Genomic DNA, 56353 nt, shown 5'->3' on the forward strand with positions numbered 1-56353 from the left:
GGATCACCCTTGCACAAGGCAGTAATTGTGGGGTGGCAACGAATGGAATTGTTGCCACTGGTTTACGTCGAGGCCGTCGTGCGTTGAACCGAGAATTGGTCACTTTCAGCGCCGGCTATCTCTCTGATGCCGGAGGGTATGGTCGGATTGTGAACCAGGATCTGATCATTCGCCGCTACCTACCCTCGGATGAGGATGTGGTCGTCGACCTGTGGTCGCGCGCTGCCCGTGAAGCCCATCCATTCCTTGCAGGCGAGGGGACCGGTGAGCGGGAGCAGAAGATGCGAGAGGTCTATCTGATTCAGGCCGACAATTGGGTGGCTGAGCATAACTCCGAAGTTGTTGGCCTGTTGGGAATGATCGGCTCCGAGATCGGGGGGCTATTCGTCGCGCCGGCGTCGCAAGGGTTGGGTGTCGGTCGGGCGTTGGTCGAACACGCCACAACCATGCACGGCGAGGTGACACTCGAGGTTTACACACTCAACGATCGCGCACGCAGGTTCTATGCGCTGATGGAGTTCGAAGAAGAGGGGCGTCGACTCGACGTCGAGACAAACCATGAATTGATCACCCTGCGTCGTACGGCGCGAGACTCCTCCGTCACTCGGCCATGAGGGATACGGATGAGCCCAGAACGGGCCTGACATTGTGCACAGATCTGACGGCTACCGATTGGCTGGTCGATCAGGATTTGCCTTGGTATCAGTTGGCTGGGCGCGGCCCGATCGGATTTCCGAAGTATGCGCGCCTGCGGTTCATCCCAGATCCGAGCTTTCCCGGTCAGAAATCCAATGATGTCGATTTCGATCAAACCGGGCCGGAAGAGAAAGTGCTGATCGGCTTCGCCCTGGATGTGTTGTCCACTTACACAACCACACCCGACGAGTGCTATTTCTGCATGTGGACCGGGTGGGGGTCGGCAGTCGGTGATGACGTTCCGCGGTTCGAGATCCCCAATCGTGACTACTGGCTCTTCCGTGGAACGCTTGCCGACTACGCCGATTGGAGCGTGGAGAACTCAGCTCGTTGGCCGTGGGGTTCTTCCCCTGATCCGGCCTTCATCTGGCCGGCGGATCATGCATGGTGCATAACCAATGATGTCGACCCACATTTCGCGATCATCGCCGCCCCTGAGGAAGCGATCATTCGAATTGTGGCCGATTCGCGGATCGATGCCGTCCTCGACGACCCGGATATCGTTCCGCCGTATTGGCACTGACGACCGATCACGGCCAAGTCTCGAGTTCGACTACCAGCGTGTTCCAGCGGACGCCGAAATTTGTGGGGACCTGACCCGTCTCGCAGTACACCGTCGGCCCGTCGAAGACGACGTTGAAGAGACCGGAATGAATTGTCGTCAAGAGTGTTTCGTGTCGCACGAGGTGGCCGGGCCGCGCTTTCACCCGTACGCGCCCGGTGGGCTGAGTGCGGTATTGCGTCCAGAGGTAGCGATCCCACACCAGGCAACCTCTCAACCGCACCTCGCCGACGCTTCCGACATCGTCGCCGATCAGTGTCGTAAATCCGTGTCCGAGATGGGCTATGTGCTCAGTGCGGCCGTCGATTGTCACGGTCGCGATGCGTGCATCGATTTCGCAGCACACCTCGGCAGGAAGGTCCAACATTTCGGGACTGGCCCAGTAGGTCGTCGGTTCGCAAGTATCGCCAGGCATGGGGGTGTCGCGCCACGGTTCGAGATCCTCGAGCATCCAGAGTTGCGCCACCGTTCGAGTATCCCAACGCGTCTACGCTTGGGCTTGCTGGTCTGCCTGCAGGTGCTTGACCGGGCATCCCGTGGGGAAGGTGCCGAGGTCTTCGACCTTGTAACCGTTCGGGTAGCTGCGGATGTTGGGTAGCTCGCGGGCGAATTTCCGCTTCGTACGCACCGGGAAGAAGCGCAGCAGACGCGCACGGACCTTCAGCGCACCGCGCGAGACGACGCGCATCGCGGTGCTCGGGTGCTTGTAGTGGAAGGCGTCGAGTAGGTGATCGTCCATGAGGGCGAAGGCGAATCCCTTGACCAGAGCCTTCGGCGCCAGGTTGTTGGGCGGGAAGGTGCACATCAGGTCGAGGGTGGAATCGGCGACCGCCCGAGCGCCGGGGTCGAATGAAAAGTGTTCGCGCTCATAGTCGTCGAGAAGTCTGACGAACCCCTCGTAGGTGTCAGGAGTGTCCTTGATGTTCATGTACCGACCCAGGTGGCGGTAATAATTCGTCGACCCGACGATCTCGTTGTCGGTCATCTTCCGCCAGCCGTACTCGTCGAGCCATCTGACCGGCGTGACGACAAAGGTGGCCAGAACGTAGAGCATGTCGTCGTTGGAGATGTCGTAAGAACCGTGCATCTGATTCATTCGACGGACGCTCTTGCGGCCTTCGGTGCTGCTGAGGCCGTGCTCGAGGATGGCGTCGAGGATCAGGCTGGTGTCGTCGTAGCGCTTTTGAACCTTGTCGGTGAACTCGCCCGTCGAGAAGAGGAGCTTGCCGATCGAGGGAACCGCGTACGTGCGAAAGAGGGCGAAGCTGAGCGCCTGATTGATGTCCCAGGGAAACTCTTGCGCCGCGAGAATGCGCGACATCTCTTCGTAATCGGTTTCGGGATCGAGTCGATCCGTGCGACTGCGGAGGTCGTAGCGCTTCATCTGAACACTCCCTGGGACTGGTCTGCGCGCTGCAGAGGTAGGTGTGAGCTGCACCACCGACTGTAGTTCTGACAACACGCGTTGTCTAGGGGTGTGAATAGTCGACTTTCCATCGTTTCGGGCGTTGTACCAGGGGTATCCGGAGAGTGTTGTCGACCCGAGGAGCAGCTATGAGCGTCACACGCACGGCCGGGGTTTTTGCGGCCATCGGATTACCGATTGCCGCGAGCGTCATGTTCGCCGGAGTCGCCTCGGCTGATCCGCCCCACCCTTTCGGCGGCGCAGCCGTCACCATCGGGTGCCCGAATCAGGGGTCACTGGCCTCCTTGACCGGGCTCACCGGCCAGTCCGGACCAGAGTCCAATCCGCCCATCGCCAAGGGTGATATTCGCTTCGATTCGTTCCCGGCAGCCGCGCCCATTCCGGCGGCGGGTCAGGTGACCGTTGCGTGGGTCAACACCGACACGGGTAAGTCCGGAATCGTCGACCTGGTAGGGGCGTACCCGTATCTCTCTGCGACGGTGAATACCGGCGTCGGCAATGTCGTTGCGACGGCGTTCGGTTCGATCAATTGGGGCAGTAGTCCCATCTGCCAGTCGAATCCGACGATCGGCAGGTTCATAGCCTGATCTTCGGCCCCTGATCGTCACGGCCTGAACGGGCACAGGGTTGGCGGTATCGCGTGATTATCTGTCATCTCGGAGATACCGCCGTGTCCGTCCCATCCCATATTCTGAAACGTGTTAGTTGAAAGCATATTTCAGGGATGGAAAAGGTGGCGACGTGAACGGGTCGAGCGCGCGTCAGTTGATGAGCCAGATGCTCGTCGAGAAACGAAACAGTCTTGCGCCCGAAATGGTCGGCATGCGCTGCGAGGGTGCTCGCCGCATGCACGGCCTCAGTCGGCGTGATGTCGCGCAGATAGCCGACATCAGTTTCAATCACTATCAGCGGCTGGAACAGGGTACGTCCGTTGGTGTTTCGGCTCCGGTCATCGTACGTATCTGCGACGCCTTGTTGATGGAAGACGACGAGAAGGCGCGCATGCTGGCGTTGCACCAGGCATGGGCGCGCCCTCGTCGACCGCTGGCTGGATCCCGAGTTGCCGGACCTCAGGCCGCCGGTGAAATCTCCGGTAGGCAGCGGGCCAGTTCGGCCGGCGTGTAGAAGAAACTCCCGGCGCTCACCGGAGCGCACGGGGCAGCAAATGCTGTCTCGCGCTCGTTGTAGAGCATTCGGACCAGCCGATCACCGTCCGGTCCGGCGTAGACGTCCCACTGCACGTTGGCGGCCATCGGGCTGACATTCGCTCCGCGCCAGGGGTTGTTCGCATAGGTGTAGAGATCACCCTCGGCCTGCGAGACGGTGCTCCCCGGCAGTTTCAGGAGCGCAGCGAAGGGGATGATCGTTTCTGCGTGTGCAAACCGGAAGTCCGCTCCCGGTACGGCGGCGTCGCCGGTGTGTTCCTGCAAGCCGCGCAGGAACTCGTCGCGCAGGACGGTTGCCATCCGGTAGGTGACGTCTTCACCGGTGAAGCCAGGGCCCTTGGCGTAGAAGTCCTCGGCGTCGTTCGTGTACGCGAGCCACTGAGCGTCGTCGGAGTCGATGAACCGCTCGAAATTCCACTTGCCTTCTTCGGCCATGCCCGGAGTGATGATGTACGTGTTGTACAGCATGTACGCGGCGTCGACCTCGTTGTCGATCGTGCTGGAACCCTTGCCACGGTCGACGAGTGAGAACTCGCCCGCACTCAGCCGGTTCACGAAGTCCTCCGAGTAGAGCCTGAGCATCATGTGCCGCGAGACCTCGCGGGTGCGGGGAAGATCGGCGATCTGGTCGTCGACGGCTTTCAGTCGAGGATCCGACTCTTCGTAGTCCTTGTAGTCGGCGTTTTCATCCGAGTCGTGGAAGTAGAGAAGGTCGGCATCCGTGGTCACCGGCGCAACGTCACCGGCGACGGCCGGAAACGCACCGGTCAGGCCCTGAGCGAAGTTCTCGGCGCTGTCCACGGCACGGTCGACGCCCGACGAAGTCAAAGTGATGGTGCCCTGTTGCGCTGCGATGGCGTCGAACAATTGAGGGAGGCGCTCGGTGACGCGCGCTCCGAGCTGCCGATGTTCGGTGACCCCGAGTCCGCTGAGGTTGCCGTACCCCAGCTTCTTGTTGGCGTCCATGAGATCACGAAGCGCCGGGCCGAATTCCTTGCCGACGGGTGTCAATGCGTTCTCGGCTTCGGCGATTTCCCACAGCTGCAGGCTCAGGTCGTCGTACTTCAGGCTCGACAGTGCTCTGGAACCATGGCGCGCAACACTTTCCGTGTACACCGGGATGTATCCGGTCGGCGGCGCCTGATAGTCGGCGATGCGCTGGCCGGGAGTGTAGGGCGTCTTGGAGGTGAAACCGCCGTTGCTGACGGTCGGTGTCTCTGTCGAACCGGAACTCGAACCGGCGTCGAGCGAACCGAACGGTGACGCCGTGGCGATGGACTGGACGCTGCTGGTGACAAGCACGAGTCCGACAGCGCCGGCAGCGGCCAGCACGCCGAAGCGTGAGCTTCGCATGGTGAGTTGATCCTCTCCGTCGGTGCCGGGGTGACACGACGGAAGGAAAGTTAGAACAGCTAAGCGTCCGAATTGCACCTATTTGCCCATGTGCAGATGGACGCGGGGTTACAAGTTTCGGATCCGCCGAGCTCAGGAGGGTTTGGCGGCAATCCCGATCGACACGGAGAGCGACAACGCGATGAGGGTCATGGCCAGCCACTGGTAGCTCTTGGGCGTGGGCTGCTTCTTACGTCCGAACTTGCTCACTGATGTCTCCCGTTTGTCCGTGGGTACTCAGCACATATTACTGTTCCATTACCCCGATGGCGCGGTCGACGGGAAAAAGTGTGCGATCAGACAGGATCGGTCAAGTTGCAACAGTGACGCTACGGAGGAGCAGTGCGGTTGCGGCAACGATGATCACGTATGTCGTGACCCGATTCGAGGTGAGCAGAGAGATTCTGCGGGCGACCAATGTCCCGAGGGCGTGACCGCACAGCAACAGTGGGGACAGTGCGAGGGCTGTCAGCAGTTCGGCGCGAGTGATGCCCACCTGAAACTGCAATGCAGCCAGTGTGGCCGCGGCCATGAGGAGAAAGATCGTCGAGAGCGTCGACCGTAGTTCGGCAGCGTTCGGCGTCCGATATGTCAGTGAAAGTGGCGGGCCGGGCATGGCAGCCAGTGCGCCCATGAAGCCTGCCGCGATGCCGGCGCCGGCGAGTGCATGGCTGGTGCCGCCGAAGGACTTGCCCGTGAGGAGGGCTGCTCCCGCGGCCAATGCGACGACGGCAACCAACACGTGCACGACGGTTACCTCGACGCGGCCGAGGAACCACAGACCCGCAGCAATTCCGGGAATCATTGTGGCACTGGCGATCAGTACCGCTTTCAGGTCGCAGTGCCGGCGTTCCCGGATTGCGACCAAGCCCATGATGGGTAGCGTGAGAAGTAGAAGTGGTGCCGGAACCAGCTGTGGCGCAATCAGAATCAGGGCAGGGCCGGCGACCAGACCGAAGCCCGATCCCGTTGCCGACTGAATTGCAGACGAGCCGACGAGTACGCAGGCGACCAGGATAAGAATCACATTCCCATTCTCTGGGCAGTCTGGCACTGCCGGAAGATCCAGATCGTGCAAGCATTGAGGGGGCCAGTACCAGGAGGAACCGCAGTTGAGATCACACGAGAATTTGGATGATTTTCTAGCGGGCCGGTCGGCGTATCTCGATGCAGACACCACGATGCCGATGTACCGCCGCGTGCGCGCGATGATCGAAGATCTCCTTGCCCGAGGAGTATTCGACGGCGGACGGCCTATGCCGTCGACGCGGTACCTCTCCCAGGAACTCGGGGTCTCACGTAACACCGTTGCTGCCGCATACGACGAGTTGATTGCGCTCGGTGTGATCGAGAGCAGGCCTCGCAGTGGGCTTTACGCGGCAACGCCGCTGACACGCGCCGCGGCCGAGTCCGTCTCGTCGGCCGAACCCGTCGATTGGTCCACGTTGCTCCGACCCCGTGAGAGCGTCGAATTCACTCGTACTCTCGGGCATCCCGACGCTTTCGACTACCCGTACCCGTTCATCAGCTCCCAGCCCGAATTGCGTTCCTTCCCCGTGCGCGGTTGGTTGCGCGCCGCGAGTGAGGCAATGACCGGGCCGCATCTGCGATACAGCGTCCGTGACGCCGTCGATCAAGATGATCCGTTGCTCGTCGAGGCGCTCCGCAAGGAGATCCTGCCGTCGCGAGGAATCGAAGCGAGTTCCGACGAGATTTTGGTGACCAGCGGCACCCAGCAAGGGCTTTCGCTGATCGCCGATGTTCTGCTCGGGTCGGGCAAGATAATGGGTTTTGAGAACCCCGGATACCTCGATGCGATGCACATCTTCAAGCGCTCCGGTGTGGAATTGTCCCCGGTCCCGGTGGACGGTAGGGGGGCGGTGTTCGATCGATCGACGGTGTTCGATGCCATGTACCTCACACCGAGCCACCACCACCCCACCAACGTCACGCTGAGTCTGCCGCGCCGGAAGCTACTTCTCGAATTGCTCGAAGAGAGAAACGGTTTCGTGATCGAGGACGACTACGACAGTGAATTCCGCTTTCGCGGTCGGCCGACCCCCTCGCTGAAATCGATCGGAGACAACCGTCGAGTCATCTACCTCGGATCCTTCTCGAAATTTCTCTCGGCGGGTCTTCGGATCGGTTACATCGTCGCCGATGCTCCAGTCATTGCCGCACTTCGGGCCGAGCGTCATCATCGAACCAAACACCTGCCCGGTCACATCCAGCGCTCGCTCGCGCTTTTCATCACCTCGGGGGACTACCACAAGGTTCTGCGCTCGCACCGTCGTCGACTCAAGCAGAATTGGGAGATCATCACCGAGTCGATCAACACGTACATGCCACGTGTGGAAGCATCATCGTTTCCTCCGGGCGGTGTCAGTGTCTGGTACACCGGCCCGGAGGATCTCGACGCTGCAGAGTTGACCGAAAGGGCAGCGAAGCAGGGGATTCTTGTTGCTGACGGATCGCGATACTTCTTTCCCGGCACCGGCTCGCACAATTGCTTGCGGCTGGGCTTCGGTTCGATAGCCCAGCAGTCGATCGAGCCCGGCATCGCCCTGCTCGGGGGTATTGCTCATCGAATGCTCGACGAGACTCGCCGAATCAGTGGGTGAGGCCCCTGGCTCGGTGTGCTCTGGCAACCCGGCCGACCGCGAGAGCCATCGCGGCGCGTCTGAGTGTGGATCCGGTAGTCGCAGCCTGATCGAGTACCGACGACCACGCTGCGGTCATTCGATCATCCAGTCCACGCTCGACGTCGGAGAGCGTCCACCAGTAACCTTGTTGTGCCTGAACCCATTCGAAATACGAGACCACAACTCCTCCGGCATTTGCGAGGATATCCGGCACCACAAGCACTCCGGATCGTTCGAGGATCCTGTCCGCCTCGGCCGTGGTCGGTCCGTTTGCGCCCTCCACGATGATGCGAGCACACACCCGAGATGCATTGTCGGCATTGACAACGCCCTCGACTGCCGCCGGCACCAACAGGTCGACATCCAGTTCGAGTACCGCCGCCGGATCAATCGGGAGTCCTCCACCGAACGCCGCAACTGTGCCACGTTCTTCGGAATGTGCCCGCAGACGCGACAAGTCGAGACCGTCGGCGTTGTGCACTGCGCCGAATCTGTCACTGACGGAGATGATTCGAACCCCCGCCTCGGCAAGGTAGTCTGCGGCATCCGCGCCGACTTTGCCGTATCCCTGAACGACTGCCGTCGCCGAGGACGGTGCAATGCCTTCTTTCGCCAAAGCCAACAGCGAGATGTGAGCGACGCCGCGAGAAGTGGACGTCCGTCGGCCGAGCGAGCCGCCGAGATCAAGGGGCTTGCCTGTCACAACGCCCGGGACACCACGACCCCGAGTTGCGGAATATGCGTCCATCATCCAGGCCATGGTCTGCTCGTCGGTGCCGACGTCCGGAGCGGGAATATCGTTGTCCGGCCCTATGACGGGTGAGATTCCCTGGGTGTACGTCCGGGTGAGACGTTCGAGTTCGGCGGGGGACAGTGTCCGGGGATCGACGTCGACTCCGCCTTTCGCCCCGCCGTAGGGGATGTCGAGAAGCGCACACTTCCATGTCATCCACATCGCCAGAGCACGGACTTCGTCCAGATTTACCTCGGAGCTGTATCGGATCCCACCCTTGGCCGGCCCGCGGGCGATGCTGTGCTGCACCCGGTATCCGGTGAAGACCTCCACGTCGCCGTTGTCGCGGACAAGAGGAACGCTGACGGTCGTTTCACGCCTGGCAGCGCCGAGGATGCGGTGCAAACCTTCGGGGTAGCCCAGGACTGCCACTGCCTCCGCGAGTTGAACACGCGCGTCGTCGAGCGCATTCGCCTGAACTGTCGGCACTGTCACCGGGGGCCGTCGTAGTAGGAATCGGCTACGTCCAGCGCAGTGTCGAGCATGGCAAGCGCAGCGTCGACTTGTGCGGGGGTCACGGTGCACGGCGGGACCACGTGGATGCGGTGGTAGTTGTTGAAGACCAGCAGCCCCGCCTCCCGCGCCGCTGTCATGGTCCGACCGATCGCAGCGTTGGTGCCGCCGTACGGGGACAGTGGTTCGCGTGTCTCACGGTTCGTGACGAGATCGAGTGCCCAGAAGACTCCGAGACCTCGGACGTCTCCGACGCTCGGGTGTTTGTCAGTGAGAGCAGCGAGCCCCGGACCGAGTGACGTGCGGCCGATGAACTCGGCATTCTCGACTATGCGTTCCTCGTGCATCGTCGTGATGGTGGCCACGGCGGCGGCGCAGGCGAGCGGGTGGCCGGAGTACGTCATGCCGCCGGGGTACGGACGCTCGGCAAACGAGTTGTAGATCTTCTCACCGACGATGACTCCACCGAGGGGCACGTAGCCGGAGTTCACTCCCTTGGCGAAGGTGATGAGATCGGGGACGACATCGTAGTGGTCGATTGCCAGCCAGGCTCCCGTGCGACCGAAGCCGGACATGACTTCGTCACAAATCATGACGATGCCGTATCGGTCGCAGATGTCCCGGACACCCTTCAGGTATCCGGGCGGTGGCGGCATGATGCCGGACGTGCCGGGAACCGATTCGACGATGATTGCTGCAAACGCTGACGGACCTTCGAATCGGATCAGAGTTTCGAGGTGCTCCAGTGCGCGCTCGGACTCCTGTTGCTCCGTCTCGGAACGAAACTCGGACCGATAGAGAAACGGTCCGTGAAAGTGGACAGCTCCTGAGTTGCCGTAGTCGTTCGGCCAGCGACGGTGATCGCCGGAGAGATTGATAGTCTCCGCCGTCGCACCGTGGTAGGAGCGGTACGCCGAGAGAATCTTGTATCGACCGGTGTGGAGGCGCGCCATGCGGATTGCGTGCTCGTTGGAATCCGCACCGCCACTGGTGAAGAAGACTCGATCCATCCCCTCGGGGGAGATCTCGGCGATCAGTCGCGCCGCTTCGGACCGAGCCTCGTTCGCGTGAGCAGGTGCGATGGTGCACAATTTCGCTGCCTGTTCCTGGACGGCGGCGACAACCTTCGGGTGCTGATGTCCTACGTTGGTGTAGACGAGTTGCGAGGAGAAGTCGAGATATTCCTTGCCTTCGCCATCCCAGAGGTAGCAACCTTCACTACGTTCGACAACCATGGGTTGCAACGACTTCTGAGCCGACCACGAGTGGAAGACATGCGCTCGATCCAGTTCGTAGGTCCGTTGTGACGTGCTGAGTGCGGGAGCTGCCATGGCAGAAACCTCCTGATCGAGGGTTGAACTTCTTCAGTCCACTCAATGATGGAGAACAGTGGTGGCCCGTCGCCAGATCCAGATCGGACGCGATCTGGAGGGGCCAGTTACACAGAGGAACCATCGCGTTAACACGAGTCGAGTACGTTACGACTGGCCCGAGAAAATGACCCTGCAGGTGGCACTGGAGCAGGTGCCAGATTATGAGCAGACTGGTGAGCAGTTCATTCGATGCCGATGGGAATCTCCCAGGGCATGAACAACATTCACCAGCAGGATTCTGCAGCATCATTCTCGAAGGAGTTCCCCACTATGTCCGTCATGAAGACTCCAGTAGCTGTGGTCACCGGGGCCAGCAGTGGCATCGGCGCGGCGACGGTTCGGCACCTCGTCAAGGAGGGATTCGATGTGGTGATGGGTGCGCGCAGGATGGATCGGCTAGAGGAGTTGGCGGCCGAAACGGGCGCTCGCGCTCTACCTCTCGACGTGACCGACGTCGCCTCGGTTGATGCTTTCTGCAACCTGATCGAGCGCTGTGACGTGTTGGTCAACAATGCCGGTGGCGCGCTCGGCGCAGACAGTATCGCCGATACCGACGAGGCGGACTGGACCGCGATGTTCGATGTGAATGTCCTGGGTGTCCTGCGCGTCACGCAACGGTTGCTGCCACGGTTACGTGAGAGCGGGAACGCCACCGTCGTGAGTATCGGATCGATCGCCGGCCGCGAGCCGTATCTGGGAGGGGGAGGGTACAACGCTGCGAAACATGCTGTGACAGCACTCACTCGGGTGTTGCGACTCGAACTTCTCGGAGAGCCGATCCGTGTCTGTCAGATCGATCCGGGCATGGTGGAGACGGAGTTCAGCATGGTGCGCTTCGGCGGTGACAAGGAGCGTGCCGCCGCCGTGTACGCCGGCGCCGATCCACTGACCGCCGACGATATCGCGGATTGCGTTGCTTGGGTCGTCACTCGCCCGAGTCGGGTCAACGTCGACTCGATGCTTGTACTGGCCCGCGATCAGACCTCGGCTCAGCGAGTACACAGGAGGACCGCATGACCACCACCAGTTCCCCGCCGACCGCGGTGGCGCCGTCGTTGGAGACCGGGAGGCCTGATCGAACACCCCTGCGCAGAAAAAGACACCTGTCGTCGAAGCGATTGCGGTCCATCGGCGTTCGTGTAGTTGCGTTGCTCGTCTTTCTGGTTCTGTGGTGGGGAATCACTGCTGCCGGTGTGATCGACGAATTGTTCCTCCCGTCACCGAAGTCGGTATGGGACGCGTTCGTCAGAGCCAACACGTGGCACCAGATTGCGCCCGGTGTGGATCGTGAAGTCCTCGGTGAGCAGAACTACTTCCTGTGGGAGCATCTGATCGCGAGCGGCCAACGGATCGCTGCCGGAGTCGGTGCGGCCGTGATTGTCGGCCCCCTCATCGGTTTCGCCATGGGGATGTCTGCGCCGATACGCACCTTCGTCGAGCCGTACTTGAACTTTCTTCGTGCATTGCCCCCACTCGGCTACATCGGATTGCTCATCGTTTGGTTCGGTATCGGTGACACTTCGAAGATCTGGCTCCTGTTCCTGGCTGCATTCCCTCCGATAGCCATCGCCACGTTGAACGGAGTCACCTCGGTCAAGGTCGACCAGATCAATGCGGCAAAAGCATTGGGTGCAAGCCGAACCCAGGTTCTGACCAACGTGGTCTTTCCATCGACGCTGCCGGAAGTGATCAACGGCATCCGTATTGCAGTCGGATTCGCGTGGACCACTGTGGTGGCAGCCGAACTCAACAACGGTATTCCGGGCATCGGCGGACTGGCCTATCTGGCCGGAACTCAGCTCGATACGCCGTTGACCATCGCCTGCATCATCGTCATCGGTTGTGCTGCGCTCGTTCTCGACTCTGTGATCAAAGCGATCGGAACAGTCGTGGCGCCATGGAAAGGTAAGGCATGAAAATCAATTCGAGAAAGCTTGTCATCGCCGTCATCGCGTCCGGAACTCTGGGCATGAGCCTGACTGCGTGCGTGGAGACGGGGCGCGGTGAGATGAGTCGATCGACGGGTGCCACGACCAGTTGCCCCGTGACAGTGAACGAGTCGATCACGACTACCGCGCGGATCGGCTACCAGGACATCCCGAACGGCGATCTGATCGTCAAGGATCAAGGTTTGCTGGAAGCCTGCATGCCCAATGCCGATATCACTTGGAGCAAGTTCAGTTCGGGGCAAGACGTCGTCCAAGCCTTCGGTTCTGGCAGCCTCGATCTCGGAACACTCGGTTCGAGTCCCGCTACCATGGCCTTGTCGTCGCCGCTGAACATTCCGATGCAAGTGATATGGATTCAGGATGTGATCGGGAAAGCGGAGTCTCTGGTGGTCAGGGATCCGTCGATCACCACGCTGGAAGGGTTGCGCGGCAAAAAGATCGCAACACCTTTCGGCAGCACCTCTCATTACAGTCTGCTGGCCGCGCTCGGCGCCGCGAACATGTCGGCTGACGTCACTTTGATGAGCCTGAAGCCGGATGCGATGCTCGGCGCTTGGCAGGGCGGCCAGATCGATGCGGCGTGGGTCTGGGACCCGACATTGTCGAAGTTGACAATAGACGGTCGCGTCATCCTGAGTAGTGGGGATGTGGCGAAACAGGGCGCACCCACCTTCGATCTTTCGGGAGCCACAACGGCTTTCACTACATCGAACCCCGAGTTCATGGAGATGTGGACGAAGTTGCAGGACTTTGCGGTCGGACGGATCAACGCCGATCCCACCGCAGCAGCCGTCTCGATGTCTGCACAGCTCGGCATCGCACCGGACGTGATCATTCCTCAGCTCGTGGGGTACACATATCTTTCGGCTGCAGAGCAGGCCGGCCCGGACTATCTCGGTGGGGCTTTTGCGCAGAGTTTGGCAGGAACAGCGGAGTTCCTTCTACAGCAGGGCAATATCGATGCGGTCAGCACGCCCGGCAAGTATGCAGACGGAATCTTCAACGATGCGGTCGCGAAGGTGGGACAGTCATGACAACGGAAGGTACGGACCTCAGTACTCGAGTAGTTCTCACAGAGGTGCGCAAGGAATACGTCACCTCCGACGAAACGGTCGTCGCCCTCTCGTCGACGAGTTTGACCTTCGAGCCCGAGGAATTCGTATGTGTCGTAGGTCCTTCCGGTTGCGGTAAGACTACGCTGCTCCAGATGCTGGCTGGGTTCCAGACGCCCACCGAGGGAACCATCATGGTGGGAAACACCCACATCAAAGGCCCGGACCCGGACCGTGGTGTGGTGTTTCAGCATTCGAATCTGTATCCATGGTTGTCGGTGCGGGGAAACGTCGAGTTCGGGCTCAAGATGAGGGGTGTTCCGCGCCGCGAACGCGCTGATGAAGCCGAACGTATGTTGGAGCTCGTCGGCCTGGAGCAGTACGGAAACCGAAAGCCGTACCAGCTGTCGGGTGGTCAGCAGCAGCGATGCCAGATTGCGCGCGTCCTGATCACCGACCCACGAATCATTCTGATGGACGAGCCTTTCGGCGCTCTCGACGCTATGACACGCGAGAGGCTGCAACTGGAACTGCTCGAGTTGTGGCGTGAGCGTCGCAAGACGGTCTTCTTTGTCACGCACAGTGTCGAGGAGGCGATTTTCCTCGGCACGCGGGTCATCGTGATGGGAGCGCGCCCTGGACGGGTGATCTACGACCGCAAGGTGTGGTTCAAGAAAGGCAGCCCTCGGTCGACCGACACCGAAATCCGCTCGACGCCGGAATTCGTCGCCATGCGAGACGAAGTAGCGGCCAAGATCTACGAAGCACAGGGATTGATCGGCGCCACGGTTGCGCTCCACTGAACGTGAGGATTTTGTAAATGAAAGATGTTCGGAAGAAACGATTTACCCGTACCGCCGGCTGCATCGTCGCCTTGGGTGCGATGGTCTCCATGGTGGCGTGCTCCAACGCGAACGCCGAGGGGTCTCTCTCGTTCGGAGAAGAGCCGCCTGCACCGCTGTCGCCGGGAACATTGGTCACGTCGCACGACTTGACGGAATCGGCCGCATTGCCAAGCGCAGCAAAGAACCAGCGCGTCACTTATATATCCCAAAGTGCCTCCGGCGAAGCCATTCTGGTATCGGGAGTGGTCGCCATCCCCAAGACGCCGGCTCCGGTTGGAGGCTGGCCGGTCGTCAGTTGGGCGCATGGAACCACCGGCGTAGCCGATGCGTGCGCACCTTCCGCTGATACGCCGAACGGACCGGTCCACGACTACCTCTCGGTGGTCGATCAGACCCTTGACCGGTGGGTCGAAAACGGTTACGTCGTGGTGCAGACGGACTACGAGGGCCTGGGCACACCCGGCGGTCATCCGTACATGAACGGAACCAGTGAAGCCAATGCCGTAACCGACATCGTTCGCGCTGCGCGTCAGATCGACGAGCACGTCGGCAAGGACTGGTTTGCCATGGGCCACAGCCAAGGCGGGCAAGCTGTGGTCTTCACCTCGGCTATCGGCAAGGACCGAGCACCTGAGCTGAACTTGAAGGGTGCGGTGTCGATCGCTCCAGGGAACGGAACCGCGCAGATTCCGGAACTGGTCGCGTCCGGTAATCAATCTATGGCAGGTGGAGTGCCATTCGTTCCGATCATTCTTCTCGGAGTCCAGGCAGTCGATCCGTCGGTCGTCCCCGAGCAACTTCTCTCGGATCAAGCGCAACCGCTGCTCGAGGCAGCGCGGACTGGTTGCCTGGCGGCGGTGAGAGCAGTGCCGCCGGTTCCCGTCGACCAGATCTTTCGTGAGGGCGCAGACCTGACAGCTCTAACGGCGAGCTTGAACGAACAGGAATTGACGACTGTTGCGCCAAAGGTGCCGACGCTGTTCGCGCAGGGGACGGCTGACGTTCTGGTGTCGGTGGCCAGTACCACCGGCGCGGTAGAGGATTTCTGCGCCAAAGGGTCGGCTGTCGAATTCAAGACCTATGAGGGCGCCGACCACCGTGGCGCAATCGCGGCTTCCTACGAAGACGCGAAGGACTTCACGAGCAGGATCCTCGCGGGTGGTCGCGTGACGCCAGGTACTTGCTGAACGACATGTCGGAGGGCGGGCGAGCCTGGAGGCCCGCCCGCCTTCGTCGTCAAGAGGTCGTGCGCAGCTCCCGTCGCAAGATCTTGCCCGTGACGGTCTTGGGCAGTTCCTCCACCAGCACCACGGAGCGTGGGTACTTGTACGCCGCCATCCGCTGCTTGCAGTGATCGATCAAGTCTTCCGGCGTCACCGAGGCCCCCGCGACGAGGCTGACAAACGCCTTCACCGTCTCACCGCGGTATTCGTCGGCGATCCCGACGACTGCCGCCTCACGGACTGCGGGGTGCTCGGCAAGAACGTCCTCGACCTCGCGTGGCCACACCTTGTAGCCGGACGCAATGATCATGTCCTTCTTACGGTCGACGACGTAGAACCAGCCGGCTTCGTCCATGAAACCGACGTCGCCGGTGTGGAACCACCCGTCGCGAATGGCCGACGCACTCTCCTCCGGCTTGTTCCAGTAGCCGCGCACCACCTGTGGACCACGGACGACCAATTCGCCGATCTCTCCGATCGGCAGGACCGCACCGCCCTCGTCTTCGATGCGGACCACGGTGTTGGGTACTGGAACGCCGACGGACAGTGCCCCGGACGTGGGGTCGACGGGCGTATCCGCCCCGACGGGAACGGCGTGAGTGGGCGACGTGGTCTCGGTCAGCCCGTAGATGTTGTGCAGCGCAGCACCGGTCATGGCGCGGACTGCCTCGGCGGCTGTCGGCGAGATGGGTGCGCCGCCGGAATACAGCAACCGCATGGAGGTGAAGTCTTCGGGCGCGCAACCCGGAGTGTTGAGCAGTGCGGTGAACGCAGTGATGGCGCCGACTGTGAATGTCGGGCGGTGCTCACGAATCGCGTCGAGCATCACCTCGGGCTGGAAGCGATAGGCCAGCACCAGCGGCATTCTCGCCAAGACGGACACCGCGATGTGACCGATCAACCCCGTGATGTGGAAGAGCGGTGCGACGCCGAGAACCGTGTCTTTCGGGGTGAGCCCCAGCCAGTCACGGTAGACCTGGGCGTTGAAGGTCATGTTCGCGTGAGAGGTCATCGCTCCCTTCGGCGGACCTGTGGTTCCCGACGTATAGGTCAGTACCGCAATGTCTTCCGGTGCAGCGTCGGTAGTGATCGGATCACCGAGACGATGCTGGTCGATCAGCGTCGCGAGATCGTCGGTACCGAGATCCTTCTTCACGATTCCGTCGAAAACCCGTGGATCGTTGCGGCTTTGGTACTCGAGTTCCGAGGTGGTGATGACTCGCCTGACCGGCGAGTCGGAGACGACGTTGCGGCCGACGGACTCGTAGAGCCCCTCGAGAGCGATCAGAACCGCTGCTCCGGAATCTTCGAGTTGGTATCCCAGTTCTCGTTCACGGCTCATGGGATTGATCGAGACTGCGACGCCGCCGGCTTTCCAGATTCCGGCGAGGGCGAGCACGAATTGCGGAACGTTCTGCAGGAAGAGTGCGACACGGTCTCCCTTCGTCAGACCACCTGCTCGTAGTGCGCGGGCCAGGGCGTCACTCTGCTGATCCAGTTCAGCGAAACTGAGTTGACCGTCGAAGTACTTCACAGCCGTGGCGTCCGGATCAGAGCGGACCGCCGCCGCCAACATTTCGAGCATTGTGGGCTGTTCGACGTCGATGTCGGGGGGAACGTCGTTGCGGTACAACGCCAACCAAGGGCGATCCTCGTATGTCATTTGATGGCAACCGGATTCACGGGAGAGCCGCTGGCCTTGGCAACCTTGAGCGGTGCGGCGACGTACAAGAACGTGTACTGGCCGTCGGACGCACAGTCCGCGGCCAGTTTCTCCAGATCGCAGATCTCGGTGAACACCACACCGAGATTGCGCATCAATGCGTTGTGGAGAACCAGTGCCACACCGTTTTCGGGGTCGGTGGTGACCTCGTTGGCAATGGTGTCGGTGACGAGGTTCGGAATCTCCATGTCCTGGAACCACTGGACGAGTTCGGGGCTGTAGATCAAGCCGGGCTCGCAGAAGCCCTCGTAGAAGGCCTCGCCCTGGTCGAAGAACAGCTTGAGGAAGTTGGTACGGATGACGAGAATGTCACGCTTCTCGATGGTGACGCCCTGCGCCTCGGCACAGGCCAAAAGATCTTGGTGCGTGAAGGTTTCGGCCTTGTCGAGGTTCTCCTTGCCGCGGAACTTCGCCATGTCGAGAAGTACTGCGCGTCCGACGACGCCGCGGTCGGCAATCGGTTCGACGCTGGCCTTCTCCAGGCCGCCGACAGTGGTATCAGCCGAGTATCCGTTCCACAGGGCGCCGTCGTACCAGACGTGGCCGAGTGCGTCGTACTGCGTCGAGCCCTGCAGGAACGCGTCGATCTTGTCGTCCGCGTAATGCAGGCCGCCGGGGAAGTTGGGGGCGTCGTCGCCGTCCCAGCTGCTCTCGTCGAAGATCTGTGTGCGCTCGGCGGGGCTCCGGCCCGGCCAGACCGGATCACCCTTGGGATCGCCGATAAGACGTTGGAGTGTGAACACGGAACCCTGCTTGATGGTTCCGACGCCACGAAGCACCTGTCCGGCGTCGAGGTAGTTCAGTGAACCGACCTCGTCGGACTCTCCCCACTTGCCCCAGTTGCTGGGTGCGTCGCGCAGGAGTTCTCCAAGATATGGCGCCTCGGTCATGGTGATTCGATCCTCTCGCTACCGACACCGAACGATCGCTCGGGCGGACCTGGGTCTTTGTGATCCACATCATGTTCAGGCCGATAACTAGTAGTCAACAGGTTCATAGATTTCCGTGGTCATCGCATTGTTGGAAATCCTATGTTCGGCAATACTGAACACTGTGACCGAATTTGAGAATGCTGTCCTGATCGGGGCGTCGATCCGGCAAGCGCGGCGTCACAGCGGGCTCTCGCTGCGTGAATTGGCCAGGCGTCTCGATGTCAGCCCGGCCACCCTCAGCGCTGTCGAGACCGGAAAGACCAGAGTCAGCGTCGACCGGTTGGCGGCAATCGGCGGGATTCTCGGAGTGCGTTTCGACGCTCTGCTCCCGGCTGCGATAGTGCGTCCGCCGGAACAGCCGCGGTGGGGAGGCGACGACGCCGACCCGGACGCACATTTTCGCCCGAACGAGTGGCGAAGGTTCGGTCCGAGTTCGTTCGATCCGGTGTTGGCGGCCGCGCTCGCGGAGATGGTGAAGACCGGATATCACGGCGCTGCGATGCGTGAGATCGCCAAACGTGCGCAGATGAGTGTTCCGGGTCTGTATCACCACTATTCCAGCAAGCAACAGATGTTGGCCGAAATTCTCGACCTCACCATGGCTGAACTGAACACGAGATCGTTGGCGGCTATCGAAGAGGGCGAAAGTCCCGACGAAAGATTGGCTTTCCTTGTCGAATGTGTGACCTTGTTCCATATCTATCGGCGTGATCAAGGATTTCTCGGCGCCAGTGAAATGCGCAGTCTCACAGCCGAAAACAGGTTGCGCATCACGGAATCACGCAACTACCAGCAATGGTTGATGACGAAGCAAGTGGACGACGGAATCGCCGCGGGGGTGTTCGAGACGGATCGGCCGCGACAGGCCGCGCGTGCGATTGTCGTGATGTGTGTCTCTGTCGCGCAATGGTATCGGCCGAGTGGGCCGCAAACGCCCGAGGAAATTGCACGTGACTACGTGCGTTTTGCGCTCGATCTGGTGCGCCTTCAGCGACCGTGACGGACGTCATCCGGTTCGGGTGATGCGCCTGCGGGCAAACGGGTCCATGCTTGGAAGGTATCCGTACCGCGACTCGAGTAAGGAACGAAACCCAATGTCTTCCAATCTGTCTCACAAGGCCTACATGATCGGTGCCGGCATCGGAAACCTCTCGGCTGCCGTCTATCTGATTCGAGACGGTGAGTGGAACGGTGAGGACATCACCATCATGGGCCTGGACATGCACGGAGCGAACGACGGCGAATCCGCTGCTACGTTTCAGCACCAGTACGGCCATCGCGAACTCGGTAACGACGCGGGTTTCATCAACCGCGGCGGCCGCATGCTCAACGAGGAAACCTACGAGAACCTCTGGGACGTATTGAGTGCGGTTCCGTCGCTGGACAACCCGGGAAAGTCGGTGACGGATGACATTCTCGACTTCGACCACGCGCACCCCACGCATGACGTCGCACGGTTGATCGACCGAGACGGTATTCGCAACAAGGGCGAGAACGATTACAAGCACATGCAATTCGACAACAAGGACCGGTACTTGTTGACGAAGCTGATGACGATGCCGGAGTCGGACGAGGCAAAACTCGACGACATCAGCATCGAGCAGTGGTTCGAGGACACTCCGCACTTCTTCACCACCAACTTCTGGTACATGTGGGAGACCACTTTCGCTTTCAAGCGGGTGAGTTCGGCGATGGAGCTTCGCCGGTACATGAACCGAATGATTCTCGAGTTCAGCCGCATTCAGACGCTTGCGGGTGTCACCAGGTCCCCGTACAACCAGTACGAGAGCATCATCTTGCCGATGCGGACCTTCCTCGAAGGTAAGGGCGTGAAGTTCGTCAACGAACTGAAGATCACGGAGTTCGTGTTCAAGGACACCCCGCTTCGAGACGAGATCATCGTGACGGGACTCGATTACGAGAACGTCCGCACCGGCGAGAAGGGCCGAATCGACGTGGCGGAAGGCGATTTCGTCTTCGACACCAACGGCAGCATCACCGACAGTTCGTCGATCGGCGATCTCGACACCCCGATCGTCGAAGACATGAGATACGCACCGAGTGCGCTGCTGTGGAAGCAGGCCACCGAGCATTTCTACGATCTCGGGAATCCCGACAAGTTCTTCGGGGACCGGGCGCAGAGTGAGTGGACCAGCTTCACCGTCACCACTTCGTCACACGAGCTCATCAACGAGATTTCCCGAATCACCAAGCAGCTCCCCGGAAATGCACTCAACACGTTCGTGGACTCGAACGTGCTTCTGTCGATCGTGGTTCACCATCAGCCGCACTACCACGCGCAGAAGGAGAACGAAGGAGTCTTCTGGGGTTACTGTCTGTTCCCGCGCAAGGACGGCGACTACGTGAAGAAGCCGTTCATCGAGATGACCGGGCGCGAAATGCTGGAAGAGACTCTCGGGCATCTCGAGGCGCTCGACGAGAGCGGTGCGCTCGCCGCGCGCCGACAAGAGATCACCGGCAGCGTCGTGAATTCGATTCCCAGCCACATGCCTTACGCCAGTGCGCTGTTCAATCGGCGAGCCGTTGGCGACCGGCCGTTGGTGGTGCCGAAGCACTCCAAGAACCTGGCGTTCATCAGTCAGTTCGCGGAGTTGCCGTTCGACATGGTGTTCACCGAGCAGTACTCGGTGCGCTGTGCTCAGGTGGCCGTCTACAAGTTCCTGGGGATTCCGGAAGACAAGCTCACCAAGATGCATCACTACGAGAAGGATCCGAAGGTCCTCGCCAAGGCCGCAGTGACGATGTTCCGCTGAGGGGTGCTCAGCGACCGTGCCGCTTCTCGTAGTCCTCGCGAGTGCGATCGGCACGGCGCTGGGCCTTCTCGTCGAGCAATTCGGGATCGAGTCCGTGGCTCAGCAGGCGGTGACGGCGGTAGATGGTCCCGAGTGCCACGACGAAGTACGCGAGCGGGATGAGCAGCAAAGCCATCATGGCCAAGGGAATCCAGATCGGTCCCGGAATCAACAGGAACAGCAGAAGAATCAGCGTCGCCGGCACGGTGAAACGAATGATGTAGCGAGCCTGCGCACCCGGTCCGACCAGATCGTTCCGCACCCAGTCCTGGTACCGGTCGGGGAGCGTCTTCCCCAGGAGGTATCCGCAGTACTGGGGAAAGTTCGGGCGAGTCTGTTCGGCCATGGCCTCCAGGATAGTGCCTGGTACTGCCGCTTACGCCGGTGCCTTGAACGTGCGTCGGTAGGCGCTCGGTGAAACGCCGAGCGCTTCGTTCATGTGTTGACGCATCGATGTCGCAGTCCCGAAGCCGGTTCGAGCTGCAATTGCATCGATCGACAGATCGGATTCCTCCAGCAATTCACGTGCCCGATCGACGCGTCTGCTGGTCAGCCAGCGGTTCGGTGTGGTTCCGACTTCGTCGCGGAATCGACGGCTGAAGGTGCGGACGCTCATGTTGGCACGCGTCGCCAGGTCTGCCAGCGTGATCGGATCGCCGAGATGTTCGAGGGCCCAGTGCCGAGCGTCGGCAGTCGATTCCGAAGGCTTGTCAGCCAGTGGGCGGCGGATGTACTGCGCTTGACCACCGTCGCGCCACGGCGGTACGACGCAACGCCTCGCGACGGTGTTCGCCACTTCCATGCCGTGGTCGCGTCTGACGATGTGCAGACAGAGATCGACGCCTGACGCCACGCCGGCCGAGGTCAGGATGTGGCCTTCGTCGACGAACAGCACGTCGGGATCCACGTTCACCTTGGGATAGACACGCTGGAAATGGTCGGTGTTGCGCCAATGCGTCGTAGCGCGGAGTCCGTCGAGCAAACCGGCCGCGGCGAGGATGTACGAACCGGTGCAGATCGAGACCAGCCGGGTCCCCTGGCGGATGCGTTCGAATGCTGCGGCCAATTCGGGGGAGAGATACCCCTCGTCGAAGGCCGGGCCCAATTCGTACGACGCGGGGATGACGACGGTGTCGGCGGTGGCGAGCAACTCGCTCCCATGGGGGACCGAGATGCTGAAGTCAGCGTCGGTCCGCACGGGATTGCCGTCGATTGTGCACGTCAGGATCTCGTACAGCGGCCGATCCTCGACGTCGAGGGCACGCCCGAAGATGCGCGCGGGGATCCCGAGTTCGAAGGGAATGACTCCGTTCAGAGCCAGTACGACGACGCGATGCGGACCAGACATGGCTCGATTCTTTCATATATTGGCAATCCGGCCACTGTTCTCGATCGAATCCGAACTGCAGAATTCTCTCTGTGACTTCTGAGACCGCTCTCCCGGAATCGGGCCCGCAGCAGGCGAGCCCCCCGCGCTTTCACCGCGCGTGGTCCGTCGCGATCGTGGCATTCCTGGCATTGGTCGGTGCGGCGAGCTTCCGCGCTGCCCCATCGGTGCTGATCGATCCGCTGCACGAGGATTTCGGTTGGTCCCGCGCCAGCATCTCGGCCGCCGTCTCGGTCAACCTGATCCTGTACGGGCTGACCTCGCCGTTCGCCGCTGCCCTGATGGAAAGGTTCGGTATCCGGGCGGTCGTCACTTCGGCGTTGGCGCTCATCTCGCTCGGCAGTGGTCTCACGATCTTCATGACCTCGAGTTGGCAGCTCATTCTGTTGTGGGGTGTCTTCGTCGGCCTCGGCACCGGTTCGATGGCGCTGGCGTTTGTCGCCACCGTCGTCGATCGCTGGTTCGTCGAGAAGCGTGGTCTCGTGACTGGCATCCTGACGGCCGGTGGTGCTGCCGGTCAGCTGGTGTTCCTGCCCGTCCTGGCGAAGCTCGCGGAAACGTACGACTGGAAGAGCGTCGCCTTCACAGTTTCGTTTGCCGCGCTGGCCGTCGTGCCGTTCGTCCTGCTGTTCCTGCGCAACTATCCGTCAGACGTGGGAACGACGCCGTACGGCGCGCCCGCCGATTACGCCCCACCCGCCAAGCCTGTCTACCAGCGCGGCGGCGCCGGAGGCCGGGCGATCTCGGTGCTGGTGATGGCGTCGAAGACCAAGGTGTTCTGGCTTCTCGCCGGTACCTTCGCGATCTGCGGCGCGAGCACCAACGGACTGATCGGAACGCACTTCGTCCCGGCGTCGCACGATCACGGAATGCCGATCACGATGGCCGCGTCCCTGTTGGCGTTGATCGGAATCCTCGACATGGTCGGCACCATTGCTTCGGGTTGGTTCACCGACCGGATGGACTCGCGAAAACTTCTCGGCATCTACTACCTCTTCCGCGGAATCTCGCTGCTCTTCCTGCCGCTGCTGCTCGCCAACACCGTGAATCCGCCGATGATCGCGTTTGTCATCTTCTACGGGCTCGATTGGGTGGCGACGGTTCCGCCGACGGTCGCGCTGTGCCGTCAGCACTTCGGCGCCGACGCTCCCATCGTGTTCGGTTGGGTGCTGGCATCTCATCAGATCGGTGCGGGTCTGGTGGCCTTTTTGGCCGGCCTCGTTCGTGATCAGATCGGCTCGTACGACGCTGCCTTCTTGGTGGCCGGCGCGCTCTGCGCGATCGCTGCAGTCATGTCGTTGTTGATCGCAAAACGTCCGAAAGAGGCAGTATTGGTTGACTCTGTCTGATTCGGCACTGTGATCGGTACCACCGACGGGGTAAGTTGTGTGTAACTCCAAGAACTACTCACCAGTAGGGGTACTGAAATGCCTGCTCCGTCCGCTGCGACCTTCTCGCGGCTCGCCGATCTGATCGCCATCGACAATGTTGCCGATCGCCCGACGAAGTCCATCACCGAGGTGTTCACCGGCAAGGAGCTGGCGACCATCCCCGTTGGCACCGCCGACGACGCACTTGCGGCCATCGCCCGTGCCCGCGTCGCCCAGAAGGAATGGGCCAAGCGCTCCGTCCTCGACCGCGCCGCCGTCTTCCACCGCTACCGCGACCTCATCCTCGAGAACCGCGACGCACTCATGGACATGGCTCAGGCCGAGACCGGAAAGTCGCGTACCGCAGCTCAGGAAGAAGTCCTCGACATCTCGATGACGTCGCGTCACTACGCACGTGTGGCGCCGAAGCTGCTGCGCCCGCGTCGCGTCTCCGGCATGCTTCCGGGTCTGACGAAGACCGTCGTCCGCTACCAGCCCAAGGGTGTCGTTGGCGTCATCTCGCCGTGGAACTACCCGATGACGCTGGCCGTGTCCGACGCCATCGCCGCGCTGCTCGCGGGCAACGCCGTTGTCCTCAAGCCGGACAGCCAGACGCCGTACTGCGCGCTCGCCTGCGTCGAACTGCTCTACAAGGCGGGGCTGCCCCGCGACCTCTTCGCCGTGGTTCCCGGACCGGGCTCCGTCGTGGGCACCGCGTTGGTCGAGAACACCGACTACCTCATGTTCACCGGTTCCACCGCGACCGGTCAGCTCCTCGCCGAGCAGGCCGGCCGTCGACTGATCGGCTTCTCCGCCGAACTCGGTGGCAAGAACCCGATGATCGTCGCGGCCGGCGCAGACCTGCGCGAGGTCACCGACGCCGCCGTGCGTGCGTGCTTCTCCAACTCCGGTCAGCTGTGCATCTCCATCGAGCGCATCTACGTCGAAGAGTCCATCGCACCCGAGTTCATCCGTATGTTCGGTGACCGCGTCAAGAAGATGAACCTCGCCGCTGGTTACGAATTCGGAATCGAGATGGGCAGCCTCGTCTCCGAGGCCCAGGTCAAGGCAATCTCCGCGCATGTCGACGACGCAGTGGTCAAGGGCGCCACCGTCATTGCCGGCGGCAAGGCCCGCCCGGACATCGGACCGCTGTTCTACGAGCCCACGCTGCTCACCGGGGTTCCCGAAGACGCCGAGTGCTACCGCGACGAGACCTTCGGGCCGCTCGTCTCGATCTACCCCGTCAAGGACGTCGAAGAGGCCATCGCTGCGGCCAACGACACCGAGTACGGCCTCAACGCCAGTGTGTGGGCGGGAAGCAAGGCTGCCGGCGAAGCCATCGCAGCGCGCATCCACGCCGGCACCGTCAACGTCGACGAGGGTTACGCACCCACCTGGGGCAGCACCGCAGCACCGATGGGCGGCATGGGTGTCTCGGGCGTCGGTCGTCGTCACGGGGCCGAGGGGCTGATCAAGTACACCGAGCCGCAGACCGTTGCCACCACCCGCGTCATGAATCTCGGTGGACCGCGCGGACTTCCGGCCAAGGTGTGGGCAAAGCTCATGCCTCACGCCATCAAGATCATGTCCTGGGTTCCGGGCCGGTAACGGGTGGAAACCGCCAGCGCGTACATCGAGGCAACTCCCGTATCGGTGTGGAAGGTTGTCAGCGACATCGAAGGTATGGGTCGCTTCAGCCCTGAAAACACCGGCGGAACATGGACTTCCGGAACCCCGGGCACCGTGGGTGCAAAGTTCAAGGGCACCAACAAGCACGGCCTGATTCGGTGGAGCACGCACTGCACGGTGGTCGACGTGGTCGACTGCCGGAAGTTCTCCTTCGAATCGGACGAGCCGAAGGCTCGGTGGACGTACGTGCTCGAGCCTTCGGGAACGGGCACTGTGCTTACCGAGACTCGTGAGATCTATGCGAAGCCTGCGCTTTACGTCCGCATGATGTCGGGTAGCGGCCTGCTCGGTCGGGGTCGAGATCAGCTGATGCAGACCGGAATGGAAACCACTCTGGCGCGCATCAAGGCGTTTCTGGAGAGCTAGAAACATATACAAGTGGGGCTGCACTCGATTCGAGTGCAGCCCCACTTGTGTTGCTGCGGATCAGTTTGCAGTGGTGACAAGCGCGGCGTCGACGAGCGCGGTGTAGACACGCTCCGGCTCTTCGGCGATGCGATTGAGTACGTACAGCCACCACTGTGTTCCGAAGATGACGTATTCGCGTGTGGTGAAGCCCGCGGCTCGGAGTGCGTCCAGTTGCTCGGTACCGAGACCGAGCAGCATCTCGAACTCGACGTGCTCGCCTCTGAGCTTCGAATCATGCTCGGCACGTAATGCTTCGAGGATGTCGCGGTCATGCGTCGCGATGGAAACCTGGTGACCCGATTCGACGATTCGGGCAGCGTAGTCGAGATACGCGCTGCGCAGTTCGGCACTACCGCGCGGGTAGGCGACGGATTCGGCTTCGAGGAAGGCGCCCTTCACGAGACGGATGCGGCCGGGTCGGTCCAGCAGAGCGGCGAGATCCTTTGCGGTCCGGTGCAGTCGGGCCTGAACAGTGATCCCCACGTGAGTGAAGCGCTCGGCCAGCCGCGCGTGCATGTCGAGGACCAGGTCGGTGCGATCGGACGCTTCGGCGGAGATGATCAGCTCGGCACCTGCGCGTTCCGTGGCCTCGGCCAGGCGCACGACATTGCGAAAGCACTGCTCCGGATCGATTACCAAGCCGATGTGCGAGAGGTCGAACGACACGGTGCTCTCGACACCCGACGTGCCGATTCGTTCCGCGAGTTCCACGAAAACATCGGTTTCGGCGTTCGCGAGCTCGGGATCCCGGACGCTTTCCCCGGTGTATTCGATGCTCGCCTTGTGTCCTCGCGCGAAGATCGAGGGGAGGCGGTCGAAAGCGTCGTCGATGGTTTCGCCGCCGATGTAGCGAGCGGCAACTTTCCGTGCGAGTGCTGCAGTCGCAGCGTCCGCCATGGTGCGTTCTTTCAGGGATTCGTCGAGTGCGAGGCGGCGTAGGACGTCTGCGGCCTGGGCTTGTAGATCCGTGTTCACGGCTTCAGCGTATCCGGACGAGGGTGCGGGAATTATTCTCCGGACCCTTGCGTTCGATCTATTGTCGATATATCGTCGATACGTCAAAGAAACACAGACAGTCCAGGAGGACAACATGTACGCCCCACACAACAACCCAGAAATGCAAGAACGTCGCGAGCATGGCCGCCGAGGCCCGCATCGTGGACACGGTTTCCGTCGAGGATTCGATGGAGAGCGCCCCGAGGGTCGCTTCGAAGACCGAGCAGAAGGACGCCCTGAAGGCCGACGCGGTCGCGAAGGTCAGCGCGGATTTGGTCGACCCGACCAGCGCGGACACGGTCGTCCCGACCAGCGTGGACACGGCCGCCCTCACTTCGGTGAAGCCGGCGCAGCGCTCCGTCCCGCGATGGGTCTACTCCGAGGTGCCGCTGTCGCGGTAGCCGCAGGTGGGACCGCTGAGCAGGTCGCCAAGGCAGAGGCAATTCTTGCCGAGGCACGCCGTGCACTGTTCGAGATGCTGGCGGAAAAGCCGGCTGACGTGCAGCAGGCTCACGCAGAATCTACCGACACACTGCCGGCAGAGTGATCACGGCGCTCAGGCGCCGACGGTGACTTCCTCGCTGTTCATGCCGGAAACGTGGCCGTCGGCGCCCTCTCGCCAGTACCCGACAACATTGTGCTTGTCGCGAGCAATTCCTCGAACTTCCCTCAGATGCTTACGAATACGACGGCTGGTTGCGCTTTCGCACGCCACCCACGCGTAGACGTCGGCCGATTCGGATTCGGGAAACTCGACCCTCTCCACAGCCTCGAACAGCGCGCTCGGCGCCTTTCCGAGACCACTCCCCACGAGCCACGTGTACGTGACGTCGCCGCGAGTGACAAATTCCTGTCGATCCTCTTCGGTTTCGACCTCGATGATCGCCTGTGCGACATCGCCCTCTCGAAGTTCTTCGACAATCCTGCCCAGTCCGGGGAGACCCGTGGCGTCTGCGACCAGCAGCTGCCAGCGAGGACCCGCCGGTGCTTGGTAGTGGGACCGCGAACTGTCCGACCAGAAGACGCCTAGTAGGTGACCTGGTTCGGCCCGCAGGGCCCAATCCGCTGCAATACCGCCAGGGTGCACGACGAAGTCGATGTCCAGACGTCGACCGCCGTCGTGCACCTTGCGCACGGTGTAGTGCCGCCACGGTGGCTCGGTTCCGAGATCGGCCTTGCCGTAGTCGGGATTGTTGAAGTAGTCGTAATCTGCTTCTGTTTCACCGGGTTTCGGGAACGCGATATCGATGCGCTCGTCGCCTTGTCCGCCGGTCGGCCAGTGCCAGTCACCTTCTGCCTCGATGCTGATTCGCCGCATGTGCGGGGTCAGGGACGTGACGGTGACAACGCGGGCGGGTTCGCAGAAAGACATCCCTCGACCCTATTGGTCCTGCGTGTCGAAGTGGAGACAGATGCTGTCGCAAGACGGACATCGAAAGCAGCTGAAAACGCCAGCGTATGCCCCGAGGCATGGTTCTTCCCCGGTGCATACGCTGGCATTTTCAGTTATGCCCGTTCAGGCGGCTGTCGGTGGGCTGTTTCCGCCGATCGGCTGCTGATACGGATCGATCGACATCGGCGGATAGAACACCGTCTTCCGATCGGGGCCGATCTCGACACGCCACTCGGTGTGGTGCAGTGTCCGGTGGTGATGACCGCACAACAGAATCAGATTGTCGAGATCCGTTGGGCCACCATCGTTCCAGTGAACAATATGATGAGCATCGCACCACCCCGACGGAGTCCCGCACCCTGGGAACGCGCACCCACCATCCCGAACTGCCAACGCCCGCCGCTGCGGCACCGTCGCCGTTCTCGCTTCCTTACCGCACTCGAGCGGAACACCATTCTCATCCAACAAAATCCGCGTGACCGTGCAGTCGCACGCCAGCATCCGCGCAGTATCGATACTGATCGGGCCCACCCAATCCGTCCACGCGAACCCCAGTTCCTCAGTGGACGGCAGGAGGTCTTTCAACGCTTGCAGGTCCGTCATGTCTTTTGCGGACGCGGTGACCGTGATGTGTGGTTTCACGCCGCCTTCGATCGGGCCCAACCCCGCTCGCTCGTACCGGCGTAGTAGTTCGCAAAACCCGTCCGCCCGCCGTAATGCCGGCGTGCGGGTGTCCTTGACGCCGTCCTTCTCCGGTGTCGGCGCCGACAGCCTCGACAACAAGGTGATCAGACGGGCCCCGTTCACAGCATCTAAATCGCCCTTCACAGTCACTCTGCCGTACAAGCCTTTCGAGGCGTAGAACTCGTTACGTTCGGAATCTTCCCCGACCGGGACGCCGTCCTCACGCTTGCCGTACTGCTTCTCGATCCGCCGAATCGCTGCCCGCACTGCATCACAATCGGCAATGTTCTTCGACGCCAACCCGAGCAGAATTCCGCGAGCCTTGTCCACATCTGCCAGGGTCATGTTCTTGGGCGGATGCTGACAAAACGACGCCACCTGACGGGCTTTCAACGCATCAACATCACCGCGGTGAAACGCATCCGCCACAACAGGTTCGAGCATCAACAACCGCGCCAACCCGACCAGCAGACTGCACTCACCGATCTCCAAATTCGTCGAACCATGCAACCACTGCGCGATCGCCCGAAAACCCTTCCCCCCGAGAACCTCACGGGAAAACATTTCCACGATCAACAACACCATCCGCGACTGCAACTCGTGCCGGGCGCGCACCAGATCGAGAACCTCACTCTTGAGGTCCTCACCATCCAGCTGCCACGCTTCCCGACTGTCCATGAAGCAATCATATTCGAACAGAGTTTCGAATACAAGAGAATTGCAAGCGAAAATTACTGCTGTCCAGCTACTTTCGACAATTCGGACAAACGTCAGATCGAACCCAGCTCCCGCGCACGAGCTACCGCCGACGTCCGCGACTTCACGCCCAACTTGCCGAAGATGTGGACCAGATGCGATTTGACCGTGGTCTCGCTCAGGAAAAGTTCTTTACCGATCTCTCGGTTGGATCGACCCGCCGCCACCAACTTCAGCACTTCGATTTCCCTTGGACTAAGGCTGGTTTCGGGTTTGCGTACCCGAGTCATGAGCTTCGACGCGATGGCAGGGGAGAGAACGCTGTCCCCGCTCGCAGCGGCGCGGACGGCCGACAGCAACTCGACCGGGGGTGTGTCCTTGAGCAGATAGCCGCTGGCTCCGGCTTCGACGGCGCTCAAGATATCCGCGTCCGTGTCGTAGTTGGTCACAACGAGTACGTGCGGCGGATTCGGCAGCGCGCATACCGCGCGGGTGGCGTCGACCCCCGTCTTGCCTGGCCCGAACCGCAGGTCCATGAGCACGAGGTCGACCGGCGTGGTGGCGCAGAAGGCTATGGCTTCCTCGGCGGTCCCTGCTTCGCCGACCACCTCGATGTCGGATTCGCTTTCGAGCAGCGCTCGCAGCCCGGCGCGCACGATCGCGTGATCGTCGGCGAGCAGCAGGCGGATCACTGTTCACCGACATCGAGGGGAAACGTCACCGCGACGGCCGTGTGTCCCGGCTCCGACTCGATTGAGAACGTTCCGCCCTGCAGTTCGACGCGTCGTCGAATTGCATTGAGGCCAAAAGATTCCGCCGGTCCACGTTCGAGAACTGCCACGTCGAAGCCGCGGCCGTTGTCGACCACGTCGAGGCTGACGGTGTTGTCGGAATACGTCAGTGTCACAGCCATTCTGGTTGCATCCGCGTGGCGGAGAACATTGGACACCGCACCCTGGGCGATGCGCACCAGTGTTGCTTCGAGGGGCATCGGCAGCCGTAGTGCCTCACCTTCGACCACGGATCGTGCTTCCAGTTCAGGACTGCTCGCGCGTTCACAGATTCGACGAAGCGCATCGGCGAGCGACTGACCGTCCAGGGCCGCCGGTGTCAATTCGGCGATGAGTTGGCGGGTTTCGGCAAGACTGTCCGCTGCAGTTTCCCGTGCGAGGCTGATCTGCCGGATGGCCGGGCTCTCCGGATCGGCGCGTTCGGCAGCGTGAAGGAGCATCTGGATGCTCGAAAGTCCTTGGGCCACGGTGTCGTGGATCTCGGCTGCGAGCCTTTCACGTTCGGCGAATTTTCCGGCATCGCGAGACGTCGACGCCAATTCTTCACGGGTGTTCATCAATTCGTCGATGAGACGTCCGCGCTCGGCTGCCTCGCGGTACAGCGCTTGATATCCGAGACCGATAGCAACGGCTACGGCGGCGCCGATGATCGGGCCGACGGCGCCGGCCACCGTCCACCCGCGATGCAATCCGGTGCCGATCACGGCGACAGCCGTTGCCGCGGTGACGGCCAGCAGGCTCCACGGGCGCCGCAGAATATGGAGATAGAGGAAGAAGAGTCCGAACGCGAGGTAGGCGGCGTCGGCGGATACCGCCATCGTCGCGATCCAGACGAGGGTCAGCACGGCCAGCCACCAGCGGGCAGCGTTGCCGCGCAGCCTTTTGGCAACCCCGAAAAGATAGACGGCAACAAAGATCACGGCCAACGCGATGATTGTTGCGGTCAGGTCGGATTCGTCGATCAGCGCTCGAAGAAACACCACACCGGCCAGCGCCATGACAAGGACATGCAGGCCCAGTTGTAGGCCGGCGAAGACAGGCGTGAGCGGAGATCGGTGCATCTCGCCCAGCTTAGCGAGGTTCGGGCCTGGTTCATCCATCAAAAGTTGTAAACCGGGATGGTTCTTTCGAGCGCTGGAATGTCGATCCGAGGTGCGATGGAAAGAGTCTGCATCCGCGAGAGCGTAGAGGCAAGCACAGGAAAGGAATTCACAGTGTTTGTCGCAATGAGGGACTTACGGGCAGCGCGAGGTCGTTTCGCGCTGATCTCCGTCGTGGTTCTGTTGGTTGCACTTCTGGTCAGTTTTCTCAGCGGGTTGACTGCAGGACTTCGCCATCAGAACGTGTCGGCCATCGAGGCCATGAATGCCGACACGGTGGTGTTTGCAGACACCGGAGCTGGGGCGTCGTTCGACGAGTCGGCGCTCACACAGGACCAGGTCAACGCCTGGGCCGGGGCCGCGAAGGATGTCGATCCCATCGGAATCGGCCGCGGGAAGGCAGGATTGGCCGACGGAAATCAGAAGTCGGTGGCCCTGTTCGGTGCTGACGGCGGTTTCGGTGACGTAACGCCGTCGGCGTCAGGCACGGTGGTGTTGAGCGAAGGTGCTGCCCGCGATCTGGGGGCGGGAGCCGGCGATCAGGTGAGCGTCGGTACGCAGCAGTTCACCGTCAGCGACGTTCGCGGTGACGACTGGTACAGCCATTCGCCCGTCGTCTGGATGACGCTCGGTGACTGGCAGGCGGCCAATCCACGCGGCGGAGTTGCGACAGTACTGGCTGTCACCGGAGCCTCTGACGCTTCCGCAACGGACAAGTCAGCCGTGACGACGTCGACGACGGTCAGCGGTTCGCTCGACGCGATCGGTTCGTACAAATCGGAAAACGGGTCGTTGACGCTGATGACGCTCATGTTGTTCGCGATCTCGGCCCTGGTGATCGGTGCGTTCTTCACGGTGTGGACGATCCAGCGAACCCCGGATATCGCGACGTTGAAAGCGCTCGGCGCGACCACCGGTTCTCTGGTGCGCGACGCTCTGGGCCAGGCGCTCATCGTCCTGATTGCCGGCGTCACCGTCGGAATCGGGCTGACGGCCGTGGCCGGCTCGCTGATCGGTGACGCCATGCCGTTTGTCCTGGACGCATCGACGACCGTCGTACCTGCCGTGGCATTGATCGGACTCGGCCTGCTCGGCGCGGCCTTTGCACTTCGATTCCTCTCGACCACCGATCCACTCACAGCATTGGGGAGCGCACGATGACCATGACAACCGGCACCACAGTTCTCGACATCCAGAACGTCGATCTGACGTTTCCCGACGGGCAATCGCGGGTGACGGCGCTGGACGACGTGTCTCTGCGACTGCACCGCGGCGAGATCGCCGCGATCACCGGACCTTCGGGTTCGGGCAAGTCCAGCCTGTTGGCGGTGGCGTCGACCCTGATCCGTCCGGATTCCGGGCACGTCTATCTCCGGACGCCGGAAGGCAGCACCGACATCGCGGCGCTGAGTCGGCGGGCGGCGTCGGAGCTGCGACGCTCGTCGATCGGGATCGTCTTCCAACAGTCCAACCTCGTGTCGTCGTTGACTGCACTGGAGCAGCTCGAGGTGATGGCGCATCTGGGGCAGTCCGTTTTCACGTCACGGACCCGTCGCAAGGCCGTGAAATCAAAAGCGATGGATTTGCTGGACGCTGTCGGGCTCGCGGATCAGAGCGGAAAACGGCCGTCTCAGCTGTCGGGCGGGCAGCGACAGCGCGTCAATCTCGCGCGAGCATTGATGAACGATCCGCAGCTTCTGGTGGTCGACGAGCCCACCAGTGCGCTCGATCAGGAGCGCGGTGCCGCTGTCATGGATCTGATCATCGGGGTGGTGCGGGAACACGAGGCGGCAACCCTTCTCGTGACACACGACCGAAGTCACCTGTCTCGGATGGATACTGTCTATCGTGTTGTTGACGGTTCCTTGGCGGAGGACCAGGAGGCGCTCGCGGCGTAACTCAGGCGGGCACGATTCGGGCATTCGTCACTGCATCCGGGCGGGAAGTCAACCCGCGATTTGCTGGGCAGTTAGACTGTTGTCGACTCGGGCAACTTGAGAGGACGTGTTATGGAACGCCGCCGCAATGTTGCGCAGCCGCCACAATCGCCGATTGCGGATCTGGAGCAGATGCCTGCTCTGATTCTCCTCGACAGGCTTCCGGTGCCGGTTATGGCCGTTCACCGCGACGGCAGCATCGTTTTTGCCAACCCGTCCTTCGCTGACATGCTGGGATATCCCAAGAAGGCCGTCTCGGCGTTGCGTTTGCAGGACATTCTCTACGACAAGGATGCCGACGACGTCAGTGCCGAGCAGGCTCATCGTGAACTGAGCTCCGAGCCGGGCTCGGTCAAGGAGTTCGTGCACTCGGACAGCACATTGGTGCGCGCGACGGTCAGTCAGTCTCTGCTCCGACGGGACGACGACACGATCACCCTCGCCGTCCTTCACGATCTGACGGAACGCCTGTGGAACAACCCACGGCACATCGACGACAAGCCCACCAAGTAGGTCCCAGCTACTTCCGGGATTTGACGGTTCGGTCCAGGCCCAGGGTGGCGGCAAGGGTGTTGACCACCCATTCTTCGTACTTTTGGCCGGTCCAACCCGCTCCGACCACGAGGTCTGTGTACGTCTCGGGACTGAGCAGCGTGAGTGCGACGTTCACGGCTGTTTCGAGGTCGACGGTTGGCGCTTTTTCGACGATGCCGACCATCAGATGTTCCTGCACCGTGCGTCGCTGAGTGCGGTTGATTTGCCAAAGGCGGGCGGCGTCCTCGTCCGCGGAAGCAGCGGCCCGCAGGGCCAACAGTATGTCCGCGGTGCGCTCCAGAATGAGCCGTCCGTGGTGAACCTGAATCCGGAGTTGCCCGAGTGGATGTGGGGCGCCCAGTGCCGCCGCCACCCACGGACGGTCGAGAGTTGCCGTCTTTTCCTCGTCGCCCGCAACGGCCACGTCGAGCAGTGCTGACAGCACGCTCGGCTTGTTGCCGAACACAAAATAGACACTCTGCACCGACACGCCCGCCGCCGCGGCAAGCTGTTTGATCGTGGCGGCCGCGTAGCCGGGATCGACAAAAACTTCACGCGCTGCCTCGATGATCTTGCGCCGCGCCGACGTGTCTTCCCGAAGTACCTCAGTCATGATTAGAGTCTAACTCTAGAGTCGAACTCTAGCGACTCGGGAGGCGAAATAATGACGAAGGTTCTTGTACTCGGTGGCTACGGTGCCGTCGGGATTCCCCTGATGAAACAACTCGCGAAGGTCCCCGAAATCTCCGCGTACTCCGCCGGGCGCGATCGTGCCCGCGCGGACGTCGTCGTTGATCTTAAAGAACCAGGCGCGTATTCGGCTGCGGTTCGAGACTTCGATGTCGTGGTGAATGCCTCGGGTTTCGAGGATGTTCGCTTGGCAGAAGAAGCGGTACGCAGTGGGGCGGCATTCGTCGACGTCACGGCAACCTCGAACTACTGCGAAGAACTGGAAGCGGTCGACGGACCCGTCCTGATGGGCGTCGGATTGGCACCTGGATTGACCAGTGTCCTTGCCGCCGAGGCGCATCGACTCGGCGACGGACCCGTGGACATCGTGATCGGCCTCGGCGGCGGAGAACTACACGGACCGGCCGCGACGGCGTGGACGTACGGGATGTTGGGGACGAGGTTTCCCGATCCCGACGGGCGATCGATCCGGAACTACACCGGGATGAAGACGTTTCGGATGCCGGCGGACGCGACCGGGTACCGATCCGGTCCTGCTGTGCGGGCAGACTTTTCGGACCAACATGCGTTGACGCGCGACCTTGGTGTTCCGGTCAGAACGTACCTGCGATTGGACACGTCCACCGCGACGCTCGGGCTTGCGGCCATGACGTGGGCGCCCGCCCTCCAGAAGGTAGTGCCGAAGAAGCTGTGGGGCTCGGATCGTTGGGTTGCGATGGCACGAACGGATACCGGCCCGGCGCTGTGGGTTTCGGGGCGTAGCCAGTCGGCCGCGACGGCAACCATCGCCGCGCGTGCCGTGCAGGTGATTCGAGACAGTGCAATCTCGAAGCCGACTTGGTTTCACGCGGTGGAGACCGCAGAGTCGTTACAACTGGCAGTTCCGGAACTGTCAGTGCGGCAATGGGATGGTACGAGGCGGACGTCCGGCAAGGCCGTCGACTAGTCGGGGCGAGCCGAGAAACGGCAATCCGGCGGCCGCATTGGTGAGACAACCGGGAACGACGACGCGGACGACGCGCAGGCCGGCGCTGAGAACATCAGTAGTGGTGAGGTCGACCCATGCCGGCCTGAAACCCGAGCCTGTCAGTGCGCTTTCGGTGTCGATGGGTGACGTCAGAGAGTCGAGGTCCACCTCGCCGACGACGGCACCTGCCAGCTCACTCTCGAATCGTGCTTGGATCTCCGGGTCCAGGTGGAGCTGCAAGTGGCACCCGTAGTCCATCACGTCGGCAAAGTCCGATCGGTAGGCGCCTGCATAGCTTCGGTCAGCTCGCCAAGGCGCAAGCGGGCTGGTCGGGGAGGCCGCGGCTCGACCGATGCCGCTCTCCGGGTTGTCGTAGTCGGCGGAAAGCAGTTGCAGCTGAAGCGCTTCGCCGAGCGACTTGAAAGCAGCCGTCCGCGCTTCTTCGTGGCAGGCGGTACCCATGGTCGAGTATCCGGTGAGTCGGTCGTGGACGAGGGCGCCGAGCACCGGGATGCCGAAATCGCTGTCGAATGACAACCACCTGGTCGAGAGGCTGCCGTGATTGCCCAGGCGGCGAAGCACCTCGGGGATGCCGGTGACTATCCGAACGCCGCGTCTTCCGGTCCAGGAAAGCGTCATCGCGTCGCGCTCGACTATCTCGCGCAATGCATTCCGTATCGCGAATTCCGTCGTGGGACCGGCGGCGAGACCCGCCTGCGCTACTGGAGAGATCGCCGGACCCGTCCGGGCGACGAAATGAGGATACGAACCCCAGACGAGTTCGGCCGGTACCCAGGTATCCGCACCCGTGATCAGGTCGACTCCGCGAGTCCAGTCCAACTCGAGATCGTCGGTTGGTTCGACGAACGGGAACTGTGGCTGCGCGTACTGGGCGGCGTCGAAACGCGCGAGTTGTGACAGGTCGATGCTTGCTCCGATCAATGCATCGGCCGACCCGCGGACGATCGGTTTGGCGACGATGTTCCCGCAATATCGTTCCACCGCTTCACCTATCGCGGCAGCGGTAGGCCGCGCACGGTCACCCAGATCGAAGCAGTATCCGGCACCCGCCGAGTCGCTGGACCAGGGTGAGAAGCGTGCCGAGTCGGAGGCATACGAGTGAATCAGCTTGAACTCCGGCGGAAAGTGCTGGGGAACAACGGCGTCGACCAACTCTCGAATGATCCCAGTTCGGCGGTCGACGAGCAAAGACCTCATGCGAGAGGGACCGGCAGATGGAGATGGGTGGTCGATGCGCTGGTCAATCTGCTACCTCCAAGAAGGGGAAAAGCTGCCGGCGCATTGTTGTAGAGGCCGGGAGACAGGACGCGGACGACGTGCAACCCGGCAATCGAGATGTCGCGGGTGGTGAGATCGACGGAAATCGGTTGGTGCCCTCGAGACGTCAGAAGGGCTACCAGAGAAGCAAGATTCACAGGATTTTCGTCGGGAACCTCTGATACCGAGCGTGTTTCGGTGTAGTCGAAAAGATGCTCTTCCGCTGCCTCAGCCATCACGGGGTCGAGATACAGCTGGGCGACGGTCGGCAGATCGACGACGTCCTTCCACTGCGCATCGAACTCGTCCCGGTAACGACGGTCAGCCCGAAAGGGTTTGTACAGGTGCGCCGGCAGCGTTCCGTCCGCCACGCTGCGCCAGGTCGGCCCGTCGGGGTCGGCGAGATCGATCGTGATGGCAAGTACGGCATACGCCTCGACAAGCGCCTTCGAGACTGCCGCCTCCACCGTTGGTCGACAAGCTGTGCCCAGCGCGACCAATCCACGTCGGTCATCCCGGATCCACACTGCGGCGACGGGAATGCCGAAGGGGGAGGGAAGCAGAAGCACTCGAACGCTGCGGGTCTGGCTCTCCAGATCTCCGAGTTGGCGGTGCGCGGGCAACCGCTCCCAGTCGGCGAGTTCGACTGCCGGCAGTGACCGGTCCCCGCACCACCACAGTGCGGTGGCATCGCGTTCGAGAAGTTCCAGCAGAGCTGACATCTCGGCCTCGTCGCGTGAGCGTCCCGCGGCGATTCCGGCGTACTGCAACGACGCGATCGGTGGTTCGCCGCGACGGGTGACGGTGTAGTACCCGAGATAGGTCAGGGCGGCTGGCACATAGGTGGGCACTTTTTCGTCCATGGTGTGACCCAGCGCCCAGCGGATTTCCAGAGCCGATGTGAAGGGAGCAAAGGGGAATCCGGGAAGGCGGTACTGATCCTCGCTGTACAACGCAAATTTCGTCGGGTCGACGACCCGTGAGCCTGCCAGTTCCAGCGCTGACGCACTGCTGCGGATCAGATCTTCGGGGACCACGTTTCCGCAATATCTTTCGACAGCCTCACCGGTTGCCGCCCCGCGGGCCGCTGCGTCGTTGCGTATCGAAGCCCCGAATCCGTAAGGGTCCGCGCGAAACAGTGAACCGCTGCCGCCGAAGTTTCTGGTGTCTGCCACCCTCGCGGCCCAACCGACCCAGCCCGTCGGCATGTCCGAGCGAATGTGTGGTTCCAGTGAGGTCAGCACGCCGCTTCGGGCGTCGACCAGCAAGTCATCCACCGGCAGTTCCTCCGAGTATCGGCAGGGTCAACGACCCGGAAAATGATTGGTGCAGTGCGGTACTGCGTGTTCCTCGATAGCGATCACCGTCTCCGAGATTGCGTGCGAGGCGGGGGAAATCCGAGCCGGCGATCCGCAGCGTCAAGACATCATCCGCGCGCACGGTGTGCAACACGGGATCGAGATCTATGGTCAACGTGCCGGAGCAAAGGCTGACGCCGGCCCCACGAGCGATCGACCTGGTGACTCCGGCGCTATCGACGATGCTCAGCTCGACGATCCAGTCAGCTTCGCCCTCGGGCGAATGCACTGTCAACTCCACCGAAGGCATTCCCGACAGCACACACTCGACCTCCATGTCGAAAGTCCAGACAACACAGTCGTTTCGGCCCTCGTCTGCGTGGTGCGTGAAGTTGAAAGGCGCCGTCCTCGGGTCTGGTTCGAGACGAATCCGGTTCGCACCCGTGACATACGGTTCGGTCGACCATTCGCCGGCACCCCGGTCGAACACCCGATTGATGGTCACGGGCCGCGCCGAGAATATCGATTCCATCCACTCGACCTGAAGGCGGCCGAAACTTGTCTCGCCGACCATTCCAGGGCGGAGGTCGTGCGCCCAGGGACCCACGATCAAACTCTGCGGCGCACGCCATACGGATGCGAAGTGCCGCAGTGTCTCCCGAATCATCGCATCGTCCCAACCGCCGATGTGCAGCCCGGCGACGTCGAGTTCGGAGAGTTCGTCCGCGGACACCAGATCATCGCCACCGAAGTCTTCGCGCTCGCGAGCGCGACGGATCGGCGTCAACCAGCCCGGTGAATCGGAGGTCAGGCCAACCTCCTCGATCATCGACTGCACCGGGAGATGTTCCAGCAAAGACGAATCCGAGCGCATCAGGGCAGGGATGAAACCCTCACGAGAGGAAGACGAATCTCCGTGCTCGCCCCACCACGCCAGATGCTCGGCGAGGAGAAGTATCCCCGAGGGATCACGTTTGACGCGGTCGCTTCCGATGGTCGGCACTTTGGAGACGACGCCGCGAGCACGAAATGCCCGATCGGCGCTGTTGGTCTCGGCAGTAAACGCCCACGCAGTTCCGGCCGCATACGAAGCCCCGCTTGCGATGACGCACTCGGGTGTCCACGGCTGATCCTGCAGCCACTCGGCAAGGGCGGCGGCGTCCTCGCGCTCGTGGACGTAGGGTTCCCAAGATCCGGTGGAATCGTGCCGTCCACGTACGTCCTGACAGATGAAGGCAATTCCTCGTGATCGCCATTCGAGCCCCTCGGCCAGATGCCACCCGCGTCCGTACGGGGTTCGGATCACGATCAATCCTCGAGGTGAAGAATCTGGGAGAAGCACATCCGTAGCCAGCGAAGAACCGTCTGCCGCCGGGATCTTCACTCCGAGTGAGATCACCGGAGCGTCGGCGAAGGCTCGAGAACGCCGCCCGGCAGAGGTAGCACGGGATGGCGAGTCATCATGAGGGTTCGTGGATTCATCCGGATCTGGTGGTGAAGGTGTGATGGCGGTGCGCCGTAAGAACTAGCCACGACGTCCGAACATGCAAGTGCACTGACCATTGCGGCTGCGGTGGGTGAAAGTCCAAGCGGACGACGTTCGCTGTCGGCGAGGTGGTTCCACAGAGCCAGCAGGTGATCCGGTACACGTGACGCGGCTAGTCGTCGACCGCAGACGTCCCGGTAGCTCGCGCTGTCGATGCCGTCGAAGAAGGGACCGATGCAGATCTCACCCAGCTCCGTGTGGACGCGTTGCCACGGAGTTCGGCTGTGGCGGCACCAGGTATCGAGTTCCGACCACGCGTCGTGAGGAGGAGCGTCGGCAACCGACAGTACGAGGTCCGAAGACGCAACGTCGTCTTCGATTGGCGCAGTGGTGGATACGACGTCGAGATCCGGAAGAGCCTTGGAGAGCAGAGCGATGCAGGCATCGGCAACGGGTCCGATCCCGTCCATCAGCACACGCTGTGGGCCCGGAATCTCTGGCACTTGACCTGGAACAGCCAGCACGCCGCGAGAGACGAGAGCGTCGGCGATCTCGATCGCTCCCGCGCCGAGCACCGAACCAGGCCGCCGGAGAAAGTTGTCGAGTTCTGCGAGACCTTCGGCCGGCGCACCGATCGTGACCGCGTTCTCGTCCGGTGTCAGGTAATGCCAAGTACCGTCCGGTGTCGGATACAGCTGGTGTCCGTCGGCGAGGGCGTACACGGATCTCCTTGTCGGTGCCCGCACCCGACGAGTCGGATGCGGGCGGGGTCATCGGCAGATCAGACCGTCGAAACGGTCCGGATCAGGGAAGGTTTCAGCTCTGGAAGCTGAACGGGTTGTCGACGAGGGCGTTGGTGCCCACGCCCTGCAGAGCATGTGCGGACGTCGCCTCGGCAACCGGCTCGAAGGTGAACGGGTTGTCGACGAGGGCGTTGGTGCCGACGCCCTGGAGTGCATTGGCCGGAGCCGAGTTGGAGACGCTGTCGAACGAAATGTTGCTCATTGTCATCCCTTCCGTAATGGAAACCATTTCCATTACGATGCCACCGTACGAAAGATCGCCACGGAGAGCAACAGGTACAAGAGAGTGCATACATGAGCGAGACCTCGACGACGGGATCCGCCGAAGCGCAACCACATGTGTTTCGGGACAGATCGTTTCGATTGTTCTTCACGGCTCGCACGATTGCCGTGGCCGGTGCGGCGGTCACCGGTGTGGCAATGCCGATTCTGGTGTTCGACATCAGCCGGTCTCCGTTTCTCACCTCGCTCGCGGCTGCGGGGACGGTTCTGCCGTACCTCGTATTCGGCTTGTTCGCGGGCGCCGTGGCAGACCGAGTCAACCGGCGGACGGTCATCCTGTGTGCGCAGGCCGTCGCTGCTCTTGCCTTGGCGAGTATTCCGGCGGCTCAGGCGCTCGGTGTGTTGACGGCATGGCACGCGGTCGGCGTATCGATTTGCATCGGAACGTGTTTCGTGTGGTTCGATGCCGCAGCTTTCGGAGCCTTGCCTGCCCTGGTCGGTCGGCAGAGAATACCGACCGCCAACAGTGCGCTGTGGACTTCCAGCACGCTCGTCGATGTTGCCTTTCCGGCTGTTGCCGGAGTGCTCGTGGCGTCGATCGGCCCGGCCTACGCATTGGGTGCTGATGCACTGGCCTACGTATTGGCCGGGCTGGCCATGGCGTCGATCGGAGCCTCGTTCTCGAGTACTCCTGCGGTGCCGAAGAAGTCGGAACCCGGAATTGCGCGTGACATACGCGAAGGCCTCAGCTTCCTCTGGCAGTCTCCGCTCCTGCGAGCCTTGACCGGCGTCGGCTTCGTCAATTCGCTGACGCAGGGTGCTGTCACGGCGCTCCTGGTGGTGTACGCGACCGAGAGGCTGGGGATTTCGACGTCGAGTCCGATGATCGGGGCCGTGTGGACAGCAGTCTCCGTGGGTGGCGTGGTCGGCGCAGTCTTGCTCCCACGCCTACCGGCGCAATGGCCGGTCGGCGCGATCACGGTCGGTGCGTTGACCATCGCCCCGGTGGTGCTGTTCGTCGTTGCGACAACCAGCAACACCGCCGCAGCGATCACCGCTCTGACCCTCTACTCCGGCTGTGCGACTGTCACCATCCTCAACGGCATCGGTGCACGTCAGCGTCTGACTCCGGATCGTCTACAGGGGCGCGTGAACACCACGGCGAGGATGGTCGCCTGGGGTGGTTCGCCGGTGGGTGCCTTGATTGCCGGGGCAATTGCAGGACGATGGGATATCGGCACCGCCTACCTCGTTGCGTGCAGCTTTGCGCTGGTCGGGGCACTCTTTGCGTGGGTGAGCGCCCTGCGGACCGACCCTTGTCCGCACAGATGAGCATGTCACTATTAATGAAAACGACTGTCGTTATGGTTAGATCCACCTGTTCATCCCTGTGAACCCCTACCTCTTCAGGAGTGCGATGACGCTGACCAGCGAAGCAGTACCTGATGCCCCGTCGCGTGCGCATCCCGTCGGCGACCGCGGATACGTCCCGTTTCTGTTGGCCACGGCCGTGGTTCTTGCCACCGTCTCCACCGTCGCGGTGTGGTCGGGCGCTGCGTCGCTGTCCTTCGCCGACGTATTCGCGGTGTTGTACGCGCACGCCGGTGGGCCGCCGGTCGACCCGCTACTCGACCGGATCGTGTGGGGACTGCGGGTCCCGCGCATTCTGATCGCAGCACTGGCGGGTGCCGGGTTGTCACTGGCCGGCGCAGTGCTGCAAGCGTTGGTGCGCAATCCGATTGCCGATCCGTACATCTTGGGTGTCGGTTCGGGAGCGTCCTTCGGCGCAGTGCTGATCATGACGACGGGCATCGGAACCGGCCTGTCGATCGGTGTTCCGGTGGCAGCCTTCCTGGGCGCCATGGTTTCCCTGATCGCGGTTCTCGTACTGGGTCGGCGCGAGGGAATGCTTGTCCCGCTGCGCATGGTCTTGGCCGGAGTTGCCATCGGCTATCTGCTCTCGGCTGCAACAAGTTTTGTGCAGTTGCGCGCCGATCCGAGTCAGCTTTCGGGAGTGCTCTTCTGGTTACTCGGTTCGGTGAGCGGGGCAGGTTGGTCGGATCTCGGTGTGCCCGCCGCAGTGATCACCGTCTGTGCGGCAGTGCTGTTGACGCAGTCTCGCCAACTCAACGCGCTGGCTATGGGAGACGAGAGCGCGCAATCGGTGGGCGTCGACGTGCGCCGTACCAGGTTGCTACTACTGGTGATCGCGTCGTTGCTGACCGCGGTTGTTGTATCCGTTGCCGGCGGAATCGGTTTCGTGGGGCTACTCGTGCCGCACGCCGTAAGACTCCTGGTCGGATCCGACCACCGCAAGCTGCTGCCGGCAACCGCGCTGGTCGGTGCAACCTTCCTGGTGATCGTCGATCTTGCGGCTCGGATGTTGGATGCGCCCAACGAATTGCCGCTCGGAATCATCACCGCCGGATTGGGTGCCCCGTTCTTCCTCTGGTTACTTCGACGCGACGGAGGTGCGCAGTCATGAGATTGTCGGCCAGCGGGATTCACGTCGTTCGAGGTGGGCGTCTGGTGGTTTCCGGCGTAGATCTCGAAGCGCCCGAGGGGAGCGTGGTCGGACTCGTCGGGCCGAACGGTAGTGGAAAGTCCTCCCTCCTGCGCGCGTTGTATCGCTCGATGAAGCCGAGAAGCGGAATCGTGAAGGTGGACGAGGTGAATGTTTGGGACGATCTCTCGCCCCGATCAGCAGCACGCATCATCGGTGTTGTGGGGCAGGAGCATTCATCCGACTTCTCGTTCAGCGTCCGCGAGGTGGTGGCGACGGGCCGGACGCCGCATCACAGCGCATTCTCTCGACTCGGTGAAATCGACCGGGACATCGTCAGTGCCGCCCTGGCGCGAACCGGTATGCACGGCTTCGGATCACGACTCTTCGCCGAACTGTCCGGCGGAGAAAAGCAGCGTGTGATGTTGGCCCGGGCGATCGCTCAACAACCTTCGGTGCTGGTCTTGGACGAGCCCACCAACCACCTCGACATCCGAGCTCAACTCGAATTGATGGAATTGGTCGCCGAACTCGGTACTACGACGATTGTCGCGATCCATGAACTTGCCTTGGCCGCAGCATATTGCGACTACGTCTGTCTGCTCTCCGGCGGGGTAGTTGTCGCGACAGGACCAACGGCCGAGGTCCTCACCGAGGACCTGCTGTCCGAAGTATTCGGGGTTCAGGTGCATCTCGGCACTCACCCCTTGACCGGGCGTCCCTTGCTCTCGTTCGCCCCTCCGCTACTACACACGAAAGAAGCAGTGTCTTGAAATCCTCGATACGTACTGCCGCGCTGTTGTGCTCGGCCGTTACCGCCACTGCAGTACTGACCGCATGCGGAAACTCCACGGCGGATTCGGCGACGTCGTCGTCCGAGAAGATTTCCGTCACCAATTGTGACCGCGAGGTCACGTTGCCCAAGACGGCGGAGCGGATTGTCTCGCTGTATCCGTCGATGACGGAGCTTCTGATTCAACTCGGTGCCGCCGACCGCATTGTCGGACAATCGAATACCGATCTCTCTCCTCCCAGCCCCGAACTCGCGGATCAGTTCGCGGCCGTGCCGGTACTGAGCACCGGAGTTCCCGCGAAAGAAGCATTGCTCGACGCCCGTCCGGATCTGATCGTCTCCGACGGGGAATATTGGTTCGACGGTGACCGACTGCAGAGCATGGACGAATTGCGTGACCTCGGCATCCCGATCTTCGTGAACAGCGGCTACTGCCACAAGGCGGTCACCGAGGGGCGGATCGACGACGTCTGGTCCGACATCGACGGTCTCGGTGCCCTGACCGGAACAAGTGACGAAGCAGCAATTCTCCTGGCAGATGGCAAGAAGTCGCTCGCAGAAACCGAGGCATCCGTGGCCGGGAAGGAGCCGGTTCCCACTGTGATGGTTCAGGTTTCGGAGGGGCAGTCCTACGCTCTGGCGAGGGGCCTCTACAGCAGCGTGCTCGAGGCGGCCGGGGGAAAGAACCTCTACGAGAGCGACCTTCCGGATGGGAAGTACTTCGGCCAGGTAGCCACCGAATCGATACTCGCGAAGTCGCCGCAGGCAATTCTTGTCGTTTACTCCACCGAGTCGGCTCGGGAATCCACACTCGAGGCTGCTCGCACCGCATTTGCCGGGACGCCTGCCGCGACGTCGAATGCGATCTTTGCCGTCCCGGAGGCGTGGTTCGCCGGTGAGTTGGTGTCGATCGACGGAGCTGCCGAGGTATCTCGCCTGCTGCACCCGGGTTCGTGAGGTCTTGACCGCCCTCGAGCGGGTCGAGGCCGTCGTATCGCTGCATGCTGCGCTTGACCGGACGGTGGCTCCGTCGGAGCTACTGTTCGACGAGGCCGCCCTGCCGCCGGTGACGTCTGAGTTCGTTGAATTACCGGCCCCGACGCCACTACCGGCCCGGGACTTTCCGGACATCTTGCAGGCACGACGGAGCCACTACAACCCAGCGCAAGTTGCTTTGGGAATCGGCGAGCTGTCAAATGTGCTGCACCACAGTCTGGTCAGCAGCCCGACGGCCGGTGGGATGCGCGAACTGACGCTGTCGTTTGTTGTCAGCCATCCCGGACACTCGCTTGGCGCCGGGGTGTACCGGTACATCCAGGAAGGCCGTGCTGAGGCCGTCCGGCCGGGTGACGTACAAGGAAACCTTCGAGCGAGCCTTCTCCAGCCCGAGTTCGTCGACGTGTTCCCGGTTCTTCTGTTTGTCGTCGCGAACGTGGAAGCGCCGCTCGAGAAGTACGCGATGCGGCACTACCGCACGATGCACGTGGATGCCGGTGTGCTGGTTCAGAATCTGTACCTTGTGACCGAGGCGATGGGACTTGTGGGCTGCGCCATCGCAGGATTCACGGATGCGCGAGTGGCATCTCTGTTGAATCTCGCGACGACGCAGCTTCCCGTCATGGCTTTTGCACTCGGGCGGCCCAGCTAGTTCAGCCGAGGATGCGCGCCTTCTGGGTCTCGAACTCGGCCTCCGTCAATACGCCGGCATTCTTGAGTTCGCCCAGCTTGGTGAGCTGTTCGAGCTTCGCGTCCATCGACATTTCCGATTCTGCCGGAGCTGCCTGCGGCGGGAGGGGCGGTAGATCGGGAATCGGCGGCACCGGCTGGACCTGCGCTGCGCGGGCCTGATCTTCGGCGGCCCAACGGGTCCGCTGACGGCGCTGAACATTGCCGTGAATGGAGCTTGCGACGGCTACCCGGCCGGCTCGCCTCAAGAAACTCATGCGTCCTTCTCCGTGGTATCCGGTGCGGTGTTGTCCAGTGCAGCAGCCAGTTCGTCCAAGCTCAGGTGACCTTCGGTGACAACCTTTGCGCCGCTGCGGGTCCAGGCCTCGATGACCGGCAGTATGGCCAGCTCCTCGTAGACGAGTACGGCGGCAACACTTCCGGCGGCCAACTCGTCACCAACGGCAGCGATGTCGCCGACGTCGAGCAGTCCGGAGGCAGCGCCGTCGAACTGCGCCAGATCGAAATCTACGAGTTCGAAGGTGGACGCCGGTACGACGGATACCGATCCGTCGGCGGCTTTGGTGACGAACTCGAGGTCGAGGATGCGGATCACTCCGGAGTCCACGAGAGCGAGCAGCTGCTCGAATCCCGCGGAGGTCGGTGCACTGCCGGGAAACTCGACGGCAACGTATTCGATCGGACCGAATTGGTCTTGGTTGGACATCGGTTACTTCTTGCCCTTCGTGGGTTGCGGTTCTTCCAGAGCAGGTACTTCGTTGGGCATGCGCCCGGCCGGAATGATGGCGAGCAGAGAGAGCCCGGCGAGTACGAGGAGCGAGGTTCGCAGTGCGCGCAGGCGCGCTTCGGTGTTGATCCGGATGGCTTCGTCGATCTGTGCCTGTGTCGCGGAGGTGTTTTCGAGCGTCACGACGAGTTGATCGTTGGGGACGAAGTTGACCTGGTCGAGATTGATCCCTGACTCGACCTTGAGCGATGCCGGGATGGTGGGGTTGTCGATCAGTTGCGAGCTGACGAGGGTACCCAGGATTCCGACGGCGAACACGCTGGCCACCGCGATGCCGACACTGCCGGACATGTTGTGTACCAGTCCTCGCCAGGCGCCGACGTCACCGGCCAGTTCCTTGGGAGCTGCGGTGAGGAGGGTGTTGAACACCAGCGCAACGATGGCGCCCTGCCCGAGGCCGAGGGTGATCAGGCCGATGACAACAAAGATCTGATGCCAGTCACCACGAATGGTGAAGGCCAACAGGATGAGTCCAGCGGCAACAACGACGAACCCGGCTCGTGCGATCAGACGCGGGGAGTACGTCTTGTACAGGCGCGCGACGACGGTGCTCGCGATGAAGATCGAGAGTGTGTACGGGATGATCGAGAACGACGTCTGCAAGCTGCTGCGGCCCTGGATGATCTGCATGTACAGCGGAATGAGGAAGTTGGCCGCGGTTCCCACGAACATCATCGTCGCCATGCAAATCGTGGTGGCGCGCTCGGCGCCGGTCTTGAGGACGTCGAGGTTGAAGAGCTGAGGCTTGTTCTGCGCCTTGCGGCTTCGCGTCCACTGGAAGAATCCCTGCGCGCAGATGGTGCCGAGGACTATCAGGATGGCCGCGGGTGAAACACCGATGACCGAGAACGGCGCAGCGTCGGTGGCCAGGATGACGCCCCACGAGTTCAGGCCGCTGAAACCGAAGCTGAGCAGGATGACGGCAACGGCAGCCAGTGCGGCCCCGGCCCAATCGATGGTGATGTCCTTCTGCGGGGGAACAGGTTTGACACGGAAACTCAGGACCAGGTTGACCACGGCGAGCGCCACGACGAGGGCGAAGGAGTAACGCCACCCGATGGTCGTCGCGAAGGAACCGGCGATGAGTAGTGCCAGCACACCGGCTGCTGGGATTGCTGCTGCCAGGTAACCGATGGCCTTTGCCTGCTGATCGCCACTGAAGTTCGTGGCGATGAAAACCGTCAACGCGGGGGCGATGAGAGCGATCACGGCGCCGGACGCGGCTTGCGCCACGAACAGCATTGCCGGGCTCTGGCTCAGAGCGACCGCAGCCATCGCGAGACCGTGAATCGCGACGGCAATCTGGAAGACCAAACGCGTGCCGTAGCGGGCGCCGATCTTGGCGCCCAGCAGAATGAAGGCAGCCATGGCAAAGGTACCCGCGGTGATCGCGGTGCCGACACTTGTTGCAGGAGTGTCGAGATCGGTGGTGATTCCGGCCATCGAGACGGTCAGCGCATTGACGGCGAACGACGCCTGAATCTGCGTGAGGACCACCACGATCAGTGGTAGCCAGGAGGCGGTGGTTACGGCGGCCGACGTATCGGCTGCGCCAGGCTTTACGGACATGATGGGTCACGCCTTCCTCGACACTGCGTGTACTCGCGACGTGCCCGGATCAGCCACGCACGGTTACATTAGCCGGAATTGTGCTGAATGGTCGCCTGCGGGTGGTTGGTTTTTTCGCGGTAGACCACCATCTCCCGTTGCAAGCCTCGCCGGAAGCGTGGTTGCTCGGCCAGGAGTACGGCCAGGACGGTCAGCAACAGCCACGTCGCGGCCGCGCTCGCGAGGAGCAACAGGACCGGAATCCACGGACCGCCCATCTGCTCGAGCAGCGTCGTCTTCGCCCAGACTCGCCAGTAGAGCATCAGATTGACGATCAGTCCGACACCGTACGAGATGACGAAAGACAGCAGGAACTGCTTCCACGTGCCGTCGTGGCGCCTCGCCGTCATCGGTTCGGCCCGCAGCGGCAAGGCCACGGACATCACGTTGGCGACGCCGAGCCACAGCAGGATCATGGTCAGTACCTGACCGCACGCCTTCACCAGATCAGCACTGCTTCCGGAGCGCCACGCGAGGATGGCACTGAGCAGGAACCCGGCGCTGCCGACGAGAAGCAGCATCATCGCATTCTTCGCGACGAGGACGTGCCAGAGCCTGGTTCCGCCGGACAAAGCAGCGCGGACGCGGCCGGCGTCGAAGCTGAGCGCATTGGTGCACACGACGCTTCCGACCACACCCGAGAGTGCGTACAGCGCAAGGTAAGGCAGTCGATCTTCCTTGGCGTCCCAATGGAAGAGGCGAATGAATGCCAGGTATGCCAAGCCCATTCCGAGGCTCAGCCCCAGCCGAAAAGCGATCGACCGAGGCTTGCCACTCACGACGTGCCGTGCTTCCTCACGGATCCGGGAGCCGAGATCCTGCACGTGCCGGACGACGGGGTTGCCCGAGTTCAGCGGGACGTAACCGCGGATCGCGGCGGCGACGATATCGGTGTCACCGGCATCGAGCGCGGCGACGCGTGCTTCGAGAACCGCAAGGTGGGCGGCGCGCAAGGCTATCCGTGCGGTGGTCACGGCGGCAACGGCGTCGGCCTCGGCCTGCGCGGCGGTGCTGATGCCGGCGTCGGCGGGCAGTGGCGGCTGCAACGTCGTGATCAGTTCGAGTTGGCGAGCCATGTGCGGCGACGGCGACAACCCGCTGTACGACGGTCGGCTCAGCGCTGATCGTTCGTCGTCGAGCGAATCACGCACGGACGCGGCAGCCTTGCGGACGGCTGCCGGGTTGTGCCAGCGCACCGACCGGGCGTCACGCTCGGCGGCGACGGCCCGGGATGCAACCTCGGTCAGATCCTCCACCGCTGTCAATGTCTGCTCCACTCGGTTTAGGTTGGTTTCATGACCACCAACTCGGAAAAGGAAGATCTCCAGCGGTACCTGCAGGCAGCACGTGACGCGCTCGTCTGGAAGCTCGACGGGCTGTCGGAGTATGACATTCGGCGTCCGATGACCCGGACAGGGACCAACTTGTTGGGACTGGTCAAACACATGATCGGCGTCGAGCTCGGGTATTTCGGTCCGACGTTCGGCCGTCGGGTTCCCGATCTACCCGCGTGGTTGCGTTCGGAGGAACTCAACGTCGACATGTGGGCCCGCGCCAATGAGTCCAGTGCCGAAATCGTCGAAACCTATCGCCGCACCTGGGCTTTCGCCGACGCCACGATCGAGCAGCACGATCTGGACGCCCCCGGCTTCGTGAAGCACTGGCCGGAGGATCGTCGCGACGTCACATTGCACCGGATACTCGTTCACGTTGTCACCGAGATCCATCGGCACGCCGGCCACGCGGACATCGTGCGGGAGCTGATCGACGGCGCCGCGGGGATGAAGGCGGGCGACAACAATCTGGCTCCCGGTGATGAGGCGTGGTGGGCCGAGTACAACGACCGTCTGGAGACGGCGGCACGCGAGGCCCACCACGCCTGAACTACTCGAATACCGCTGCCGCGCCGATCACCACGACAACGATCACGAAGTTGATCAGCAGCAGTGGCCAGACGAAGCGCAGGAACTTGTCGTAGCCGACCTTCGCCATGGCCAGCCCGCCGACAACGACGACGTTGGTCGGGGCGACCATCAGCATGAGGCCGTGGCCCATCTGGAAGGCGGTGATGACGAGTGCGCGGCTGACTCCGGCGAAGTCGCCCAGCGGGGCGAGCAGCGGCATCGCCAGGGTGGCGTGACCGGAACTGGACGGGATCAGGAACGCCAACGGGATGTTGACGAGCATCACGAGAATGGCGAAGACTCCGGCCGAAGCGCCGCTGACCAATTGCTCCATCGCGTTGAGGATGGTGTCGAGGGTTTCGGTGTTGGTCATGATCACCGAGACGCCGCGAGCGAGCAGGATGACGATCGCCGGGCCGACCATGTCGCCGGCTCCACGCGTGATCAGGGAGACGATCTTCTTCTCACCCATCTTCGCGACTATGCCGACGAGAACGGCGGCGAGGATGAACAACATCGCCAATTGTGGGAACCACCAGTTCAACTCGAACCAGTAGGGCTCGGTTGCCGTGACGTGGTACGCGTCGTACTCGGCGGGTCCGGTGGTGGCGCCGAAGATGCTCGACCAGGGGATGACGGAGAAGATCATCAGTCCGAAGGTGAGTCCGGTGATGAGCAGTACCAGCTTCTGAGTTCCGGTGAGCTTGCCGTCGATGTCCACCGGCTCGGCCGGTTCCTCGTCTTCGTCGTCCTCGATGTCGAAACCGACAAGCGACTTGGACGGATCTTTCTTCACCTTTGCGGCGTAGCGGAGAACGAATACCACTGCCACTGCGGTCAATACGATCCACAGGATCACGCGCAGCACGATGCCGTCACCGATGGAGACACCTGCTTCGCCGGAGGCGACGCCGATCGAGAACGGGTTGACCGTCGACGCCATGTTTCCGACCAGTGCGCCGAGGATGATCATGGTGGCCGCGACCATGCGGTCATAGCCCAGTGCCGTCATCAGCGGTATGAGCAAGGCGTAGAAGCCGAAGGTCTCGACCGAGAAGCCCATCGTCGAACCGAGCAGTGAAAACAGCACCATGATGACGGTGATGAGCAGCCAGCCCTTGTCGCTGAGCTTGGTAGCAAGTTGGGAGACAGCGGTTTCCAGGCTGCGTGTGGCAAAACTGACGGAGATGAAGGCGCCGAGCGCCATGATGAAGAGGACTACGCCGACCGAACCGAAGAGCCGTCCGATGTTGTCGGTGTCGACGAACCCGGTGATCGAATCCTGTACGCCGTACAGGCCGTTCACGGGAGAGAGGATCAGTTGCTGGATTCGTTCCCAGAACGAGAGCGGAGACGTGACGGTCTCGAAGCTGCCGGGAACGGGTGAGCCGTCCACGTCGACGCCGAAGCGTCCGGCCGGAATGAACAGTGCTGCAACCCAGACCAGGACGGTGACGATCGCGAGCATCGTGACCGCACCGGGAAACTCGAACTTCTTCTTGGCCGGAGTAGGTGCGGATCCCGTGTCGGTCTCGGTGCTCATTTCTTCCCCTCGAAGGTGTGTGCGTATTCCTGGAAGAACAGTGCCTTGGCGACGACGGCCTTCTCGAGCTCGTCGAGCAGGACGCGTTCGTTGGGGCCGTGGATGTTCGCGTAGCCGTCGGTGGCGCCGAACAACAACTTCTCGGCGGTCGGCACTGCTGTATCCAAGGCCATGACGAGGGGGATCGAGCCGCCGCCTGCCATCAGCCCGGCCGGCTCACCCCACGACTGCGAGAGCGCCGACAGTGCCGCGTCGAAGGCCGGTCCGCCTTCGGCTGCCGCGAATCCGTCGCCGGTTTCTCCTGCGGTGACTGTCAGTTGTAAACCGAAGGGGCGCAGGGCTTCCAGATGCCGCATCAGCGCAGCTTGCGCGTCCGCTGCCGGCTGGCGTGGGTGCACGCGCAGATTGACCACAGCGCGGGCAGTGCTGGCGACAGCATTGACGGCGCCGTCCACCGGGGGAGCGTCGATACCGGTCACGGTGATTGCCGGGCCCGACCAGATGCGTTCGCCGATGCCGCCCGTTCCGAGCAGTGGGAGCCCGTCGCGGATCTCGGCGAGGGTGCGGAACTCTTCCTCGGTGTACGAACTGCCGGTCCACGGTTCGCGGAGGAGGCCGTCGACCGCCACGTCACCGTTATCGTCATGCAGGGACGCCAGTGCGCGGATGAGCGCGAGGCGGGCGTCGGGTGCAGCGCCGCCGTAAAGGCCGTTGTGCTTGTCGGCGCCGAGAGTGGTCAGTTCGACGATCACCTGGGCAGATCCGCGCAATGCGACGGTCAAGGTCGGTGAGCCGGGGCGAACACTGCCGACATCGGCGATGACCATTGCGTCGGCCGCAAACAATTCGGGGGCCTCCGGCGGATAGTTGTCGAAGGGGCTGCCGAATTCTTCCTGGCCCTCGATGACGAGCTTGACGGTCACCGGCGGCTTTCCGTCGAATACGCGAAGTGCGCCGATCATGCCGATGACATTTGCCTTCGAATCTGCAGTGCCGCGGCCGTATATCGCGCCGTCACGCTTGGTCGGTTCGAAAGGGGGAGATTCCCAGAGTTCGACGTCGTCGGCAGGAACGACGTCGTAATGCGAATACATCAGTACGGTCGGGGCTCCCTCTGGGCCGGGAACTGTTGCGATGATGACGGGCGCAGTTTTACCTGTTATTTCGAGTTTCTCTATCTTCGTGACTCCGGCCTTCTCCAGTAGAGAAACGATCAGGTCGTGAGCCTCGAACAGGGGTTCGCTGGGGAAACCCTCGGTTGCTATCGACGGGATACGAACAAGTTCGACGAGTTCCGACTCCAGTGCCGGCATCAAACCCGCCACTGTTTCCTTGATTGTGGAATACGAGGGTGACGCGAATTCTTCCGGCACGGAACTGACTCCTTCTGGGAAAGGCGGAAAACATTAGAGCAGAGTCTTACACCCGATATATGTGCCGTGAAAGGGTGACCCGAACAAAAGGCCGAAGTGAGGTGTCGGTCCCGCGATTCTTGACATTGACGTCAACGTCAACACACACTGTGACGGTGACCACCAGCGAAACGCAGGAGCGAGCGCGGACAGCCCGCAAGCTCGGGGACGGTCCACGTCGGGCGGGCCTGCTCGACACCGCTGCCCTCTGTTTCGGCGAACTCGGATACGACGCCGTGACCGTCGAGACCATCACCACCAGGGCCGATGTGTCCCGAGCGACCTTCTACGCGTACTTCTCGTCGAAGGACGAGGTCCTTCGTGCCGTCGCGGAAATGATGTGCCGACGGTTTCTCGACGCCCAGCACATGGAGGGGCCAGCGGCCGAGGATCTACGCGAAGTTCTCAGAACGACCACGTCGGCGTTCATCACGGCCGTGTACACCTACGGGGACCTGCTCGCGGTGATCGAGCACCGGGCGCGGGTGGATTCCGAGGTCGAGCGCAGTTGGTCAGCAGTTCGCGAAAAGCTCGTGAGCCGCTACGTACGCTTCGTCGAACGTATTCGACAGGTTCACGATGTAGATCCCTGCGTTTCGCCCCCGGTGCTCGTTCAGATGATCTCGGACGCACAGATGGCCGGTGGAGCACGACTGAGTAAGGCGAGTGTCGAAGAGCAGAAACAGTTCATTGCAGATATGACGACGATGTCCGAACGGTTGATCGGGTTCGAAGAGTCGAAATAGATTTCTTTTACGAATGGAGTGATCGGTGGCAGAACAAGACGTGCTCGAAGCGGCTCTGGCGGAAATCACTGCGCTGCAGCAGGCGCATTGGCCCGCCGGGATTCCCCGCGCCGTCGAGTATCCGCTCGAAGGCGGGGGACTTGTCGACTACTTGCGGCATTGGGCGCTCGAGCGGCCGGATACTCCCGCAATCGTCTTCTACGGCCGCGTCATCACGTACGCCGAGTACGACGAGCTTTCGGATCGTTTTGCCGGATGGCTGCTTTCACTCGGAGTCGAACGAGGTGATCGTGTCGGCGTTCACTTGGTCAACTGCCCGCAGTTCCACATCGCGATGCTCGGCATTCTCAAGGTCGGTGCGGTTCACGTGCCCATCAATCCGCTCTTCCGTGAACACGAATTGATTCACGAACTCAACGATGCCGGCGTCAAGGTCCTACTGACGCAGAACACTTTCTCGAAGCTGGTGAAGAAGGTTCGCTCACAGACTTCACTCGAACACGTCGCGAAGACCGCAGTATCGGACATGCTGACTGCGATCCCCACCGTCGAACTGCCCTTCGAGGTCGACGATCCGCGCCTGAGCGACTGGCAGTCGATCATCACCAGTGAGCGGGCGACTCCCGTTGCCACCGAACTCGATTCCCTCGCCGCCCTGAACTACACGGGCGGAACGACGGGAATGCCCAAGGGCTGTGAGCACACTCAGCGCCACATGGTTTACACCGCGGCCACCGCGACGCTTGCCGGTGGTGACCAGGTGGGTGCCAATCCGCCGGTATCCCTGGTGTTTCTGCCGATCTTCTGGATCGCGGGTGAGGACTTCGGCATTCTGGTTCCGCTCGTCAACGGCGGAACCGTTGTCCTGCTGAATCGTTGGGATGCGGAGACCACGCTCGACGCGGTCGAGACCTACGGTGTGACCTCGCTGGTCGGAACCGTCGACAATTACGTCGAACTGATGGACACATCAGGGTTCTCGGAGCGAAATCTCTCGACACTCCAGAACGCCATGGCAGTCTCGTTTGTTCTCAAACTCGATCCGGCCACGCGCCAGCGGTGGCGCGAGGCTACCGGCGGTGTTCTGCGCGAAGCGAGCTACGGCATGACCGAAACCCACACCGCGGACACGATCACCCTCGGTTTCCAGGACGGCGACTACGACCTGAAAAGCGAGCCGGTGTTCTGCGGAATTCCGGTGCCCGGTACCGACGTTCTGATCGTCGATCACGACGGCAGGCCGGTTCCCGTCGGTGAGCACGGACAGATCATCGTGCGCAGTCCGTCGATCCTTTCCGCGTACTACCGCAACGAGGCTGCCACCGCCGACGCCATCCGTGACGGCTGGTTGCAGACCGGCGATGTCGGAAAGTTCAGTGAGCGTGGTGGTTTGCACTACCTGGCGCGAAACAAGGAAATGATCAAGACCAACGGCATGAGTGTCTTCCCCTCCGAGGTGGAAGCGCTGCTGATGCTGCATCCCGCGATCGAAAAGGCTGCGGTGGTACCGAAACCGGACCAGGACAAGGGGCAGGTGGCTTTTGCGTTTGTCCAGCTGGTCGAGGGTTCCGACACCGCGGCCGACGAGATCGTCTCGTGGGCCAAGGAGAACATGGCTACGTACAAGGTGCCCGAAGTGGAAGTGCTCGAGGCGCTTCCGATGACTGCAACAGGAAAGGTGCGCAAGGGCGATCTGTTCGAGCGCACTCAGGGGGAAAAGTGAGACTGCTGATTGCGAACCGCGGCGAAATTGCGCTGCGGATCATTCGAACTGCCCGTGAACTCGGGATCGAAACGGTGTCGGTTTACGCCGAGGACGACGCGTCCAGTCCGCACGTCGCGGCGGCCACGGAGTCGGTGCCGCTCGGAGCTTCGGGCGCATCCGCGTATCTCGATCAGAGCGCACTGCTGAAGATCGCGGCCGAAACGGGCGCCACGCACGTGCACCCGGGCTACGGATTCCTCAGTGAGAATGCCGAATTCGCGCAGGCGTGCACCGAGGCGGGCATCGTCTTCGTCGGCCCGGACGCCCAGGTTCTCCGGACTTTCGGCGACAAGGCCAGTGCTCGCACTGCGGCTGTCGACTCCGGCGTACCGGTCCTGCCGTCGACATCGGCGAACGCCGACCTCGACGAGGTGCGTGAATTCTTCGAGCGCAACTCCCGCGGCATCATGATCAAGGCGCTCAGCGGCGGCGGTGGCCGCGGTATGCGCGCGGTGCGCGACCCGAAAGCGCTCGACGACGCGTACCGTGTGTGTGCGGCCGAAGCCCAGTCGGGATTCGGCAGTTCGGCACTGTTCGCCGAGGTACTCAGTGAGCACGCTCGGCACATCGAAGTGCAGATCGTGGCGGGGCCGGGGCAAGGCGGAACCCACGCGCTCGCTCTGGGTGACCGTGATTGCAGCGTCCAACGTCGGCACCAGAAGTTGATCGAGGTTGCGCCCGCGCAGGGGCTGTCGGGGGCCCTGCGCGAGCGTCTTCACGCTGCGGCCGCGCGGCTGTGCGCCGAGGTCGGCTACCGAGGCATCGCGACGGTCGAGTTCCTGGTCGAGGAACGCGGATTCGTCTTCCTCGAAGTCAATCCCCGAATTCAGGTGG

The 56353-nt window shown here is 62.1% G+C and carries 57 protein-coding genes (1 of these 57 cut by a window edge); 30 read left to right on the forward strand and 27 right to left on the reverse strand.

Annotated features, from left to right (window positions below; genetic code table 11):
- Positions 1–149: 149 nt before the first annotated feature.
- Entirely contained in the window at positions 150–614 is a 465-nt protein-coding gene (locus ABX74_RS17535) for a GNAT family N-acetyltransferase (protein WP_047889327.1), read from the forward strand.
- On the forward strand, positions 611–1219 hold the full coding sequence (locus tag ABX74_RS17540) for a hypothetical protein (protein WP_047889328.1): 609 nt from the start codon (positions 611–613) through the stop codon (positions 1217–1219). Before ABX74_RS17535 ends, ABX74_RS17540 begins: the two co-directional genes overlap by 4 nt.
- Before the next feature lie 7 nt (positions 1220–1226).
- Here the strand turns inward: ABX74_RS17540 and ABX74_RS17545 are convergent, their stop codons facing one another.
- Positions 1227–1724 (reverse strand): hypothetical protein, encoded by a 498-nt coding sequence (locus tag ABX74_RS17545; RefSeq protein WP_047889329.1) that lies wholly within the window; start codon positions 1722–1724, stop codon positions 1227–1229.
- A gap of 21 nt (positions 1725–1745) precedes the next feature.
- Positions 1746–2642: an oxygenase MpaB family protein gene (locus ABX74_RS17550; protein WP_047889330.1), complete on the reverse strand. Its 897-nt coding sequence runs from the start codon at positions 2640–2642 to the stop codon at positions 1746–1748.
- Between the two features lie 170 nt (positions 2643–2812).
- Between ABX74_RS17550 and ABX74_RS17555 the strand changes: the two genes are divergently transcribed.
- Positions 2813–3271 (forward strand): hypothetical protein, encoded by a 459-nt coding sequence (locus ABX74_RS17555; RefSeq protein WP_019746277.1) that lies wholly within the window; start codon positions 2813–2815, stop codon positions 3269–3271.
- 154 nt (positions 3272–3425) lie between these two features.
- Positions 3426–3809: a helix-turn-helix domain-containing protein gene (locus ABX74_RS17560; protein ID WP_029254127.1), complete on the forward strand. Its 384-nt coding sequence runs from the start codon at positions 3426–3428 to the stop codon at positions 3807–3809.
- Here the strand turns inward: ABX74_RS17560 and ABX74_RS17565 are convergent.
- A complete protein-coding gene (locus tag ABX74_RS17565; RefSeq protein WP_047889331.1) occupies positions 3755–5203 on the reverse strand; it encodes a histidine-type phosphatase in 1449 nt (482 codons plus the stop codon). The two genes, ABX74_RS17560 and ABX74_RS17565, sit on opposite strands and share 55 nt — an antisense overlap.
- 349 nt (positions 5204–5552) lie before the next feature.
- Positions 5553–6269, reverse strand: coding sequence for a TSUP family transporter (locus ABX74_RS17570; protein WP_047889332.1), 717 nt, complete (start codon positions 6267–6269; stop codon positions 5553–5555).
- A gap of 103 nt (positions 6270–6372) precedes the next feature.
- Between ABX74_RS17570 and ABX74_RS17575 the strand changes: the two genes are divergently transcribed.
- On the forward strand, positions 6373–7863 hold the full coding sequence (locus tag ABX74_RS17575) for a PLP-dependent aminotransferase family protein (RefSeq protein WP_157902070.1): 1491 nt from the start codon (positions 6373–6375) through the stop codon (positions 7861–7863).
- Here ABX74_RS17575 and ABX74_RS17580 read toward each other — a convergent pair.
- Both ABX74_RS17580 and ABX74_RS17585 read right to left on the reverse strand, forming a co-directional pair.
- Positions 7853–9112: a Glu/Leu/Phe/Val family dehydrogenase gene (locus ABX74_RS17580; protein WP_047889334.1), complete on the reverse strand. Its 1260-nt coding sequence runs from the start codon at positions 9110–9112 to the stop codon at positions 7853–7855. The genes ABX74_RS17575 and ABX74_RS17580 overlap by 11 nt on opposite strands.
- Positions 9109–10461: an aspartate aminotransferase family protein gene (locus ABX74_RS17585; RefSeq protein WP_047889335.1), complete on the reverse strand. Its 1353-nt coding sequence runs from the start codon at positions 10459–10461 to the stop codon at positions 9109–9111. The genes ABX74_RS17580 and ABX74_RS17585 overlap by 4 nt, the downstream gene beginning before the upstream one ends.
- Before the next feature lie 321 nt (positions 10462–10782).
- Here ABX74_RS17585 and ABX74_RS17590 point away from each other — a divergent pair, with 321 nt between their 5' ends.
- The 5 genes from ABX74_RS17590 to ABX74_RS17610 are packed head-to-tail and all read left to right on the forward strand — an operon-like array spanning position 10783 to position 15536.
- Complete coding sequence (locus ABX74_RS17590; protein WP_080909426.1) at positions 10783–11520, forward strand: SDR family NAD(P)-dependent oxidoreductase; 738 nt, start codon at positions 10783–10785, stop codon at positions 11518–11520.
- Positions 11517–12419, forward strand: coding sequence for an ABC transporter permease (locus tag ABX74_RS17595; protein WP_080909336.1), 903 nt, complete (start codon positions 11517–11519; stop codon positions 12417–12419). Before ABX74_RS17590 ends, ABX74_RS17595 begins: the two co-directional genes overlap by 4 nt.
- The gene (locus ABX74_RS17600) at positions 12416–13486 is read left to right on the forward strand and encodes a glycine betaine ABC transporter substrate-binding protein (protein WP_047889336.1); all 1071 of its coding nucleotides are present in this window, start codon (positions 12416–12418) and stop codon (positions 13484–13486) included. The genes ABX74_RS17595 and ABX74_RS17600 overlap by 4 nt, the downstream gene beginning before the upstream one ends.
- On the forward strand, positions 13483–14307 hold the full coding sequence (locus ABX74_RS17605) for an ABC transporter ATP-binding protein (RefSeq protein WP_047889337.1): 825 nt from the start codon (positions 13483–13485) through the stop codon (positions 14305–14307). Before ABX74_RS17600 ends, ABX74_RS17605 begins: the two co-directional genes overlap by 4 nt.
- Before the next feature lie 17 nt (positions 14308–14324).
- Complete coding sequence (locus ABX74_RS17610) at positions 14325–15536, forward strand: lipase family protein (RefSeq protein ID WP_082148522.1); 1212 nt, start codon at positions 14325–14327, stop codon at positions 15534–15536.
- Between the two features lie 49 nt (positions 15537–15585).
- Here the strand turns inward: ABX74_RS17610 and ABX74_RS17615 are convergent, their stop codons facing one another.
- Both ABX74_RS17615 and ABX74_RS17620 read right to left on the reverse strand, forming a co-directional pair.
- On the reverse strand, positions 15586–17235 hold the full coding sequence (locus ABX74_RS17615) for a class I adenylate-forming enzyme family protein (RefSeq protein ID WP_047889338.1): 1650 nt from the start codon (positions 17233–17235) through the stop codon (positions 15586–15588).
- Positions 17232–18185, reverse strand: a complete 954-nt coding sequence (locus ABX74_RS17620; RefSeq protein ID WP_047889339.1) for a cyclase family protein — start codon at positions 18183–18185, stop codon at positions 17232–17234. Before ABX74_RS17620 ends, ABX74_RS17615 begins: the two co-directional genes overlap by 4 nt.
- Before the next feature lie 115 nt (positions 18186–18300).
- On the opposite strand from ABX74_RS17620, the gene ABX74_RS17625 reads away from it, so the two are divergent.
- Both ABX74_RS17625 and ABX74_RS17630 read left to right on the forward strand, forming a co-directional pair.
- Positions 18301–19227: a TetR family transcriptional regulator gene (locus ABX74_RS17625; protein ID WP_029254130.1), complete on the forward strand. Its 927-nt coding sequence runs from the start codon at positions 18301–18303 to the stop codon at positions 19225–19227.
- Between the two features lie 46 nt (positions 19228–19273).
- Positions 19274–21001 (forward strand): oleate hydratase, encoded by a 1728-nt coding sequence (locus tag ABX74_RS17630; RefSeq protein WP_082148523.1) that lies wholly within the window; start codon positions 19274–19276, stop codon positions 20999–21001.
- Between the two features lie 7 nt (positions 21002–21008).
- On the opposite strand, the gene ABX74_RS17635 is transcribed toward ABX74_RS17630, so the two are convergent.
- Together ABX74_RS17635 and ABX74_RS17640 are read right to left on the reverse strand one after the other, a co-directional pair.
- Positions 21009–21386 (reverse strand): DUF5313 family protein, encoded by a 378-nt coding sequence (locus ABX74_RS17635; RefSeq protein WP_003943558.1) that lies wholly within the window; start codon positions 21384–21386, stop codon positions 21009–21011.
- Between the two features lie 30 nt (positions 21387–21416).
- Entirely contained in the window at positions 21417–22388 is a 972-nt protein-coding gene (locus tag ABX74_RS17640) for a GlxA family transcriptional regulator (RefSeq protein WP_047889341.1), read from the reverse strand.
- Between the two features lie 71 nt (positions 22389–22459).
- Here ABX74_RS17640 and ABX74_RS17645 point away from each other — a divergent pair, with 71 nt between their 5' ends.
- From ABX74_RS17645 to ABX74_RS17655, 3 genes are all read left to right on the forward strand, one after another.
- Positions 22460–23776, forward strand: coding sequence for an MFS transporter (locus ABX74_RS17645; protein ID WP_047889342.1), 1317 nt, complete (start codon positions 22460–22462; stop codon positions 23774–23776).
- Between the two features lie 78 nt (positions 23777–23854).
- The gene (locus ABX74_RS17650) at positions 23855–25408 is read left to right on the forward strand and encodes a succinic semialdehyde dehydrogenase (RefSeq protein ID WP_003943578.1); all 1554 of its coding nucleotides are present in this window, start codon (positions 23855–23857) and stop codon (positions 25406–25408) included.
- Between the two features lie 3 nt (positions 25409–25411).
- Entirely contained in the window at positions 25412–25855 is a 444-nt protein-coding gene (locus ABX74_RS17655; protein ID WP_020905677.1) for an SRPBCC family protein, read from the forward strand.
- 60 nt (positions 25856–25915) lie between these two features.
- Here ABX74_RS17655 and ABX74_RS17660 read toward each other — a convergent pair whose 3' ends face one another.
- A complete protein-coding gene (locus ABX74_RS17660) occupies positions 25916–26872 on the reverse strand; it encodes a proline dehydrogenase family protein (protein WP_047889343.1) in 957 nt (318 codons plus the stop codon).
- Positions 26873–27033: 161 nt separating this feature from the next.
- On the opposite strand from ABX74_RS17660, the gene ABX74_RS17665 reads away from it, so the two are divergent.
- Both ABX74_RS17665 and ABX74_RS17670 read left to right on the forward strand, forming a co-directional pair.
- On the forward strand, positions 27034–27294 hold the full coding sequence (locus tag ABX74_RS17665) for a hypothetical protein (protein WP_047889344.1): 261 nt from the start codon (positions 27034–27036) through the stop codon (positions 27292–27294).
- On the forward strand, positions 27261–27440 hold the full coding sequence (locus tag ABX74_RS17670) for a hypothetical protein (protein WP_019746296.1): 180 nt from the start codon (positions 27261–27263) through the stop codon (positions 27438–27440). The genes ABX74_RS17665 and ABX74_RS17670 overlap by 34 nt, the downstream gene beginning before the upstream one ends.
- A gap of 9 nt (positions 27441–27449) precedes the next feature.
- Here the strand turns inward: ABX74_RS17670 and ABX74_RS17675 are convergent, their stop codons facing one another.
- From ABX74_RS17675 to ABX74_RS17690, 4 genes are all read right to left on the reverse strand, one after another.
- Entirely contained in the window at positions 27450–28265 is an 816-nt protein-coding gene (locus ABX74_RS17675; RefSeq protein WP_020905680.1) for a siderophore-interacting protein, read from the reverse strand.
- A 144-nt stretch (positions 28266–28409) separates the two neighbouring features.
- On the reverse strand, positions 28410–29648 hold the full coding sequence (locus ABX74_RS17680) for an HNH endonuclease signature motif containing protein (RefSeq protein WP_020905681.1): 1239 nt from the start codon (positions 29646–29648) through the stop codon (positions 28410–28412).
- Between the two features lie 92 nt (positions 29649–29740).
- Positions 29741–30358, reverse strand: a complete 618-nt coding sequence (locus ABX74_RS17685) for a response regulator (protein WP_019746299.1) — start codon at positions 30356–30358, stop codon at positions 29741–29743.
- Positions 30355–31557: a sensor histidine kinase gene (locus ABX74_RS17690; RefSeq protein ID WP_020905682.1), complete on the reverse strand. Its 1203-nt coding sequence runs from the start codon at positions 31555–31557 to the stop codon at positions 30355–30357. The genes ABX74_RS17685 and ABX74_RS17690 overlap by 4 nt, the downstream gene beginning before the upstream one ends.
- A 114-nt stretch (positions 31558–31671) precedes the next feature.
- Between ABX74_RS17690 and ABX74_RS17695 the strand changes: the two genes are divergently transcribed.
- From ABX74_RS17695 to ABX74_RS17705, 3 genes are all read left to right on the forward strand, one after another.
- Positions 31672–32718 (forward strand): ABC transporter permease, encoded by a 1047-nt coding sequence (locus ABX74_RS17695; protein WP_029254139.1) that lies wholly within the window; start codon positions 31672–31674, stop codon positions 32716–32718.
- Positions 32715–33455 (forward strand): ABC transporter ATP-binding protein, encoded by a 741-nt coding sequence (locus ABX74_RS17700; protein ID WP_020968047.1) that lies wholly within the window; start codon positions 32715–32717, stop codon positions 33453–33455. The genes ABX74_RS17695 and ABX74_RS17700 overlap by 4 nt, the downstream gene beginning before the upstream one ends.
- Before the next feature lie 111 nt (positions 33456–33566).
- Positions 33567–34007 (forward strand): PAS domain S-box protein, encoded by a 441-nt coding sequence (locus ABX74_RS17705; protein WP_003943598.1) that lies wholly within the window; start codon positions 33567–33569, stop codon positions 34005–34007.
- A 7-nt stretch (positions 34008–34014) separates the two neighbouring features.
- Here the strand turns inward: ABX74_RS17705 and ABX74_RS17710 are convergent, their stop codons facing one another.
- Positions 34015–34641 (reverse strand): TetR/AcrR family transcriptional regulator, encoded by a 627-nt coding sequence (locus ABX74_RS17710; RefSeq protein WP_019746303.1) that lies wholly within the window; start codon positions 34639–34641, stop codon positions 34015–34017.
- A gap of 51 nt (positions 34642–34692) precedes the next feature.
- On the opposite strand from ABX74_RS17710, the gene ABX74_RS17715 reads away from it, so the two are divergent.
- Entirely contained in the window at positions 34693–35664 is a 972-nt protein-coding gene (locus tag ABX74_RS17715) for a sugar nucleotide-binding protein (RefSeq protein ID WP_047889345.1), read from the forward strand.
- Here the strand turns inward: ABX74_RS17715 and ABX74_RS17720 are convergent.
- The 5 genes from ABX74_RS17720 to ABX74_RS17740 all read right to left on the reverse strand — a co-directional run bounded on the left by ABX74_RS17720 (position 35611) and on the right by ABX74_RS17740 (position 40752).
- On the reverse strand, positions 35611–36903 hold the full coding sequence (locus ABX74_RS17720) for a YcaO-like family protein (RefSeq protein ID WP_047889346.1): 1293 nt from the start codon (positions 36901–36903) through the stop codon (positions 35611–35613). The genes ABX74_RS17715 and ABX74_RS17720 overlap by 54 nt on opposite strands.
- Entirely contained in the window at positions 36900–38240 is a 1341-nt protein-coding gene (locus ABX74_RS17725; RefSeq protein WP_047889347.1) for a YcaO-like family protein, read from the reverse strand. Before ABX74_RS17725 ends, ABX74_RS17720 begins: the two co-directional genes overlap by 4 nt.
- The gene (locus ABX74_RS17730) at positions 38233–39660 is read right to left on the reverse strand and encodes a CocE/NonD family hydrolase (protein WP_047889348.1); all 1428 of its coding nucleotides are present in this window, start codon (positions 39658–39660) and stop codon (positions 38233–38235) included. The genes ABX74_RS17725 and ABX74_RS17730 overlap by 8 nt, the downstream gene beginning before the upstream one ends.
- A complete protein-coding gene (locus ABX74_RS17735; protein ID WP_047889349.1) occupies positions 39657–40469 on the reverse strand; it encodes a hypothetical protein in 813 nt (270 codons plus the stop codon). Before ABX74_RS17735 ends, ABX74_RS17730 begins: the two co-directional genes overlap by 4 nt.
- Positions 40470–40563: 94 nt before the next feature.
- Positions 40564–40752 carry a streptamidine-related RiPP repeat protein gene (locus ABX74_RS17740; RefSeq protein WP_003943543.1) on the reverse strand — a complete coding sequence of 63 codons (189 nt, stop codon included), beginning with the start codon at positions 40750–40752 and terminating at the stop codon, positions 40564–40566.
- Between the two features lie 92 nt (positions 40753–40844).
- Between ABX74_RS17740 and ABX74_RS17745 the strand changes: the two genes are divergently transcribed.
- The 5 genes from ABX74_RS17745 to ABX74_RS17765 all read left to right on the forward strand — a co-directional run bounded on the left by ABX74_RS17745 (position 40845) and on the right by ABX74_RS17765 (position 45716).
- Positions 40845–42104, forward strand: a complete 1260-nt coding sequence (locus ABX74_RS17745; RefSeq protein WP_047889350.1) for an MFS transporter — start codon at positions 40845–40847, stop codon at positions 42102–42104.
- Positions 42105–42189: 85 nt separating this feature from the next.
- Positions 42190–43257 (forward strand): FecCD family ABC transporter permease, encoded by a 1068-nt coding sequence (locus tag ABX74_RS17750; RefSeq protein ID WP_047889378.1) that lies wholly within the window; start codon positions 42190–42192, stop codon positions 43255–43257.
- A complete protein-coding gene (locus tag ABX74_RS17755) occupies positions 43254–44048 on the forward strand; it encodes an ABC transporter ATP-binding protein (RefSeq protein ID WP_020968054.1) in 795 nt (264 codons plus the stop codon). The genes ABX74_RS17750 and ABX74_RS17755 overlap by 4 nt, the downstream gene beginning before the upstream one ends.
- Entirely contained in the window at positions 44045–45025 is a 981-nt protein-coding gene (locus ABX74_RS17760; RefSeq protein ID WP_047889351.1) for an ABC transporter substrate-binding protein, read from the forward strand. Before ABX74_RS17755 ends, ABX74_RS17760 begins: the two co-directional genes overlap by 4 nt.
- Before the next feature lie 4 nt (positions 45026–45029).
- Positions 45030–45716, forward strand: a complete 687-nt coding sequence (locus ABX74_RS17765; RefSeq protein ID WP_047889352.1) for a SagB family peptide dehydrogenase — start codon at positions 45030–45032, stop codon at positions 45714–45716.
- Between the two features lies 1 nt (position 45717).
- Here the strand turns inward: ABX74_RS17765 and ABX74_RS17770 are convergent, their stop codons facing one another.
- From ABX74_RS17770 to ABX74_RS17785, 4 genes are all read right to left on the reverse strand, one after another.
- Positions 45718–46011 carry an SHOCT domain-containing protein gene (locus ABX74_RS17770; protein WP_019746316.1) on the reverse strand — a complete coding sequence of 98 codons (294 nt, stop codon included), beginning with the start codon at positions 46009–46011 and terminating at the stop codon, positions 45718–45720.
- Complete coding sequence (locus tag ABX74_RS17775) at positions 46008–46460, reverse strand: DUF6325 family protein (protein WP_047889353.1); 453 nt, start codon at positions 46458–46460, stop codon at positions 46008–46010. Before ABX74_RS17775 ends, ABX74_RS17770 begins: the two co-directional genes overlap by 4 nt.
- A gap of 3 nt (positions 46461–46463) precedes the next feature.
- Complete coding sequence (locus ABX74_RS17780) at positions 46464–48110, reverse strand: MFS transporter (protein ID WP_053062044.1); 1647 nt, start codon at positions 48108–48110, stop codon at positions 46464–46466.
- 68 nt (positions 48111–48178) lie between these two features.
- Positions 48179–49426: a hypothetical protein gene (locus tag ABX74_RS17785; protein WP_047889354.1), complete on the reverse strand. Its 1248-nt coding sequence runs from the start codon at positions 49424–49426 to the stop codon at positions 48179–48181.
- Between the two features lie 18 nt (positions 49427–49444).
- Between ABX74_RS17785 and ABX74_RS17790 the strand changes: the two genes are divergently transcribed.
- Positions 49445–50032 carry a DinB family protein gene (locus tag ABX74_RS17790; protein WP_047889355.1) on the forward strand — a complete coding sequence of 196 codons (588 nt, stop codon included), beginning with the start codon at positions 49445–49447 and terminating at the stop codon, positions 50030–50032.
- Position 50033: 1 nt separating this feature from the next.
- On the opposite strand, the gene ABX74_RS17795 is transcribed toward ABX74_RS17790, so the two are convergent.
- The gene (locus ABX74_RS17795; RefSeq protein WP_020905699.1) at positions 50034–51596 is read right to left on the reverse strand and encodes a YfcC family protein; all 1563 of its coding nucleotides are present in this window, start codon (positions 51594–51596) and stop codon (positions 50034–50036) included.
- Positions 51593–52969: a M20/M25/M40 family metallo-hydrolase gene (locus ABX74_RS17800; protein WP_082148524.1), complete on the reverse strand. Its 1377-nt coding sequence runs from the start codon at positions 52967–52969 to the stop codon at positions 51593–51595. The genes ABX74_RS17795 and ABX74_RS17800 overlap by 4 nt, the downstream gene beginning before the upstream one ends.
- Positions 52970–53118: 149 nt before the next feature.
- Here ABX74_RS17800 and ABX74_RS17805 point away from each other — a divergent pair, with 149 nt between their 5' ends.
- The 3 genes in view from ABX74_RS17805 to ABX74_RS17815 are tightly spaced (at most 25 nt apart) and all read left to right on the forward strand, a layout consistent with a single transcriptional unit that may run on beyond the window.
- Positions 53119–53754 carry a TetR/AcrR family transcriptional regulator gene (locus ABX74_RS17805; protein ID WP_047889356.1) on the forward strand — a complete coding sequence of 212 codons (636 nt, stop codon included), beginning with the start codon at positions 53119–53121 and terminating at the stop codon, positions 53752–53754.
- Between the two features lie 25 nt (positions 53755–53779).
- Positions 53780–55477 carry an AMP-binding protein gene (locus ABX74_RS17810; protein ID WP_047889357.1) on the forward strand — a complete coding sequence of 566 codons (1698 nt, stop codon included), beginning with the start codon at positions 53780–53782 and terminating at the stop codon, positions 55475–55477.
- Positions 55474–56353, forward strand: partial view of a carboxyl transferase domain-containing protein gene (locus ABX74_RS17815; RefSeq protein WP_020905703.1) — the start only. The gene runs 2318 nt beyond the window's last position; 880 of the gene's 3198 nt are visible here — the first part of the coding sequence; it begins with the start codon at positions 55474–55476; its stop codon lies off the right edge, out of view. Before ABX74_RS17810 ends, ABX74_RS17815 begins: the two co-directional genes overlap by 4 nt.

The organism is Rhodococcus sp. ARP2, assembly GCF_001029585.1.
GTDB lineage: Bacteria > Actinomycetota > Actinomycetes > Mycobacteriales > Mycobacteriaceae > Rhodococcus_F > Rhodococcus_F erythropolis.

What these genes read in the sequence shown, in the direction of transcription:
- ABX74_RS17715 (WP_047889345.1), top strand. Translation starts at nt 34,693, where the DNA reads ATGACGAAGGTTCTTGTACTCGGTGGCTACGGTGCCGTCGGGATTCCC.
- ABX74_RS17595 (WP_080909336.1), top strand. Translation starts at nt 11,517, where the DNA reads ATGACCACCACCAGTTCCCCGCCGACCGCGGTGGCGCCGTCGTTGGAG.
- ABX74_RS17700 (WP_020968047.1), top strand. Translation starts at nt 32,715, where the DNA reads ATGACCATGACAACCGGCACCACAGTTCTCGACATCCAGAACGTCGAT.
- ABX74_RS17630 (WP_082148523.1), top strand. Translation starts at nt 19,274, where the DNA reads ATGCTTGGAAGGTATCCGTACCGCGACTCGAGTAAGGAACGAAACCCA.
- ABX74_RS17610 (WP_082148522.1), top strand. Translation starts at nt 14,325, where the DNA reads ATGAAAGATGTTCGGAAGAAACGATTTACCCGTACCGCCGGCTGCATC.
- ABX74_RS17540 (WP_047889328.1), top strand. Translation starts at nt 611, where the DNA reads ATGAGGGATACGGATGAGCCCAGAACGGGCCTGACATTGTGCACAGAT.
- ABX74_RS17640 (WP_047889341.1), bottom strand. Translation starts at nt 22,388, where the DNA reads ATGTCTGGTCCGCATCGCGTCGTCGTACTGGCTCTGAACGGAGTCATT.
- ABX74_RS17710 (WP_019746303.1), bottom strand. Translation starts at nt 34,641, where the DNA reads ATGACTGAGGTACTTCGGGAAGACACGTCGGCGCGGCGCAAGATCATC.
- ABX74_RS17590 (WP_080909426.1), top strand. Translation starts at nt 10,783, where the DNA reads ATGAAGACTCCAGTAGCTGTGGTCACCGGGGCCAGCAGTGGCATCGGC.
- ABX74_RS17775 (WP_047889353.1), bottom strand. Translation starts at nt 46,460, where the DNA reads ATGTCCAACCAAGACCAATTCGGTCCGATCGAATACGTTGCCGTCGAG.
- ABX74_RS17550 (WP_047889330.1), bottom strand. Translation starts at nt 2,642, where the DNA reads ATGAAGCGCTACGACCTCCGCAGTCGCACGGATCGACTCGATCCCGAA.
- ABX74_RS17620 (WP_047889339.1), bottom strand. Translation starts at nt 18,185, where the DNA reads ATGACCGAGGCGCCATATCTTGGAGAACTCCTGCGCGACGCACCCAGC.
- ABX74_RS17605 (WP_047889337.1), top strand. Translation starts at nt 13,483, where the DNA reads ATGACAACGGAAGGTACGGACCTCAGTACTCGAGTAGTTCTCACAGAG.
- ABX74_RS17780 (WP_053062044.1), bottom strand. Translation starts at nt 48,110, where the DNA reads ATGTCCGTAAAGCCTGGCGCAGCCGATACGTCGGCCGCCGTAACCACC.
- ABX74_RS17795 (WP_020905699.1), bottom strand. Translation starts at nt 51,596, where the DNA reads ATGAGCACCGAGACCGACACGGGATCCGCACCTACTCCGGCCAAGAAG.
- ABX74_RS17740 (WP_003943543.1), bottom strand. Translation starts at nt 40,752, where the DNA reads ATGAGCAACATTTCGTTCGACAGCGTCTCCAACTCGGCTCCGGCCAAT.
- ABX74_RS17675 (WP_020905680.1), bottom strand. Translation starts at nt 28,265, where the DNA reads ATGTCTTTCTGCGAACCCGCCCGCGTTGTCACCGTCACGTCCCTGACC.
- ABX74_RS17705 (WP_003943598.1), top strand. Translation starts at nt 33,567, where the DNA reads ATGGAACGCCGCCGCAATGTTGCGCAGCCGCCACAATCGCCGATTGCG.
- ABX74_RS17750 (WP_047889378.1), top strand. Translation starts at nt 42,190, where the DNA reads ATGACGCTGACCAGCGAAGCAGTACCTGATGCCCCGTCGCGTGCGCAT.
- ABX74_RS17680 (WP_020905681.1), bottom strand. Translation starts at nt 29,648, where the DNA reads ATGGACAGTCGGGAAGCGTGGCAGCTGGATGGTGAGGACCTCAAGAGT.
- ABX74_RS17615 (WP_047889338.1), bottom strand. Translation starts at nt 17,235, where the DNA reads ATGACATACGAGGATCGCCCTTGGTTGGCGTTGTACCGCAACGACGTT.
- ABX74_RS17755 (WP_020968054.1), top strand. Translation starts at nt 43,254, where the DNA reads ATGAGATTGTCGGCCAGCGGGATTCACGTCGTTCGAGGTGGGCGTCTG.
- ABX74_RS17665 (WP_047889344.1), top strand. Translation starts at nt 27,034, where the DNA reads ATGGCCGCCGAGGCCCGCATCGTGGACACGGTTTCCGTCGAGGATTCG.
- ABX74_RS17790 (WP_047889355.1), top strand. Translation starts at nt 49,445, where the DNA reads ATGACCACCAACTCGGAAAAGGAAGATCTCCAGCGGTACCTGCAGGCA.
- ABX74_RS17690 (WP_020905682.1), bottom strand. Translation starts at nt 31,557, where the DNA reads ATGGATGAACCAGGCCCGAACCTCGCTAAGCTGGGCGAGATGCACCGA.
- ABX74_RS17745 (WP_047889350.1), top strand. Translation starts at nt 40,845, where the DNA reads ATGAGCGAGACCTCGACGACGGGATCCGCCGAAGCGCAACCACATGTG.
- ABX74_RS17770 (WP_019746316.1), bottom strand. Translation starts at nt 46,011, where the DNA reads ATGAGTTTCTTGAGGCGAGCCGGCCGGGTAGCCGTCGCAAGCTCCATT.
- ABX74_RS17650 (WP_003943578.1), top strand. Translation starts at nt 23,855, where the DNA reads ATGCCTGCTCCGTCCGCTGCGACCTTCTCGCGGCTCGCCGATCTGATC.
- ABX74_RS17670 (WP_019746296.1), top strand. Translation starts at nt 27,261, where the DNA reads ATGGGTCTACTCCGAGGTGCCGCTGTCGCGGTAGCCGCAGGTGGGACC.
- ABX74_RS17585 (WP_047889335.1), bottom strand. Translation starts at nt 10,461, where the DNA reads ATGGCAGCTCCCGCACTCAGCACGTCACAACGGACCTACGAACTGGAT.
- ABX74_RS17555 (WP_019746277.1), top strand. Translation starts at nt 2,813, where the DNA reads ATGAGCGTCACACGCACGGCCGGGGTTTTTGCGGCCATCGGATTACCG.
- ABX74_RS17720 (WP_047889346.1), bottom strand. Translation starts at nt 36,903, where the DNA reads ATGAGGTCTTTGCTCGTCGACCGCCGAACTGGGATCATTCGAGAGTTG.
- ABX74_RS17635 (WP_003943558.1), bottom strand. Translation starts at nt 21,386, where the DNA reads ATGGCCGAACAGACTCGCCCGAACTTTCCCCAGTACTGCGGATACCTC.
- ABX74_RS17565 (WP_047889331.1), bottom strand. Translation starts at nt 5,203, where the DNA reads ATGCGAAGCTCACGCTTCGGCGTGCTGGCCGCTGCCGGCGCTGTCGGA.
- ABX74_RS17600 (WP_047889336.1), top strand. Translation starts at nt 12,416, where the DNA reads ATGAAAATCAATTCGAGAAAGCTTGTCATCGCCGTCATCGCGTCCGGA.